General features: G+C 23.5%; 64 protein-coding genes (2 of these 64 only partly in view). 9 read left to right on the top strand and 55 right to left on the bottom strand.

Annotated features, from left to right (window positions below):
- Both ACICQF_RS04095 and ACICQF_RS04090 read right to left on the bottom strand, forming a co-directional pair.
- Positions 1-7 carry the 5' end (the start) of a hypothetical protein gene (locus tag ACICQF_RS04095; RefSeq protein ID WP_395472867.1) on the bottom strand. Its footprint begins 866 nt before the window's first position, so the window shows 7 of its 873 coding nt (coding positions 1-7); the start codon lies at positions 5-7; its stop codon lies off the left edge, out of view.
- A gap of 331 nt (positions 8-338) precedes the next feature.
- Entirely contained in the window at positions 339-485 is a 147-nt protein-coding gene (locus ACICQF_RS04090; RefSeq protein WP_395472866.1) for a hypothetical protein, read from the bottom strand.
- Between the two features lie 40 nt (positions 486-525).
- Between ACICQF_RS04090 and ACICQF_RS04085 the strand changes: the two genes are divergently transcribed.
- The 3 genes from ACICQF_RS04085 (at position 526) to ACICQF_RS04075 (ending at position 3,695) form a co-directional block, all read left to right on the top strand.
- The gene (locus tag ACICQF_RS04085) at positions 526-1,476 is read left to right on the top strand and encodes an IS30 family transposase (protein WP_395472865.1); all 951 of its coding nucleotides are present in this window, start codon (positions 526-528) and stop codon (positions 1,474-1,476) included.
- 715 nt (positions 1,477-2,191) lie between these two features.
- The gene (locus tag ACICQF_RS04080; RefSeq protein ID WP_395472864.1) at positions 2,192-3,169 is read left to right on the top strand and encodes a hypothetical protein; all 978 of its coding nucleotides are present in this window, start codon (positions 2,192-2,194) and stop codon (positions 3,167-3,169) included.
- A 181-nt stretch (positions 3,170-3,350) separates the two neighbouring features.
- Positions 3,351-3,695 (top strand): hypothetical protein, encoded by a 345-nt coding sequence (locus ACICQF_RS04075; protein ID WP_252320582.1) that lies wholly within the window; start codon positions 3,351-3,353, stop codon positions 3,693-3,695.
- Between the two features lie 66 nt (positions 3,696-3,761).
- Here the strand turns inward: ACICQF_RS04075 and lpdA are convergent, their stop codons facing one another.
- The 4 genes from lpdA to ACICQF_RS04055 are packed head-to-tail and all read right to left on the bottom strand — an operon-like array spanning position 3,762 to position 8,807.
- Positions 3,762-5,258, bottom strand: coding sequence for a dihydrolipoyl dehydrogenase (gene lpdA, locus ACICQF_RS04070; RefSeq protein WP_395472863.1), 1,497 nt, complete (start codon positions 5,256-5,258; stop codon positions 3,762-3,764).
- A 16-nt stretch (positions 5,259-5,274) separates the two neighbouring features.
- Entirely contained in the window at positions 5,275-6,576 is a 1,302-nt protein-coding gene (locus tag ACICQF_RS04065) for a dihydrolipoamide acetyltransferase family protein (RefSeq protein ID WP_395472862.1), read from the bottom strand.
- A 30-nt stretch (positions 6,577-6,606) separates the two neighbouring features.
- Complete coding sequence (locus ACICQF_RS04060) at positions 6,607-7,647, bottom strand: alpha-ketoacid dehydrogenase subunit beta (protein ID WP_395472861.1); 1,041 nt, start codon at positions 7,645-7,647, stop codon at positions 6,607-6,609.
- Positions 7,648-7,649: 2 nt separating this feature from the next.
- Complete coding sequence (locus tag ACICQF_RS04055) at positions 7,650-8,807, bottom strand: thiamine pyrophosphate-dependent enzyme (protein WP_395472860.1); 1,158 nt, start codon at positions 8,805-8,807, stop codon at positions 7,650-7,652.
- Positions 8,808-9,367: 560 nt separating this feature from the next.
- Here ACICQF_RS04055 and ACICQF_RS04050 point away from each other — a divergent pair.
- Complete coding sequence (locus ACICQF_RS04050; RefSeq protein ID WP_395472859.1) at positions 9,368-10,354, top strand: IS30 family transposase; 987 nt, start codon at positions 9,368-9,370, stop codon at positions 10,352-10,354.
- 81 nt (positions 10,355-10,435) lie between these two features.
- Here the strand turns inward: ACICQF_RS04050 and ACICQF_RS04045 are convergent, their stop codons facing one another.
- From ACICQF_RS04045 to rpsB, 12 genes are all read right to left on the bottom strand, one after another.
- A complete protein-coding gene (locus ACICQF_RS04045; protein ID WP_395472858.1) occupies positions 10,436-10,816 on the bottom strand; it encodes a hypothetical protein in 381 nt (126 codons plus the stop codon).
- A gap of 6 nt (positions 10,817-10,822) precedes the next feature.
- Positions 10,823-11,194: a hypothetical protein gene (locus ACICQF_RS04040; protein ID WP_395472857.1), complete on the bottom strand. Its 372-nt coding sequence runs from the start codon at positions 11,192-11,194 to the stop codon at positions 10,823-10,825.
- A gap of 58 nt (positions 11,195-11,252) precedes the next feature.
- Positions 11,253-12,245, bottom strand: a complete 993-nt coding sequence (locus ACICQF_RS04035) for a lipoate--protein ligase (protein WP_395472856.1) — start codon at positions 12,243-12,245, stop codon at positions 11,253-11,255.
- Between the two features lie 7 nt (positions 12,246-12,252).
- A complete protein-coding gene (locus ACICQF_RS04030; RefSeq protein ID WP_395472855.1) occupies positions 12,253-13,389 on the bottom strand; it encodes an alpha/beta hydrolase in 1,137 nt (378 codons plus the stop codon).
- 39 nt (positions 13,390-13,428) lie between these two features.
- Complete coding sequence (locus tag ACICQF_RS04025; protein ID WP_395472854.1) at positions 13,429-14,931, bottom strand: FAD-dependent oxidoreductase; 1,503 nt, start codon at positions 14,929-14,931, stop codon at positions 13,429-13,431.
- Positions 14,932-15,067: 136 nt separating this feature from the next.
- The gene (locus ACICQF_RS04020) at positions 15,068-15,205 is read right to left on the bottom strand and encodes a hypothetical protein (RefSeq protein ID WP_395472853.1); all 138 of its coding nucleotides are present in this window, start codon (positions 15,203-15,205) and stop codon (positions 15,068-15,070) included.
- Between the two features lie 201 nt (positions 15,206-15,406).
- Entirely contained in the window at positions 15,407-16,660 is a 1,254-nt protein-coding gene (locus ACICQF_RS04015; protein WP_395472852.1) for an acetate kinase, read from the bottom strand.
- Between the two features lie 18 nt (positions 16,661-16,678).
- Positions 16,679-17,671: a phosphate acetyltransferase gene (gene pta, locus ACICQF_RS04010; RefSeq protein ID WP_395472851.1), complete on the bottom strand. Its 993-nt coding sequence runs from the start codon at positions 17,669-17,671 to the stop codon at positions 16,679-16,681.
- A 23-nt stretch (positions 17,672-17,694) separates the two neighbouring features.
- Positions 17,695-18,423 carry a UMP kinase gene (pyrH, locus tag ACICQF_RS04005; protein ID WP_395472850.1) on the bottom strand — a complete coding sequence of 243 codons (729 nt, stop codon included), beginning with the start codon at positions 18,421-18,423 and terminating at the stop codon, positions 17,695-17,697.
- A gap of 63 nt (positions 18,424-18,486) precedes the next feature.
- Positions 18,487-19,068 carry a hypothetical protein gene (locus tag ACICQF_RS04000; protein ID WP_395472849.1) on the bottom strand — a complete coding sequence of 194 codons (582 nt, stop codon included), beginning with the start codon at positions 19,066-19,068 and terminating at the stop codon, positions 18,487-18,489.
- Positions 19,069-19,088: 20 nt separating this feature from the next.
- Positions 19,089-19,967, bottom strand: coding sequence for a translation elongation factor Ts (tsf, locus tag ACICQF_RS03995; RefSeq protein ID WP_338957349.1), 879 nt, complete (start codon positions 19,965-19,967; stop codon positions 19,089-19,091).
- Positions 19,968-19,982: 15 nt separating this feature from the next.
- On the bottom strand, positions 19,983-20,759 hold the full coding sequence (gene rpsB, locus ACICQF_RS03990; protein ID WP_395472848.1) for a 30S ribosomal protein S2: 777 nt from the start codon (positions 20,757-20,759) through the stop codon (positions 19,983-19,985).
- A 429-nt stretch (positions 20,760-21,188) separates the two neighbouring features.
- On the opposite strand from rpsB, the gene ACICQF_RS03985 reads away from it, so the two are divergent.
- The gene (locus tag ACICQF_RS03985) at positions 21,189-22,139 is read left to right on the top strand and encodes an IS30 family transposase (protein WP_395472847.1); all 951 of its coding nucleotides are present in this window, start codon (positions 21,189-21,191) and stop codon (positions 22,137-22,139) included.
- Positions 22,140-22,280: 141 nt separating this feature from the next.
- On the opposite strand, the gene ACICQF_RS03980 is transcribed toward ACICQF_RS03985, so the two are convergent.
- The 15 genes from ACICQF_RS03980 to ACICQF_RS03910 all read right to left on the bottom strand — a co-directional run bounded on the left by ACICQF_RS03980 (position 22,281) and on the right by ACICQF_RS03910 (position 34,219).
- Positions 22,281-22,880, bottom strand: a complete 600-nt coding sequence (locus tag ACICQF_RS03980; RefSeq protein ID WP_252319773.1) for a LemA family protein — start codon at positions 22,878-22,880, stop codon at positions 22,281-22,283.
- Positions 22,881-23,023: 143 nt separating this feature from the next.
- Positions 23,024-23,713: a RadC family protein gene (gene radC / locus ACICQF_RS03975; RefSeq protein WP_395472846.1), complete on the bottom strand. Its 690-nt coding sequence runs from the start codon at positions 23,711-23,713 to the stop codon at positions 23,024-23,026.
- Positions 23,703-23,984, bottom strand: a complete 282-nt coding sequence (locus ACICQF_RS03970; protein ID WP_338979794.1) for a hypothetical protein — start codon at positions 23,982-23,984, stop codon at positions 23,703-23,705. Before ACICQF_RS03970 ends, radC begins: the two co-directional genes overlap by 11 nt.
- 59 nt (positions 23,985-24,043) lie before the next feature.
- A complete protein-coding gene (locus ACICQF_RS03965) occupies positions 24,044-24,826 on the bottom strand; it encodes a Nif3-like dinuclear metal center hexameric protein (RefSeq protein ID WP_395472845.1) in 783 nt (260 codons plus the stop codon).
- Between the two features lie 8 nt (positions 24,827-24,834).
- Complete coding sequence (locus ACICQF_RS03960) at positions 24,835-26,187, bottom strand: sigma-70 family RNA polymerase sigma factor (RefSeq protein WP_338957374.1); 1,353 nt, start codon at positions 26,185-26,187, stop codon at positions 24,835-24,837.
- Positions 26,188-26,219: 32 nt separating this feature from the next.
- A complete protein-coding gene (gene dnaG / locus ACICQF_RS03955) occupies positions 26,220-27,995 on the bottom strand; it encodes a DNA primase (RefSeq protein ID WP_395472844.1) in 1,776 nt (591 codons plus the stop codon).
- 16 nt (positions 27,996-28,011) lie between these two features.
- A complete protein-coding gene (locus ACICQF_RS03950; protein WP_395472843.1) occupies positions 28,012-29,427 on the bottom strand; it encodes a glycine--tRNA ligase in 1,416 nt (471 codons plus the stop codon).
- A gap of 164 nt (positions 29,428-29,591) precedes the next feature.
- The gene (locus tag ACICQF_RS03945; RefSeq protein WP_395472842.1) at positions 29,592-30,287 is read right to left on the bottom strand and encodes a DNA repair protein RecO; all 696 of its coding nucleotides are present in this window, start codon (positions 30,285-30,287) and stop codon (positions 29,592-29,594) included.
- A 3-nt stretch (positions 30,288-30,290) separates the two neighbouring features.
- Entirely contained in the window at positions 30,291-31,187 is an 897-nt protein-coding gene (gene era / locus ACICQF_RS03940; protein WP_395472841.1) for a GTPase Era, read from the bottom strand.
- Between the two features lie 3 nt (positions 31,188-31,190).
- On the bottom strand, positions 31,191-31,625 hold the full coding sequence (gene cdd / locus ACICQF_RS03935) for a cytidine deaminase (protein ID WP_395472840.1): 435 nt from the start codon (positions 31,623-31,625) through the stop codon (positions 31,191-31,193).
- Positions 31,626-31,636: 11 nt separating this feature from the next.
- The gene (ybeY, locus tag ACICQF_RS03930) at positions 31,637-32,107 is read right to left on the bottom strand and encodes an rRNA maturation RNase YbeY (RefSeq protein ID WP_395472839.1); all 471 of its coding nucleotides are present in this window, start codon (positions 32,105-32,107) and stop codon (positions 31,637-31,639) included.
- A gap of 150 nt (positions 32,108-32,257) precedes the next feature.
- Positions 32,258-32,557 carry a hypothetical protein gene (locus tag ACICQF_RS03925; RefSeq protein WP_395472838.1) on the bottom strand — a complete coding sequence of 100 codons (300 nt, stop codon included), beginning with the start codon at positions 32,555-32,557 and terminating at the stop codon, positions 32,258-32,260.
- On the bottom strand, positions 32,557-33,117 hold the full coding sequence (locus ACICQF_RS03920) for an ATP-binding cassette domain-containing protein (protein WP_395473703.1): 561 nt from the start codon (positions 33,115-33,117) through the stop codon (positions 32,557-32,559). Before ACICQF_RS03920 ends, ACICQF_RS03925 begins: the two co-directional genes overlap by 1 nt.
- A gap of 161 nt (positions 33,118-33,278) precedes the next feature.
- The gene (locus ACICQF_RS03915; RefSeq protein WP_395472837.1) at positions 33,279-33,725 is read right to left on the bottom strand and encodes a hypothetical protein; all 447 of its coding nucleotides are present in this window, start codon (positions 33,723-33,725) and stop codon (positions 33,279-33,281) included.
- Positions 33,726-33,787: 62 nt separating this feature from the next.
- Positions 33,788-34,219 carry a hypothetical protein gene (locus ACICQF_RS03910; protein WP_395472836.1) on the bottom strand — a complete coding sequence of 144 codons (432 nt, stop codon included), beginning with the start codon at positions 34,217-34,219 and terminating at the stop codon, positions 33,788-33,790.
- Between the two features lie 40 nt (positions 34,220-34,259).
- On the opposite strand from ACICQF_RS03910, the gene ACICQF_RS03905 reads away from it, so the two are divergent.
- A complete protein-coding gene (locus ACICQF_RS03905) occupies positions 34,260-35,210 on the top strand; it encodes an IS30 family transposase (RefSeq protein WP_338979395.1) in 951 nt (316 codons plus the stop codon).
- Positions 35,211-35,229: 19 nt separating this feature from the next.
- Here ACICQF_RS03905 and ACICQF_RS03900 read toward each other — a convergent pair whose 3' ends face one another.
- The 4 genes from ACICQF_RS03900 to ACICQF_RS03885 form a co-directional block, all read right to left on the bottom strand.
- The gene (locus tag ACICQF_RS03900; RefSeq protein WP_395472835.1) at positions 35,230-35,730 is read right to left on the bottom strand and encodes a cysteine peptidase family C39 domain-containing protein; all 501 of its coding nucleotides are present in this window, start codon (positions 35,728-35,730) and stop codon (positions 35,230-35,232) included.
- 54 nt (positions 35,731-35,784) lie between these two features.
- On the bottom strand, positions 35,785-36,000 hold the full coding sequence (locus ACICQF_RS03895) for a hypothetical protein (protein ID WP_174480618.1): 216 nt from the start codon (positions 35,998-36,000) through the stop codon (positions 35,785-35,787).
- 270 nt (positions 36,001-36,270) lie between these two features.
- Positions 36,271-36,690: a phospho-sugar glycosidase domain-containing protein gene (locus ACICQF_RS03890; RefSeq protein ID WP_395472834.1), complete on the bottom strand. Its 420-nt coding sequence runs from the start codon at positions 36,688-36,690 to the stop codon at positions 36,271-36,273.
- A gap of 20 nt (positions 36,691-36,710) precedes the next feature.
- Positions 36,711-37,322, bottom strand: coding sequence for a MupG family TIM beta-alpha barrel fold protein (locus tag ACICQF_RS03885; RefSeq protein ID WP_395472833.1), 612 nt, complete (start codon positions 37,320-37,322; stop codon positions 36,711-36,713).
- A gap of 324 nt (positions 37,323-37,646) precedes the next feature.
- Between ACICQF_RS03885 and ACICQF_RS03880 the strand changes: the two genes are divergently transcribed.
- Entirely contained in the window at positions 37,647-38,459 is an 813-nt protein-coding gene (locus tag ACICQF_RS03880) for an IS30 family transposase (RefSeq protein ID WP_395472832.1), read from the top strand.
- Positions 38,460-38,669: 210 nt separating this feature from the next.
- On the opposite strand, the gene ACICQF_RS03875 is transcribed toward ACICQF_RS03880, so the two are convergent.
- The 10 genes from ACICQF_RS03875 to ACICQF_RS03830 form a co-directional block, all read right to left on the bottom strand.
- Entirely contained in the window at positions 38,670-39,110 is a 441-nt protein-coding gene (locus ACICQF_RS03875; protein ID WP_395472831.1) for a hypothetical protein, read from the bottom strand.
- A gap of 70 nt (positions 39,111-39,180) precedes the next feature.
- Entirely contained in the window at positions 39,181-39,441 is a 261-nt protein-coding gene (locus ACICQF_RS03870; RefSeq protein WP_395472830.1) for a hypothetical protein, read from the bottom strand.
- A gap of 306 nt (positions 39,442-39,747) precedes the next feature.
- Entirely contained in the window at positions 39,748-40,410 is a 663-nt protein-coding gene (locus ACICQF_RS03865) for a thiamine diphosphokinase (protein WP_395472829.1), read from the bottom strand.
- Entirely contained in the window at positions 40,400-41,086 is a 687-nt protein-coding gene (locus ACICQF_RS03860) for a ribulose-phosphate 3-epimerase (protein WP_252319571.1), read from the bottom strand. Before ACICQF_RS03860 ends, ACICQF_RS03865 begins: the two co-directional genes overlap by 11 nt.
- A gap of 13 nt (positions 41,087-41,099) precedes the next feature.
- The gene (rsgA, locus tag ACICQF_RS03855; RefSeq protein WP_395472828.1) at positions 41,100-41,981 is read right to left on the bottom strand and encodes a ribosome small subunit-dependent GTPase A; all 882 of its coding nucleotides are present in this window, start codon (positions 41,979-41,981) and stop codon (positions 41,100-41,102) included.
- Positions 41,982-41,993: 12 nt separating this feature from the next.
- Positions 41,994-42,965 (bottom strand): serine/threonine-protein kinase, encoded by a 972-nt coding sequence (locus ACICQF_RS03850; RefSeq protein ID WP_174481523.1) that lies wholly within the window; start codon positions 42,963-42,965, stop codon positions 41,994-41,996.
- An 84-nt stretch (positions 42,966-43,049) separates the two neighbouring features.
- Positions 43,050-43,799, bottom strand: coding sequence for a protein phosphatase 2C domain-containing protein (locus ACICQF_RS03845; RefSeq protein ID WP_252319575.1), 750 nt, complete (start codon positions 43,797-43,799; stop codon positions 43,050-43,052).
- Between the two features lie 11 nt (positions 43,800-43,810).
- Positions 43,811-45,094, bottom strand: a complete 1,284-nt coding sequence (locus ACICQF_RS03840; protein WP_395472827.1) for a methyltransferase domain-containing protein — start codon at positions 45,092-45,094, stop codon at positions 43,811-43,813.
- A gap of 154 nt (positions 45,095-45,248) precedes the next feature.
- Positions 45,249-45,617, bottom strand: a complete 369-nt coding sequence (locus ACICQF_RS03835) for a SemiSWEET family sugar transporter (protein ID WP_395472826.1) — start codon at positions 45,615-45,617, stop codon at positions 45,249-45,251.
- Positions 45,618-45,622: 5 nt separating this feature from the next.
- Positions 45,623-45,970 (bottom strand): SemiSWEET family sugar transporter, encoded by a 348-nt coding sequence (locus ACICQF_RS03830; protein WP_174481527.1) that lies wholly within the window; start codon positions 45,968-45,970, stop codon positions 45,623-45,625.
- 440 nt (positions 45,971-46,410) lie between these two features.
- Between ACICQF_RS03830 and ACICQF_RS03825 the strand changes: the two genes are divergently transcribed.
- A complete protein-coding gene (locus ACICQF_RS03825) occupies positions 46,411-47,361 on the top strand; it encodes an IS30 family transposase (protein WP_395472825.1) in 951 nt (316 codons plus the stop codon).
- A 78-nt stretch (positions 47,362-47,439) separates the two neighbouring features.
- Here the strand turns inward: ACICQF_RS03825 and ACICQF_RS03820 are convergent, their stop codons facing one another.
- The 3 genes from ACICQF_RS03820 to ACICQF_RS03810 form a co-directional block, all read right to left on the bottom strand.
- Positions 47,440-48,303 (bottom strand): DegV family protein, encoded by an 864-nt coding sequence (locus ACICQF_RS03820; protein WP_395472824.1) that lies wholly within the window; start codon positions 48,301-48,303, stop codon positions 47,440-47,442.
- Positions 48,304-48,474: 171 nt separating this feature from the next.
- Positions 48,475-48,786 (bottom strand): single-stranded DNA-binding protein, encoded by a 312-nt coding sequence (locus ACICQF_RS03815; protein ID WP_395472823.1) that lies wholly within the window; start codon positions 48,784-48,786, stop codon positions 48,475-48,477.
- 204 nt (positions 48,787-48,990) lie between these two features.
- Complete coding sequence (locus tag ACICQF_RS03810; protein ID WP_395472822.1) at positions 48,991-49,620, bottom strand: hypothetical protein; 630 nt, start codon at positions 49,618-49,620, stop codon at positions 48,991-48,993.
- A gap of 201 nt (positions 49,621-49,821) precedes the next feature.
- On the opposite strand from ACICQF_RS03810, the gene ACICQF_RS03805 reads away from it, so the two are divergent.
- Positions 49,822-50,733 carry a hypothetical protein gene (locus ACICQF_RS03805; protein ID WP_395472821.1) on the top strand — a complete coding sequence of 304 codons (912 nt, stop codon included), beginning with the start codon at positions 49,822-49,824 and terminating at the stop codon, positions 50,731-50,733.
- A 184-nt stretch (positions 50,734-50,917) separates the two neighbouring features.
- Here ACICQF_RS03805 and aspS read toward each other — a convergent pair whose 3' ends face one another.
- The 5 genes from aspS to secDF form a co-directional block, all read right to left on the bottom strand.
- A complete protein-coding gene (gene aspS / locus ACICQF_RS03800; protein WP_395472820.1) occupies positions 50,918-52,660 on the bottom strand; it encodes an aspartate--tRNA ligase in 1,743 nt (580 codons plus the stop codon).
- Positions 52,644-53,936, bottom strand: coding sequence for a histidine--tRNA ligase (hisS, locus tag ACICQF_RS03795; RefSeq protein WP_395472819.1), 1,293 nt, complete (start codon positions 53,934-53,936; stop codon positions 52,644-52,646). Before hisS ends, aspS begins: the two co-directional genes overlap by 17 nt.
- Before the next feature lie 259 nt (positions 53,937-54,195).
- Entirely contained in the window at positions 54,196-56,448 is a 2,253-nt protein-coding gene (locus ACICQF_RS03790) for a RelA/SpoT family protein (protein ID WP_395472818.1), read from the bottom strand.
- Between the two features lie 13 nt (positions 56,449-56,461).
- Complete coding sequence (locus tag ACICQF_RS03785) at positions 56,462-56,983, bottom strand: adenine phosphoribosyltransferase (protein ID WP_395472817.1); 522 nt, start codon at positions 56,981-56,983, stop codon at positions 56,462-56,464.
- A 9-nt stretch (positions 56,984-56,992) separates the two neighbouring features.
- Positions 56,993-57,671, bottom strand: the end of a protein-coding gene (gene secDF, locus ACICQF_RS03780) for a protein translocase subunit SecDF (protein WP_395472816.1). The gene runs 2,486 nt beyond the window's last position; only the last 679 of its 3,165 coding nucleotides appear in the window; its start codon lies beyond the right edge, outside the window — the gene reads right to left on this strand; its stop codon occupies positions 56,993-56,995.

Genomic DNA, 57,671 nt, shown 5'->3' with positions numbered 1-57,671 from the left:
TTACCATTCTTCTTTACCTCTTATTTTTTTTATTAATAAACCAATTTACTTAAAAAAAGCAATGGGTTAAAAACTTATATTAAACTTAATAATTATATTGTACATATTATTTTTTGTTTTACAAAATTTATTTATTTTTCATAAAATTAGTTTTTTTACTCTTATTAAAGTCAAAATACTATAATTTTAATAATCTATTTTATAATTAATTTATAGTAAAAAATGCTTTTAATTAATAATTATCGCTAATACTAAAGTTTTTTATTACAATTAATAATAATTTCCAAAAAGAAGAAGTTTCAAATATTATGTGTTAGAATAAGAATACAAGATTCACACTATCACATCTTGTCCCATAAGTGTTTAATTAAGTTTTTGATTATAAAATTAATATTTAAAAAATTAGAAAAAATATAAAAGTGCTGAATTATACTTGTAAGTGCAAGTAAATAAAATTGCAAAAAATTCTCATATAAAAATTTCATAATGCTAAATTTAGTTTAGAAAAAAGTAAGGAGTTGTTATATGAGTTATAAACATCTTGGCATAGATGAAAGGATTTATATTGATAATCAATTGAAATTTAAATTTAAAATTAGTGAAATAGCTAAAAATCTTAATCGAAGTATTAGTACTATTATTCGAGAAATTAATAGAAATAAAGATAATAATCATTATTTTTCATTAATTGCACAAAATAAAGCTGAAAATCGAAAACAATCACATATTATTTTTCATAAGTTTAAAAATAAGAATTTAGTAAAATATGTACAACAAAAATTACTATTAGGTTGATCACCTGAACAAATTTATGGCAGAATTAAAAATTTTCATAAAGAGTGATTTATTAGTTTTAAAACAATTTATACTTGAATTTATTTTGGAATGCTTGATAAAGTTACTAGTAAAAATTTAAGAAGAAAAGGTAAAAAACGAAAATCTAAAGAAAATCGTGACAAGTTTAATGGTAAATCAATTAAAGAACGAGATATAAATGTTAATGATCGTATAACACTTGGTCATTGAGAAGGAGATACTATAGTATCATCACGAGGTAAAAGCAAATCATGTTTAATAACTTTAGTTGAAAGAGTATCACGATTTACTTTAGCAATATTAGTTAAAAACAGAACTACTAAAGTTATTAATAAAAATGTCAGTTATTATTTATCAATTCTTCCTAAAAACATTGTTAAAACTATTACTTTTGATCGTGGCAAAGAATTTTCAAATTGACAACAACTTGAAAAAAATTTAGATGTAAAAATTTATTTTGCCAATCCATATTCACCTTGACAAAGAGGTACTAATGAAAATACTAATGGTTTAATTAGAGAAAAATTTCCTAAAAAATTTATTTTTTCAAAAACTAATAAAAATGAAGTTCATAAATTTATATTGTATTTAAATCAAAGACCGAGAAAAATATTAAATTATCTTTCAACAATCGAATATTTGGATAGAAAAATAATTTAGTTGCACTTACCTTTACAATTTAGCAAGTTTATAAAAAACTTGCATAACAAATTATACTTATTTAAAAATTATTAGACTCCCTTGTATAAAGAATTTGAGATAAAATATGAGCATTACTTCAATTTTAAAGTATATGTTGATGTTATATAAATATAATAATAGTAACCTACTTTAAAATCATTAAATAATTTTAAAAATAACATTTTAGAATTTAAAGTTAATAATATTTTTTAATTTGTTTAAAAAATTATTAAAATTGGTAATTTTTACTAAAATTTAAAAAAGTCATTTATAATGATAGGAGATTAAAAGAGATAACTGACTTTTAAAATATATTTTAATTAAAAGTTATCAAATTATAAAAGAAAGTTAGGTGCCAAATAATGTTAATTAATATAACAACTAATAATTACGTCATTAAAATAGAGGTTTTTTATTTCAATGTTTCATTGATGCAAACTTAACTATTGAACAAAAAAATACATCTGATTATCTAATGATTTAAAAAATTTTTAAATATTTTTTCAAGTGATTTAAAAATCTAAAGTTAATAGTCATTTTTTAACTTGTTTAAAAAAATTATTAAAATTGGTAATTTTTACTAAAATTTAAAAAAGTCATTTATAATGATAGAATATTAAAGAAGATAGTTGACCTTAAAACACTTTTTAATTAAATTATTAAAACTACAAAAAAGAAAGTTAGGTGCCAAATAATGTTAATTAACAAAACAGCTGATGAGTGTATCATTGAAACTGGCGGTGCTTTATTCCAATGTTTCGTTGATACAAATTTAACTGTTGATCAAAAAAAAATGTGTATAAATTGAATTGTTTTATTTTTAAACTATCAAGATGCAGTTATTCTTTGTGATGAAGAAAAAATTAATAGTTTACAAAAAGAACTTTCAGAAACATTCACAACAGATTATTATAAAAATGCTTTAAAAGAATTTAATAATGCAAATCTTATATATAAAAAAACTATACTTACCAATTTTAAAAACGTATGTTTGGAAAATACTTCACAAGATATTATTAACATTATCACTCAATTCCATCAGTCATTTATTAAAACAATAGATGAACATAAAAAATCACTTACCTTTTTGAATTTAAATAAAATATATGAAAATCTTTTATTATTATTTTTTATAATTCACTACCATTTAGGCTATCAATTTAAACAAGAATTAATTCCAATCATTAGAATTTTCACTAATATGATTAAAATTCCTATTTATATTGAACAAAATGATAGTCATGTTAAAATGTTATTAATGAAAAAAATTTTGCAAGATAATGAACAATTATTTAAAGATCTCGAATTAATTCAATTGAGAAACTTTATTCATAGTTTAGATGATATATTTGCTAATGGTCTTAATATTAGTAGTGCTATTGAAAAATTAATATTAACTAGACCACATAAAATAAAACATTCAATGAATATGTTATTTAAAAAACACGGTATTAAACTACAAGAAATACTTTGAAAAAATAATAAAGAAAGTAATCCTACCATTGGTAATATTATTATGCACTTATTTGCTTATGAAACATATTATGTGCAAAGAAATCACAACTATGAAACATATGAACAACTAGTATTAAATAATGTTTTAACAGATCCTCTTTTTCAAAAAATATTTATTGAATATAAAACAAAAAATCAAATCAATAAGGTTATTTAAAAATAATGATTACTTTAATTTTTTACTTAGAAAATTAAAGTAATTTTTTTACACTTTTTTTATTTATAGATCATATATAAATATTTTTAAATATCATTATAAAATTAACTTGTCACTACTATTGGTTTTTTATCCAAAGTGACATAATTAACATTTTTATCTCGAAAGGAACAATAATAAAATGTCAACAAATAAATATGATTTTGATATTGAAAAAGATAAAAATTGAGAACAAGCAGTGAAATGTAAAGAAAATATTTTTATTAAATGCCGAACAGAAAAAAATACTATTATATGCAAATTATTAGAAGATAAAGATAAAACAGAAATGCAACAAAATGAAGTAAAAACATTTCAAACACTATTTAAAAAAAGAACGTCAGAAAATAATAATTTATGTAATGAAAATTTAGAAAATATACAATTTGAACAAATAACTACATGAAATAAATATTTACAAAAAGAAATTAACAGTAATACCACTAATTATTTTTTTGATAAAAAAAGAAGAAGCAATACTTTTTAATCAATATTATATTAATTTTACAATAAAAATGTACCTTTAAATTTTTAGGTACATTTTTATTATTTTCTATTTTTTATTAACTTTGTATCATTCTAATTCTAAATCTTGTGCAACATCCATAACTACTTCTGACATTGTTGGATGTGGATGACAAGAAGAGGCTAATTCAACAATAGTACCTTCCGTTTGCATAATATTAACAATTTCAGCAATTATATCAGTAGCCGTTGAACATAAAATATGAGAACCTATGATTTCTCCATATTTTTTATCAATAATTATTTTAACAAAACCATCAGTCTCACCATCAGCCAATGCCTTACCATTAATAGTAAATGGTATTTTCTTCATCAAATATTCTTTACCTAAAGATTTACATTCAGTTTCAGTTAAACCAACACTTGCCACTTCAGGGAATGAATAAATACAACTAGGCATTTTATTATAATCTACTTCTTGCTCTTTTAATGGCTGATTATCAGCATCCGTTCTACCTTCTTTAACTAAAATATTATTAAGTGCTGCTAATCCTTGTGTTGACGCAACGTGAGCAAGCATTCTTTGACCATTAGCATCTCCAATTACATATATATTATCAATAACATTATTGTTAGCATCTAAAGCTTCCAATTTATTATTTACGGCAAATGCTTGATTGGATTTAATTTGAATTCCCAAATTAGTAAAACCTTCAGTAATTGGCGTTCTTCCAGTACTTAATAAACAATAGTCGCTAGTTACTGTTAATGGTTTTTTATATTCTTTATCGGTTGCAGCATAATAAGTTAAAGTTTTATCCTTTAATTCATTAACACTATGACCAGTAATAATATTAACACCATTTTTTTCAAGAATTTTAGTTAAAGTTGTACTAATATCTTCATCTAGTAATGCTAAAATACGATCTAAATATTCAATAATAGTAACTTTAGTACCAAGTGTACTAAATAAACAAGCAAACTCAATTCCAATAACACCACCACCAATAATAGTTAGTGTTTTTGGAACTTCTTTTAAAGAAAGAATTTCAGTCGAAGTTAATAATGTTTGGTTTGTTTTTAAATCTTTTTCACTTAAACCTTGTGGACCATTAGGATTATCAAACATTTTTACTTTTGAACCAGTAGCAATTATCATATATTTAGTAGTATATTTCTTTTCTTTACCGTCTTTAGCTTTCATTAAAATCGTATTTTTATCAATAGCACTTCCAGTCCCTAATAATTGTTCAACTTTATTAGATTTCATTAAAAAGCCAACACCACCAGTTAAACCTTTAACAACACCAGCTTTACGATCTTGCATTACTTTTCAATTAATTTCAATATTTTTTTTATCTTTAATAGCAACACCATATTTATCAGCATTTTCAATATAATGAAAAACTTTTGCGCCCTTTAGTAACGTCTTAGTAGGAATACATCCAACATTTAAACAGACTCCACCTCAGTTATCTTTTTCAACAATTGCAGTTTTTAAACCCATCTTTGCTGCTCGAGCCGCTGTTACATAACCACCAGGACCTGCCCCGATAATTATTAAATCAAAATCATAGTTAGACATCTTTTACATTTTCTCCTTAAGCTAAAATTAATGTTGGATTTTCTAATAACTCTTTAAGTCGAGAAAGGAAATAACCAGCAGGTGCACCATCAATAACACGATGATCAATTGAAAGTGATAATGGAAAGAACTTATGTTCAACAATTTTACCATCAGCAATAATTAGTTTTTTTTGCATCATTCCTAGACCCAAAATTGCTACTTCTGGATAATTAATAACTGGTGTTCCCATTTCAATTCCTGCTGAACCAAAATTAGTAATAGTAAATGATCCACCTTGCATTTCATCAACTTTTAATAGCCCCTTACGAGCTTTATCACCCAATGAATTAACTTGTCTTGCTATTTCAAATAATGAAAGTTGATCAGCATTTTTAATAACAGGAACTACTAAACCCTTTTCAGTATCAGCTGCCATACCAATGTTATAATATTTTTTAACAAGAATTTCATTATTAGCCATGTTCAAAGTTGAATTAAGTAATTTAAATCGTTCTTCTTTTAACGCTTTAGCAACAGCCTTTACAAAGAATGGCATAAATGTTAATTTAGCACTACCATCTGGATCTTTTTCCGCTGGTTCTTTTAAAGTTGCACGTAATTGTACTAAGTTTTCAGCATCAACATTAATCATTAAACTAACATGTGGTGCTGTATAAACTGATAATGACATTTGATTAGCAACAGCCTTACGAATTCCTGATAATGGTAAATGTTCAACATTACCAAAACTTTCGATTTTAGTAACATTAATACCTTGTGAACTAATAGTTGTAGCAGAAACTGAAGATATTGAATTAATAGGTGTTGTTGATGCAGTAGCACTAGTTGTTGTACCACCATTCTTGGCATTTAATAAATCATCTTTTAAAATTCTACCACGAGGACCAGTTCCTTTAATTGTTCCCATATCAACACCTAAGTCACGAGCCATTCTACGTGCTAATGGTGTTGCTAATACTTTACCCGTTTGTTGAATAGGTTGCACATTTTGTTTTGGTAATTCAACTGGTGATACTGTAGATGTACTAGCAACTGATTCAGATTTTGGTGAAGAATTTGTTGATGAAGGACTTTTATTATCACTAATCGTCCCACCAAACTCAACAATAACAGCACCTGACTTAATACTATCTCCTTCTTTAACAAGAATCTTAGAAACTTTACCATCTGCTTCGGCTTTAATACTATCTGAAGCTTTATCTGCTTCGATATCAACAACATTATCACCTTTTTTTACATTATCTCCAACTTTAACATGAATTTGAGTTACAGTAACTTCATCTATTCCATCCATATCTTTAAACTTCAATTCCATCTTTTCACTTTCCTTTCTTTAAACAACTAACTAAACTGGATAATTCATCATTAGTTTAACTTTTTCCATAATTTTATCTGGACTAATTATAAATCATTTTTCACCTTTAGACAGTGGAACAGTAATATCATAACCCGTTAATCTTGTTGGAGGACATTCTAAATATTCAAAACACTTTTCATTAACAACGGTAATAATTTCTGAGGAAACTGAAAATGAACGAACCGCTTCTGAAACAACTAATAATCTTCCTGTTTTTTTAACAGAATTAACAACTGTTTCTTCATCTCATGGTTGTAATGTTTGTAAATCAATTAATTCAATTTTAAAATTTTCTTTTTCTTCTAAAATTTTAACAGCAGCTTCACAATCATAAACTTTTGAACCATAAGTTACAATCGTTAAATCAGGTTTTTCTTCAGCCTTATATTCTTTAAGAACTTTAGCTTTACCAAGAACAGCCACTTCATAAGCATCACTAACTTCTTCTCTAACATCATATGTATAATTATTGCTAGTATAACTATTGAAATAAGTTCCTAAACATTCTAAAACAATAACAGGATCTGGACTTTCAATTGCTGCCAATAATAATTTTTTAGTATCATTAGGTTTTGAAGTCATAACTACTTTTAAACCTGGAATATGACAAAATAAAGCTTCAATTGCTTCTGAATGATGCTCCAAAGCACCATTATTACCATTATTTCAATCATATGAAGGCATACGTACTACCATTGGACAAGTGAATCTACCACGAGAACGATTTCTCATTCGTGCAGCATGACATAACAATTGTTGAAAAGCAGGGAAAGCAAATCCTGAAAATTGCATTTCAATAATTGGATTTAAACCATTAATTGCCATTCCAACGGCACTACCAGCAATAACTGCTTCAGCAATTGGTGCATCAAAACAACGATTAACGCCAAATTTTGCTTGTAAACCTTTAGTTGCTCGAAAAACACCACCAACATTACCGGCATCTTCACCATAAACAACAACATTATGATTTTTTTTCATTGCTAATTCTAAGGCTAAAGTAATAGCTTGCACATTATTTCTTTTCATAATTATTTTTTCTCTCCTTCATTGAAGAAAGCTTTTGCTTCTGCTTTTTGTTCTGTTAATTGTGGTGTTAATTTTTCATATGTATAATCAAATATTTCATCAATTGAAACACTTTCATTTTTTAATGCTCAAGTAATTGCATCATTAACCTTTTTAGTAATTTGTTTATCTAATTCTGCTTGTTTGTTGTCATCTCAAAGTTTAATTGATTTTAAATATTCTCTAATACGATCGATTGGATCTTTTTTTAATCATTCTTGTTCAATTTTATAATCTTCAGCAGAAAAATAATCTTTTTTAATATCAAAAGCAGAATGCGCATTTTGACGATAAGTAACAGCTTCAATTAATGAAGGACCATTACCTTTTTTTGCTCTTTCAATTGCTTCTTGTGTAGCATAATAAACAGCAAAAAAATCATTACCATCAACACGAATATTAGGTACACCAAATGCTGTTCCTTTTTGTGCAAAAGTTGGACTCATTGTTGCTTTAGCAGTTGGTGTATCTAATGATCACTGATTATTTTCAACAAAGAAAACAACAGCTAATTTATGGATAGCAGCAAAATTAATTGCTTCAGAAAACTCACCTTCAGAAGTACCACCATCACCAATCGTAGTAATAACAATTCCTTTATCTTTTTTATATTTTTCAGCAAAAGCAATACCTGTTGCATGTGAATATTGAGTAGCAATTGGAATATTAACTGGTAAAATATTAACACCTTTCGGCATTTGACTTCCCATTTCATTTCCTAATCAATATTGAATTACTTTTTCAACTGGATATCCAGCAGTAATTCATGCTGCATTATTACGATAAGCCGGTACTAATCAATCAATACCTGGTCGTAAGCAACTAGCATAAGCAACTTCAACACCTTCTTGACCTTTTGAAGATAAAAAGTTAATAACTTTTCCGATTACTTTTGGAATTCCATTTACTAATTTAACTTGTCCTTTTTCATCTTTTTCATAGTTTAATTCCATTTGCATTTGTTCTTGTATTCGTGAAAAACACATGTTTTCATATGCTTTTAATAAAACCTTACTATCAAATTTTTTTAAATAATCAACAAAATTAGGATTAATTACTCCTTTTTCATTTAATATTTGAAAAATTTCTTTTTGGGGATTATCAAATTTCTCAACTCACATTTAAATTTTCCTCCTAAATATTTTAGTTAATTGCAGTTACACTTTTAATTATACTAATTTTTAAAATAATGAATGAACATACATTTTCATTATACTACTAATAATTGTTGGTTCAAAATAATTTGTACTAAAATATTAATTTATCTCCGGTTTTATTAATATACTATTTTTTTTATTTCCTATTATCATGTAAAAATGAAAAATATATTCTAACAATAAACAAAACAGAAAAAATAATTTAAATCATAATATCATTGTTTATTTATTTTTTACAACATAAAGTCCTAATAAAATTAGGACTTTATAATAAAATTTATAATCATAAAACATTATCAAGATAATAAATATGCTGAATTATACTTGTAAGTGCAAGTAAATAAAATTGCAAAAAATTCTCATATAAAAATTTCATAATGCTAAATTTAGTTTAGAAAAAAGTAAGGAGTTTTTATATGAGCTGAATTATACTTGTAAGTGCAAGTAAATAAAATTGCAAAAAATTCTCATATAAAAATTTCATAATGCTAAATTTAGTTTAGAAAAAAGTAAGGAGTTTTTATATGAGTTATAAACATCTTGGCATAGATGAAAGGATTTATATTGAGAATCAATTGAAATTTAAATTTAAAATTAGTGAAATAGCTAAAAATCTTAATCGAAGTATTAGTACTATTATTCGAGAAATTAATAGAAATAAAGATAATAATCATTATTTTTCATTAATTGCACAAAATAAAGCTGAAAATCGAAAACAATCACATATTAGTTTTCATAAGTTTAAAAATAAGAATTTAGTAAAATATGTACAACAAAAATTACTATTAGGTTGATCACCTGAACAAATTTATGGCAGAATTAAAAATTTTCATAAACAATGAGTTATTAGTTTTAAAACAATTTATACTTGAATTTATTTTGGAATGCTTGATAAAGTTACTAGTAAAAATTTAAGAAGAAAAGGTAAAAAACGAAAATCTCAAGAGAATCGTGGCAAGTTTAATGGTAAATCAATTAAAGAACGAGATATAAATGTTAATGATCGTATAACACTTGGTCATTGGGAAGGAGATACTATAGTATCATCACGAGGTAAAAGCAAATCATGTTTAATAACTTTAGTTGAAAGAGTATCACGATTTACTTTAGCAATATTAGTTAAAAACAGAACTACTAAAGTTATTAATAAAAATGTCAGTTATTATTTATCAATTCTTCCTAAAAACATTGTTAAAACTATTACTTTTGATCGTGGCAAAGAATTTTCAAATTGACAACAACTTGAAAAAAATTTAGATGTAAAAATTTATTTTGCCAATCCATATTCACCTTGACAAAGAGGTACTAATGAAAATACTAATGAAAATACTAATGAAAATACTAATGAAAATACTAATGGTTTAATTAGAGAAAAATTTCCTAAAAAATTTATTTTTTCAAAAACTAATAAAAATGAAGTTCATAAATTTATATTGTCTTTAAATCAAAGACCGAGAAAAATATTAAATTATCTTTCACCAATCGAATATTTGGATAGAAAAATAATTTAGTTGCACTTACCTTTACAATTTAGCTTTTTAAAACCTGATTTTTACCATAATTTTTACTTATATTTTCTAGAATAATCATTTTTATTTTCCTTGTAAATTATTATTTAAAATTTCTTCATATAATTGATTAAACATTTTTTTCATATCAGAATCCAAAATTAATAGTGGCTTTACTGTATTGTCACTGGGTGGTTTATTTCACATATATTCACCTTTGTTATTTCGTTCCACATATTTATCAAAAGTATAAAAATCAATATCAATTGATTTTTCAATTGTTCTACCTAAATCTTGAATTCAAATTTTTACTAATTGAAAATAAAAACCAGCTTCAAAATACTTCATAACTCATAAGTTTAAATATTCATTTGCATTAATATAATTACTACTTGGATCATTAATTTTATTAATAGTAAACTCAATAAAATATGTTCGCAATGTTAAGGCCATGTATATTTGCATTGATTGTTAATGAATAATTTTATTATTAATATAATCATTAATATCTGCTGTTGGTATACCAATTTCATCATAGCCAGGTTTACCAGCATTTTTACTTGCTGAATCACGGTATTTATCAAATTCAGCAAGATAAAAATTATTAAAACTATTAACAATATTATCATTAGTTTTACCTACTTTATCAATAGCATCTTGATATAAAAATTGTCAAACATTTAATTGATTTCTATCTTTTTTTGGTCAACCACGTGTTGGATAAAGAATATCATTTATACTATTTGTTTGATCAAAACTATTATTTACTAAAAATGTAATAACATTGCTAATTGGTGTTATAAAAATAAACATTATAAATAAAATCCATAAATATTTCTTCATATTTCCTCTTTAATATTAGTTATAAAAGTAAGGATATCATAAATAAGAATTTTATTCATTATTTTATGATACTTTTTATGATTTCTTCAGCAAGAAAATTTTCACCAAAAATTTCGTTAATATTAGCATTTTCAATGATATTAGTAATAGTTGCTACATTATATTTTTGTTTTTCTAGTTTTTTTTCTAAACTAGTAGTACCTGCTGAGCCTAGGAAATCACCATATATTTTAATATTTTCAATAATTCCTGCCTTAACATTCATTCAAACGTGAATAGTTCCTTTACTAGGAAAAAGTGTTTTATGTTTTAAATCAAAATCTGGAGATTTACCATAAACTCAATCTCAAGTTCGATATTTAGTATTTGCTAATGATTCAATATCAGCAATCATTTTTTCAGAAAATTCCATAATCTTTGTATTTTTTGTACTTTTTAATTGTTCAATAATTAAATTTTGAAATTCTTCAATTGTTATTGGTGGATTTAATAATGGTAAAATATTTGTTACTCGTGCTTGTACTGATTTAATACCTTTTGATTTTAATTTATCCAAATCCGGTTTTAATACTTTTGGTAACATTTGCATATCAACATTAAAAAGAATAGTACCATGATGTAAAATTCGATTTTTATATGTATATTGGGCATTACCCGATATTTTTTTATCATCAACTAAAATATCATTTTTACCACTAAATTGAGCATTTAAACCTAGATTTTGTAAAACATTAACTATTGGTTTTGTAAAAAGAGCATAATTACGAGCATTATCTTTATTTTTATCAAGAATAAAAGTAAAATTTAAATTTCCTAAATCTTGATAAACAGCTCCACCACCAGATAATCTTCGTACAACATTAACTTTTTTTGTTCTTACATATTCATTATTAATTTCTTCAATTGTATTTTGGTTTCTACCAACAACAATAGTATTATTATTTTGTCATAATAATAAGATTTCATCAGTTATATAAGGATTAGTAATCAAATATTCTTCGGCTGCTAAATTAAAATATGGTTCTTTGCTATTATTAATATAATAAATCATTATTAATTTAATCTCCTTTATCTTCGGTTTTAAAATTTGTTCATTTATTAACAAATTTTAAAGTAGTTTTGCAATATGTATCATAATCGGTAGTGACGGCTCTTATATGTTTAGCAGATGGCATAATTAATAATTCACTTATTGTTTCTTCTTCATAATTTATTTTCTCTTCATACATTTTTTGTGCCATTGTTGCTGGTACAGTTTCATCATCATTACCATGAATAAATAATACAGGAATTGAAGAACAATATTTTAATTTATTAATAGGATCAATACTATTAATATTAAATTTATCTTTTAACCTAAAGAAAAATTTAACACCATAATAAAATCAAAATCAATGAAGGTTAAAGTATTGTTTACCCATAATTTTAATAATATGACTAAAACTATCAAATCCACAATCAGAAATTGCACATTTAACACCAAATTTACCAGTATCAAATCGAGATATTGTTTCCAAAACAGTACTGGCACCCATGCTATTACCAATTAAAGTAATATTAGGAGGTTGTTTAAAATCTGTTTCTGCTAAATAATTATTAAGACTTAAAATAACAGCATATAAATCATCTGCTTCTTTATTACCAAAAGTAATTGCATCATGGATATTATTACTACCATGACCTCTTGTATCATAAGTAACAATACTATATCCCTGTTCATAAAAATGTTTAACTAAATATAAAATGCTATAGCGATTTTGTTGTCAACCATGAGTTGCAATTATTCATTTATGATTTTTATTAGATTGATGATTATTAATGAAAAAAGCTGATAACAAGCGATTATCATAAGTAGTTATCGTCATATCTTGTGCTTCCATCATATCCCAATTACTATCATCAATCATTAGTTGTAGAGCATTTTGTAATTCCATATCTCGATTATAAAAACTCAAAGTATTCATATCAATTTTAGCAAAATTTGGATTAGTACTTCGTCCAATTCGTTGAAAATTTTCCATAACATTTCGCATCATCAAACCAATAAAAAAATTAGTAATTAAAAAAGGAATAATCCATAATGGAAAAGTAAATATCAAAATAATTTTTAATCATCAAGCAATTTTATATTTACTTTCTTTAACTGGTAAAGTCATTCTTGCTCTAAGTTTTAAATATTTTTCATTACTAACCATTATATTTTATTCCTCTCAAAATTAATTTGATAAGGCAATCTATTTTTTCTTACCTTTTAAATATGGATCTGGATATGTAACATCTTCTTTTGTTAAAATTTCTGTTGCTAAAAGTGCTGCCGCAGTAACAAAGTTATAAGGCTTATTAAAGTGTGGTAAGAAATACATATCAATTAATGGAATTTCATCAATAGTAACCTTTTTCAATATTGCTAATGAAAACATTGCAATTGTTTCTGTATGATCATGAGTTGAACCAATTTCAGCTCCAACAATACGACGAGAACTCTTTTCTCATATAATTTTAATTTTTACTTCATGATTTTCACTCATAAAAGGTGGAAACACTGTATCTTGATAAAAATATGCTTCTACATTATTAGATCCTAAAATTGCTTTTGCAGAAACTTCTGATAAACCAGTAGCACATAGTTTTCAACCAAAAACAGCAATTGCATTTGTTCCTTGAACACCAGGAAAGGCGATTCTTGTTTTAGGATCTGTTTTTGCAACATTTAATCCAGCAATTAAACCACTACGTACAGCATTAGTTGCTAAGGCAATATTAACATTTTTATTTCAAGCATTTGAACGAATATTAATACAATCACCAATTGCATAAACATTATTATCTGAAGTTTGAAAATATTCATTAACTTCAATTGCACCACGGGGATCTAAGCTAAGTTGAACTTTACCATTCTCATCTTTCAAGATAGCAGTATTTGGTAAGAAACCAACAGCCATAATTACTAAATCAGCTTTATATGTTCCTTTATTAGTTTTTACTTCACTCACTTTATCATCTTTAATAATAAATTCTTGTAAAGTTTCTCCTAATTGTAATTTTACTCCTACTTTTTTCATATCTGCTTCAACATCATTTGTAAATTCTTCATCATAATAACGAGGCATAATACGATTTTCAAAATCAATTAAAGTAACTTCTTTTTTATCTTTATAAAAAGCTTCTACTAATTCAATACCAATATAACCTGCACCAATTACTACTACTTTTTTTACTTCTGGTTTACTCAAATCAGAAATAATTTCTTGAGCATGTTGGTATAGTTTTGATAAATGAATGCCATTTGTTAATTTAACACCATTTAAAGTATCTTTAACAACTACGCCATCTTTATGAGCAATTAAACCGGGAATTTCTTTACCACCTGGATTTAAGATTGGTCATGAACCAATCCCTAATACTAACTTATCATAACTTTCAGTAAATACTTCATTAGTATCTAAATTTTTAATAGTAACAATTTTAGCTTTACTATCATATTTAATCATTTCATGTTTTTCTTTAATTTTAACACCTAATGCTCTTAACTTTTCAATTTTGGCATAAAATAATCCTTTTGGATCAGTAAATTCTTTACCAACTCAAAGCGCAATTCCACATCCTAAAAATGAAATATTATCATTACGATCATATGCTACTACTTCACTATTTGGATTAGACCTCATAATTATCTTTAGTGCTGTTGTTCCGGCATGATTAACACCTATAACAACTATCTTTTGTTTTCTTTCCATGCTAAAATCCTCTCTTACTTATTACTTTTTTTCAATTTCTTTTATTGTGTAATCACAAATACAAATATATATTATTTTATCACTTTTTATTTAATAGTTACAACTCTTTCTTTCGGTAGACAATATACCATTCATTTTAAAAATCTAAAATTGCAATTGGTCAATTTCCATCATGATAATTATCTTTATTACTTTCTTCTTTTCAATCACGACAAGTAACCCTACTACGACTTGATGATGACTTCTTAATTAATTTATTAATTTCATTTATCATATTTTTATCAAAATTTTATATTGATTTTACTCACTAATTTTATGATTATTTTTTTCTTTAATGTATTTAAATTCCATACTTTTTTCTCCTTGAATCTTTAAAGTATTTATTTTTAATTAAAATTTGATAATTATTAAGTATTTTCACTTAATTTAAACATTATATATCAAAATAAAAAACCTTAATATATTTTTTTATTTTTTAAATATTTTTTAATAAATTATATGTATCTTGACAAATCATTAATTCTTCATTTGTTCTAATTTTAAAAATAGGAACTTCTGATTGTTTATCACTAATTTCTAAGTAATCATTATACTTATCATTATTTTTATTAGTTACTAATTTTAAAGTAAACACTTTAATTTCCTCAATAACTAATTGACGAATAATTGCAGAATTTTCACCAATACCTGCAGTAAATACTAATGCATCAATATTACTATCTAAATCATTACCATATTGAACAATATAATTAGCAATTCTTTGCACAAACATTTTTATTGCTAATTGTGATTGTAAATGATACTTATGGTTTTTATCATTACTACTTGCAAGAACATCACGTAAATCAGAAGAATGTCCACTAATTCCTAATAAACCCGAACTTTTATTTAAATCATTAGTAACAGTTTCAATAGTTGCTTCTGCTTTAACATTACACATATAACCATGAATAGAAGGGTCAATGATACCACTTCTAGAACCCATAATTAAACCATCTAACGGTGTTAATCCCATGCTAGTATTAAAACTTTTACCATTTTTAATAGCACAAATACTAGCACCATTACCTAAATGACAAATAATAGCATTAATCTTATCTTTTGGTTTATTTAAAATATTAGTTAATTTATCTAAAATATAACGATAACTAGTACCATGAAATCCATATCTTCTTACCTCATATGTTTTATATCAATCATATGGAACTGAGTAAAGATATTTTTCTTCAGGAATAGTACTATGAAATGAAGTATCAAATACTGCCACATGTTTAGCAGGTGGAACTAATTTTTGGAAAGATGATAATCCTTTTAAAGCTGGTGGATTATGTAATGGTGCTAAAGGAATACATGCTTTGATACCAGCAATGACTTTCTCATCAATAACAATTGAGTTATTAAATTTTTGACCACCGTGAACCATACGATGACCAATTCGTTTAATATCATCAAAATTATTAATGACCTTATACTCAATTAATGCATCAATTACTGTTTGCGCTCCTATAACATGATCAGCAATATCTTTTGTTACTTCATGTTTAATAAAGTTATCACCATTAGCAATTTCAATAATAAAATTACTATTTTTAATAGCTATCCTTTCAACTAAACCTTTACAAAGAATAGTAAAATGAGGTTGTTTATCATTATTAATAGCATTAAAAAGTTGAAATTTAATAGAACTACTTCCGGCATTAATAACTAAAATTTTATTTTGTTCTGACATATTTGTTTTATCTCCTTATTAATTCTTAATTAATGTTTGAATAGCAGTGATCAATGCTGTGTAATAAATGTCATCAATAGTAGCACCACGAGAAAGATCATTAACTGGCTGATTTAAACCCAAAACAATAGGACCAATAGCTTTATAATTACCTAATCTTTGGGCAATTTTATAACCAATATTAGCAGCATCTAAAGTTGGGAAAATAAATGCATTACAATGATTTTTAATTGTTAATTCTGGGAATTTTTTATTTCGCACTTCTTGATCTCAAGCAGCATCAAATTGAATTGGTCCTGCTACTTGCACGTTTTTTAATTTTAATTGTTTAACAAAGTTAGTAGCATTACGTACTTTATCAACACTTTCACCACTACCACTAGTATTAGTAGAATAAGATAACATTGCTAATTTAATTGGATTAAATTCTAAAAGTTCACCAAAGTGAATTGTAGATTTTGCAATATCTGCTAATTGTTCAGCTGTTGGATTTAAATTAATTGAACCATCACTAAATAAAAATATTTCTTCGTTTTTATTCATAATAAATGTACTTGAAACAGTTTTAATACCTGCTTTTGGTCCAATAATTTGCAAAGCTGGACGTAAAATATCAGCAGTAGTAAAAGTAATACCACCAACAAAACCATTAACCTCTTTATTATTTAATAACATCATTCCATAGTAATTACGACTTAATACCAATTTATTAGCTGCTTCTAAAGTTAAACCCTTTGCTTTTCTTAATTCATATAATTGATTAGTAAAATTTGTTACTTGATTTTCTTCAATAGATAATGTTTTAATATTAGAATTTTTAATATTACTAGGAATTTCTTTATCATGATTAAATAATAAAACTGGTGTAATAAAATTTTTAACAGGTGAATTATCATTAATAATTTTTAAAGCTACTGCCTGTACTTTTTCATTATCTCCTTCTGGAAATAAAATTCTGATTGGTGTTTTGCTTTTTTGTAAAATAGATAAAATAAAATCTAATAGTTTCATATTATCTTCTCTCCTTTAATTTGTTAATTTTGATTGATAATAATAGTTGCAATTGCTTTATTTTGTACTGCTTTAATGATATTGTTTTCAACCTTAATATCAAATACCATAATTTTCAAGTTAGCTTCCATGCACATTGTTGAAGCAGTTAAATCCATTACTTTTAATTGTTTATTAGTAATATCTTGATATGATAAATGTGAATAACGAATAGCATTTTTGTTAATGTTTGGATCTTTATCATAAACACCATCAACGCCATTTTTTGCCATTAATAATATATCCGCATTAATTTCAGTAGCACGAAGTGCTGCTGCAGTATCCGTTGTAAAGTATGGTGAACCAGTACCACCAGCAAAAATACAAACATAGCCTTTTTCAAAACTACTAATAGCTTTTTTGTAATAAAAAGGTTCAGCAACTTGATTAATCTCTAATGATGTTTGCACAATAACTTTTACGTTAAGCGCTTTTAACTTTGATTCAATTACCAAAGCATTCATAATAGTCGCTAACATTCCCATATAATCAGCATTAATTCTTTTTAAACCAATCTTTTCTCCTTGTTTAGCACCACGTCAAATATTACCACCGCCAACTACTAAACCAACTTCTACTTTTGCCTTAACTAGGGTTTGAATTTGTTGACAAACATTATCAATACTTTCATTATTATATAATTCATTACTACCATCACCTAAAGCTTCGCCACTAATTTTTAATAATATTCGTTTATATTTAAATTGTTCCATTTTTGATCATCCTCCTTAAATTTAATATTATAAAAAGCCACAGATTGCTTTGTGGCTTCTTATTTATTTACTGTTATCACTAGATAATGAATCATTATTTGCGCTTTCAGCGACAGTTTCTAATTCAACGATAGCAATAACTTTTTGTGCTAAATGATCTTTAACAAAAAGTTGTGCTTGTGGAGTAATAATTGTTAAACGTTTTTTAATTTTTTTAATACCCTGTTCATAAACAATTTTTAAAACATTTTTCTTTTGTTCCAATGCAACAATTTTACTAGTGTTAACGCTTTGTCCAAAGAAATAAATATTATGTTCATCAACTGCGATACCAAAATCAAAACTAAAAATATATGCTAATCCTAACATGATAACTAAAAATATATACTCTACTATTAATAAAGTTAAAAAAGCAGGATCAGATTTAATATATTCTGGTTCAAATGTTCAAACTTGCATTCCAATTGGAAAAATCGAGATAACTAAACCAATTACACCAACTATTAATGTTGCTACTAATAATTTTAAATTCAAAAATTTAATAGTTGTTTTTGGTTTATTAAAACTATATCATCCTCAACCAAGAATAACTAATAATAATATAAACATTACTAATGCAATATAATATATAATTTGAAAATTCACTTTATTTACCTCCTAAATGTTTATTTGGCAGAACTATCAATTTTTTCACCTAATTGATAACGTATCATAGCTATAATTGTAGCATGATTTTTAGTTAAATACTCTTTAACCTTAATTGTATTATCTTTAATATAAAGTTGATCAACAATAGTTAATTCAGATAATACTTTTTCAAAACGACCTCTTATAATATTTTCAAGAATATTATCACGACGTTTTTTTGCTTTCAATTTTTCTTCTTCTTTTGTTTTTTCACTAATAATTGATAATTCTTTATCACGAACTGTTGCAGGTATGTGATCAATATCAATGTATTTAGCATCTGCTGATACTAATTGCATAGCAACATTATTTGGAATATCACTTTCCTTATCAACACCTTTGATAATAACTAAACCACTATATTTACCACCACCATGGACATATGAACCAAAAACTTCATCACTATTTTTACTTAAATATTGAAAACGATTTAAAACAATATTTTCACCTAATTTAGCGATAGCAAATCTTATCTCATCATTTAAACTTTCACTACTTCCATCAGCTTTTAACATTAAAGCTTCTTCAATAGTTTTAGGTTGATGTTTTAAAATTGTTTCTAAAATCTTAGTAAATAAATCATTAAAATCTTCTAAATCAGCAACTTGTTCAGTTTGACAATTTAATTCACCAATAATTGCATTATTACCACTAATAACAACTTTAGTAACCCCTTCAGTAGCTTTATTAATACTTTTTTTCTCTGCTTTTGCTAAACCTTTAATTTTTAATAGGGAAAGTGCTGCTTCAAAAATATTATTTTTTTCCATCAAAGCTTCTTTACAATCAGTAATTGGTAAATCGGTTGTATCTCTTAATCTTTTCAATAATTTAACATCTACTTTAACTTCTGACATATAAACTATTCTCCTTTATTCTTTATTTTTTTCAATTACATTTTCAGTTTTATTTTCATCAAGACTAATAGTTTCTTCTACTACTATTTCTTTTTTATCAATAACTGGTTTTACACTTTGTCCTTCATTAATAGCTTCAGCAATTTTCTTTGTAATTAAAGTAATTGATTTTGTAGCATCATCATTACCAGGAATAATATAATCAATATTATCTGGATTTGAATTACTATCACAAATCGCAATAATTTTGATACCAAGTTTAACTGCTTCTTCGACAGCAATTTTATTAGTAATAGTATCAGTAACAAAAATAGCTTCTGGTAATTTATACATATTTCTAATACCACCAAGATTACGTTCTAAACGTGCTTTTTCTTTAATTACTAGCATTTGCTCTTTTTTTGTTAAAAGTTTAATTTCTCCACTTTTTTCTTTATTTTCAATATCAATTAATTTTTTAATACTTGATTTAATAGTTTGAAAATTAGTTAAATTACCACCTAATCAACGTTCTGTTACATAAGGTGAATTACAACTAATTGCAAGTTCTTGCACAGCTTCTTTGGCTTGTTTTTTTGTACCTACAAATAAAACTTTTCCACCATTTTCACTAGTTTCTTTAACAAAGTGACAAGCTTCATCTAATTTACACATTGATTTTTGTAAATCAATAATATGAATACCATTTCTTTGACCAAAAATATATTTACGCATCTTTGGATCTCATCTTTTAGTTTGGTGACCAAACTGAACTCCGGCTTCAAGGAGTTGTTCACGTGTTACAACTGACATATTGTCTCCTTCTAATTTGTTTTTCTTCCATTTATTTCTAACATTGGCCACTTTTTAATTAAAAAGCACTAGGCAATGAATTCACAAATGTGTTGCTTATTTTCATTAAATTAAGCCTGTATATTGTAGCATATTTTTTATATTTTAAACAAATTATTTTTAAACATAAAAATAGAATTGTATTTTAATAAACTATATTATAAAAATATTTTTTAGTTTTCTTAAAAAAATAATACCAATAAAAACACACAATATATTATAAAAATAAAAAGTAAATTACACATATAAAATATTCATTTATGATATAAAATACTAAAAACTTAATGCTGAATTATACTTGTAAGTGCAAGTAAATAAAATTGCAAAAAATTCTCATATAAAAATTTCATAATGCTAAATTTAGTTTAGAAAAAAGTAAGGAGTTTTTATATGAGTTATAAACATCTTGGCATAGATGAAAGGATTTATATTGAGAATCAATTGAAATTTAAATTTAAAATTAGTGAAATAGCTAAAAATCTTAATCGAAGTATTAGTACTATTATTCGAGAAATTAATAGAAATAAAGATAATAATCATTATTTTTCATTAATTGCACAAAATAAAGCTGAAAATCGAAAACAATCACATATTAGTTTTCATAAATTTAAAAATAAGAATTTAGTAAAATATGTACAACAAAAATTACTATTAGGTTGATCACCTGAACAAATTTATGGCAGAATTAAAAATTTTCATAAAGAGTGAGTTATTAGTTTTAAAACAATTTATAATTGAATTTATTTGGGTTTTCTTGATAAAGTTACTAGTAAAAATTTAAGAAGAAAAGGTAAAAAACGAAAATCTAAAGAAAATCGTGGCAAGTTTAATGATAAATCAATTAAAGAACGAGATATAAATGTTAATGATCGTATAACACTTGGTCATTGAGAAGGAGATACTATAGTATCATCACGAGGTAAAAGCAAATCATGTTTAATAACTTTAGTTGAAAGAGTATCACGATTTACTTTAGCAATATTAGTTAAAAACAGAACTACTAAAGTTATTAATAAAAATGTCAGTTATTATTTATCAATTCTTCCTAAAAACATTGTTAAAACTATTACTTTTGATCGTGGCAAAGAATTTTCAAATTGACAACAACTTGAAAAAAATTTATATGTAAAAATTTATTTTGCCAATCCATATTCACCTTGACAAAGAGGTACTAATGAAAATACTAATCGTTTAATTAGAGAAAAATTTCCTAAAAAATTTATTTTTTCAAAAACTAATAAAAATGAAGTTCATAAATTTATATTGTCTTTAAATCAAAGACCGAGAAAAATATTAAATTATCTTTCACCAATCGAATATTTGGATAGAAAAATAATTTAGTTGCACTTATCTTTACAATTTAGCTTTAAATAAAATACCCTTTCTTTAAACAAATCATAAATGTTTATTCAAAACAATTTATTTGTCTAAAGAAAGGGGTAAATAACTAATTTAAATATATTTTCAAAAATAAATTTAATTTTATAAATCAATTTTAATATCTTGACGATCGCTATCTGATGCAAGAAAGTAATCTTTTGAAACTAAATTTAATGTTGATGCTACAACATTACTTGGAAAGGTTTTAATTTTACTATTGAACACCTTAACATTAGCATTATAAAATCTTCTAGCAGCAGCAATATTATCTTCACAATCTTTGGCACCTGATTGTAATTGTAAAACAGTAGTATTTGCTTTTAAATCAGGATAATTTTCTAATAAAGCATTAAATTTTCCAAAAGCTGCATTAAGTCCACTATCTGCTTTTGAAAGATCACTCATTGTTTCCATTTTTCCACTTCGTAAAGATACAACATCTGTTAATGTACTTTTTTCAAATTTCATATAACCTTTAGTAGCATCTACTAATTTTGTTAATAAATCAAAACGACGCTTTAATTGCACATCAATATCAGAAGCAGTTTCTTCAATTGATTGTTGTAATCTTAGAAAATTATTACGAGAAACAATAAATAAAATTATTGGAAATATTAAAACAAAAGATAAATAAACCATAATTTTTCCAAATAGTGAAGGTTGGGCAGTAAATGATTCATTGCTTGGTTTAATTGTTGACATAATTTTCTCCTTTCTTATTAATATCTAATAACAAACTATGTTTAATAACTAGTCCATTCTTGGTAAGTTAAATATTATTTACACACTAAACCATAATAATTTTACTATATTTTTAAATTTAAGTAATGTATTTTTTTAAGTTTTTATTTAAACTTATAATATTTTTTATTTAAATTTATACTAAAATAATTACCTTTGCCAATAATAATATGATCAACTAAGGTAATATTAAAAACCTGAAAATTTTTTTTAATTTCTTCGGTGATATATAAATCAGATAGTGAGGGTTCACTATTACCACTAGGATGATTATGAATACAAATTACTTTACTTGATTTATGAATAAGTGCCAGATGCAACATATCTTTAACATCAATTTTCATAGTATCATTAGTACCCTTATATAATAAATTTTGATGAATTAATTTATTTTGATTATTTAATAATAATAAATAAAAATGTTCTTGCGTTAAATTTTGATAATATGCATTAACTAAATTAAAAACATCTTCAGGAATAATAATTTTAAAATATTTTTTTTGACTTTCAATAGTTCTTATTCTTTTTACTATTTCTAAACAACTTAAAATTTCTAAAGCTTTACTAACACCAATACCTTTAATACTCATCAAAGATTTAATAGTTACTTTATTTAAATTTTCAAGACCATTAAAATTAGTAATTATTTCTTGCGCTAAAAATAATACATTTTTTTCTTTAGTTCCTGTTCGCAAAATAATTGCTAATAATTCATTATCACTAAGAGCGTCAAAGCCATATTTAATAGCTTTTTCTCTTGGTTTTTTTGTATTATTAAGTTCTTTAAAATTCATAAAAAGGCGGTATTAAATGTGTTAATTTTTCTTGAAATTTATTAAATTCATCTTTAATTTTTGTTAAATCTTTACTTTCATCTTTAGAACTATCTCATTTACTTTCAATACCACCTGGTAACTTAATACTTCCTGAAACACTATTTCATAAATTTTTAATAACAGGAATTGCTATCCCTGCTAACATGGCACCCATTAAAAATTGAGCAAAACCACCACTAACTGCCTGACACTCTTGATCAGTCATTGGTTCTAAATCTTCTAAAATCATATTTATCAACCCCCTAAAACTTATTTTTATTTAAAAAATAGTTTTTTCCTTTTTAAATTTTATAAGTTTAAAAAAGTAATAGGATTTTCTAGATTATATTTAAAAACTTTAACTTTTGTTGATAATTTTTCAATAAGTAATTGAAAAAGAAAATCAACAAATTTTTGCTCCATATAATGACCAACCAAAATAACATTAATTTTTCTATCTTTAGCTTCCATAATATAGTTTCATTTCATTTCTCCAGTAATTAATAAATCAATATTGTTAGATAAATTACTAATAATATCACCACCAGCACCAGCAGATAAAGCAACAGTCACTATATTGTTATCACTCAATTTATTATTAACCAATTGTATATTTGCAACATTAAAATATTTTTTTAAGTTATTAATCAATTCTTTTAATGGCATTTGTCTATCAAATTTACCAACTATTGCCAACTTTTCTTCATTAATAAAATGAATATTTTTAATTTTTAATTTTTTAGCCATCAACATATTCATACCTACTAATGATACATCAAAATTAGTATGTAATGAATATACATTAATATCTGCTATTAGTATTTTACTATATAATTCTTTTTTTCAATTTGAAATATTAGATTGATTAATATCTTTGGCAAAAACTAATGGATGATGAGAAATTATTAAATCAATATTATTATTAATGGCCTCAGTTAAAACTTCATTAGTAAAATCCAAACAAACTAAAATTTTATTAATATTGGTCTTTGTTTTTGATTTAATTTGTATTCCTGAAAAATCTCATTCACAAACATCTTTTAAAGGAAAATATGTTTCTAAAACATTAATTATATTATTGATAGTTAACATTTTAACTATTATCCTTTATAAAATTCTTTAATATGTTTAGATTTAGACGGATGTTTTAATTTTCTAATTGCCTTTGCTTCTATTTGTCTAATTCTTTCTCTTGTAACAATAAATTCTTTACCAACTTCTTCTAGAGTTTTTGGAGAATCGTACTTAGTAATATGACGATGAACAACCTTATCACTTAACAATTCTGTTTTATCTAAACTAGTATCATAGTGTAACTGTAAATTATTAACTACTGTTTTTAATTCAGTAATTTCTTTTTCATCTTCACAAAGTTCTAATAATCTTCTTAATTTTGTTGGTAAAATTCCAAAACGCATTCTAATAACTTTTTCTTCTCGTTTTGTTAATACTTCAGCAAAAACACGATCCAATTGTTCTCTTAATCAATGTCTTTCAGCATATTCATCGGGAGATAGCATATTTTTATCTTTAATAAAATCACCAAAATGTGTATCATCTTCTTCACCAATTGGTTTTTCTAAAGATACTGGTTCAATAGCAAGTTTTTTAATTTCACGAACACGATCGGCTGTCATGTTTTGTCCCATTTTATTGGCAATTTCCTCATGAGTAGGATCACGACCTAATTCTTGTGTTAAGTTTCTTTCAATTCTTGTTAACTTATTAATTCTTTCAACCATATGAACAGGTACACGAACCATTTTACCTTGATCAGCTAAACTTCGTGTAATTGATTGTCTAATTCATCAAGTAGCATAAGTTGAAAATTTAAAACCACGGCGATAATCAAATTTATCAACTGCTTTAATAAGACCAATATTACCTTCTTCAATTAAATCAGCAAAATCTAAACCACGATTTAAATGTTTTCTAGCAACAGAAACTACTAATTTTAAATTTGATTTAATTAATTGCTCACGACCATATGTTCTTTCCTCAACATCTTTTGATTCTAACATTTTAGCATATTTAATTTCCTCACCTTGACTCAATATTTGACTCGTTCCTAAAATATTAAAATAAGACTTAATTCCATCTTTTCTTCTTGTATCATTAGAGATCCCCATTGTATTTTTAAAACTCAAATCACTAACTAAAATATCAATATCTAAATCATCAGGTAATTGTTCATCATCAATATCGGTAAAATTAGCATCATCTTCAACTTCATCCATCAAAATATCAGTAAAGACTACTCCTTCTTTTTCTAACCGATCAAAAATTTCCTCAATCGTATCATCATCTAATTTTAAATGTGCAAACTCTTTAATGACATCTTCTTGTTTTAATTCTTTTGTTTGACTCTTTTCTAATTTTTTAATTAAATTACTTTCTACTTCCTCTAAAGTTAAAAGTTTTTTCAATTTCGTTTTTTGTTGTATAACAGCCATATTTTCACCTTATCCTTAATTTATCATCATACTTATTTTTTCTTTATTTTATTTTTTAATACTGATATTTCTTTTAATAACAATATTTGTTTTTCAATATTTTTTTCAGATTTCAATTTACCATTGATCATTTTTATTTCATAATCAATTAGTTGATTATTAATAATTTTTAAGTAATCATTAATAATTTGAGGTTTTAAATCAAACTTTTTATTTTTATACTTATCAAGAAGTTTTTCTAAAATATTTAAAAGTGAATTACCTTTAAGTTCTTCTAAAATTAAATCAAAATTAATTGCTTCTATTTGATTATTTTGATATTTTTGACTAATTAAAAAGTATAAATTCATAAAATCTTGATTTGGAAAAATAAATTTTTCTTTTTCTAAAATTAAATAAACATTTTTTGATAACATTACTAAAAAAATAAGTTGTTCTTGTGCTTCAAAAAAAATATTTTTTACTTCTATTTTAGATTTATTTTTGATACTAAAAGTTGTAGTTACTAAATTATTATCAATATTTAAAATTTGTATTAAGTCTTCAGTGGATAAATTAGTTATTTTTGCTAACATATTTAAGTAAAACTTTTTAGTAATAACATCATTGATTTTTGTTCAAATTGGAACTAATGATTTTAAAAATTCATTAAGTTCATAACTATCTTTTTTAAAGTTATATTTAGTTAATGATAAATTAATTGCAAATTCAAAAGGATGAATGGTTTTTTTTATTATTTCATAAAATTTTTGAGGAAATTTATTTATTAATTCATCAGGATCAAATTTAGTATCATTATTGATAATTTGTACTTTAAAATTATTTGATAATAAAACACTAGCTATTTTTAAAGATGCTATTTTTCCTGGTAAATCACCATCTAAAAAAATAATAATATTAATAGTAATTTTTTTTAAAAGTAAAATATGTTCTTTTGTTAAATTTGTTCCCATTAAAGCAACAACATTTTTAATATTTTGATTATTTAGAGCAATAACATCCATAAAACCTTCAGTCAAATAAATAACTTCATTTTTTTTAATATAATTTTTAACATTATTAAAGTTATATAAAATTTTACTTTTCTTAAAAAAATCTGTTTCTGGACTATTAATATATTTATAACTTTTATCTTCTCTATTATAATTTCTTGCAGAAAAACCAACACAATCTCCATCTTCATCTTTAATAGCAAACATAATTCGATTTGAAAAGGTAGGAAGAAGTTGATCCTTATTATTAATTTTCATAAGTCCTAATTTTACAAATTCAATATTATCTTTATAACCTTGTGCATTAAGATAATCTATTAATTCATTATTAATAGGTGCATAACCAATATTAAAATATTTAATATTTTCAGTAGTAATATTACGATTTTGTAAATATTTCATTGCTTCTTGACCAATATCAGTTAGTAACTGATAACTAAAAAAATTCATTGTAATATTATTTAAAATTTTTAGTGGATTTTTTTTAGTTTCAACATTAAATTCAGATAAATTAATATCAAACTCTTTTAAATTTAAATTAACATTATCTGCTGCTTCTTTAAGAGCATTAATAAAATTAATATTTTTATATTTTTGTAAAAAAATAAAAACGTTTCCTTGTTCACCACAAGAAAAACATTTATAAATTTTTTTTTCTTGTGAAATTGATAATGAAGGAGTAGAGTCTTCGTGAAAAGGACAGATAGCTCAAAAATTATTGCCTTTACGGATCAAATTTAAATATTTGCCCATAACTTCAACAATATTAATTTTTGCTTTAACTTCATTAATTTTTTTATTAAACTCGATATCCATATTTTTTCACACAATTCTAACAAATAATGTCTAATTTGTCATATAAATATTCTTTAAGTTGATCAACTTTAACTATAACTTGATTTGTAGTATCACGATCTCTAATTGTAACAGTACCTTTAGTTTTTGTGTCATAATCAATTGTTACACAATACATAGTACCAATACCATCTTGATAACGATAAGATTTACCAACACTTGATGATGCTTCATAAATTACTCTTAATTGTGTTTTATTTAACATTTCAAAAATTTCATATGCCTCTTTACCCAATTTTGTTTTATTTAAAGACATAACAGCTACTTGATAAGGGCAAATACTCTTATTTAATTTTAACACTAACCGTTCTTTATCGTCTTTTAAAACTTCTTTTGTAAATGCTTCACAAACTAAAGCTAATAAAAGCCTTTCAACACCAATTGAAGGTTCAATAACTGAAGGAATAACCATTCTTTTTACTGTAACATTAGGATCTTGAATTTCAAAATTTACACCAGAATTCTCACTATGTTTTGTTAAATCATAATTCCCACGATTAGCTATACCACATAACTCACTCATACCAAAAGGAAAATTATATTCAATATCAGTAGTTGCTAATGCATAATGTGCTAGTTGATTTTGTTCATGATTTTTAAATTTTATATTTTTTGAATTCAATAAACCTACTAGAGAGAGAAATTCTTTACATTGATCAACTCAATAATTAAATCAAGTGTTATCATTTTTATCCTTTGGAATAAAGAAAAATTCTAATTCCATTTGTTCAAATTCTCTAGTACGAAAAATAAAATTACCAAGAGTTATCTCATTTCTAAAACTTTTACCAATTTGACCAATACCAAATGGTACTTTTTTATTACAACTATTTCTTACATTATTAAAATTTATAAATATTCCTTGTGCAGTTTCAGGTCTTAAATAAATTTTATTTTTATCTTCTTTTAAAACACCTTGATATGTTTCAAACATTAATTGAAATTGTCTAACTTTAGTTCAATCTTCATTATTGCATTTAATACATTTAATATGATTTTGATTAATATATGTTTCTAATTTTTCATTACTTAAATTATCACAATTAATACTAGGAAAATAATGATTAATTAAATTATCAACTCGAAATCGAGACTTACATTTTTTACAATCAATTAATGGATCACTAAAATTACTCAAATGCCCTGAAGCTTCTCAAACTTTAGATTTCATAATAATTGAACTATCTAACCCAACATTGTATGGATTTTTTTCGACAAAAAAAACTCATCAACTTTTCTTAATATTATTTTTAAGTGCTACACCAAGCGGACCATAATCTCAACTATTAGCAAGACCTGAATAAATTTCTGATCCTTGAAAAATAAAACCATTTTCTTTTAAATGAGTAATTATTTCCTTCATTGACTTATCATTGATAATTTTATTAATCATTGCCCCTCCATTAATCATAAAAATTTTCTTAAATATCTTAAATAATACATAAAATCTCTAAAAAGAATAATCTTGTTAATAATATGTTCATAGATAGGTTTTGTCAACCTATTATAAGTTTTATATATTATTAAAAACAATATAACAACTAATTATTAAAATATTTATGTAATTATTAATTTATTATTATATTTTTGACAGTGGTTTTCTAAAATATTAAGAATTTTATTAAGTTCTTCTTTTTCAACTTTTCATTTATTAATATCTTGATAATTTAATAAATAAAGTTGATATATTTTTTTAAACAAAACAATGTCAAAATTAATTATAGCTAATTCTAAAGAACAATTTTTACAAAAAATACCACCCAAATCATAATTAATTAAATACAAATTAGTTATTTGATTACAATTAATACAATTAGTAAAGTTAAACTGAATTCCTTGAAATATTAAACTATGAAATAAGAAAAAAACATAAACTTTCTTAAAGTTACTATTTATCATTAACTGTTCATATAAATTAAATAAAAAAGAAAAGATATTTTTATTATTGATACTAATTTTTTCTAAATAATTAATAATTATCTTGTTAAAACTTTTAATCAATTGATAACTTTTTTCATTTATAAAACTATTAAAACTTTTTATTTTTTTATATGTTATACATAAGTTTGAACAATCATAATTTTGATTAAAAATAAAAATTCAACAATCTAAAAGACTATATTTATTTAAATTGATTTTTATTTCTGGTAAAGAAACTATTTTAACACCATAATTTGATGTTAAAATGGTAATATTATTTATTGATTTAATGTAGTTAATGTTTAAAATCAAACCAGTATCAATATTAAACATATTTTAACTATAACCTAACTCTTTTAATTTTCTAGGATTATTTCTTCAATCAGGTATTACTTTTACAAAAGTTTTTAATATAATATGAGAATCAAAAATACTTTCTAAATCTGTTCTAGCTCTTATTCCAATTTCTTTAATCATACTACCTCCTTTACCAATAATAATTCCTTTTTGTGAGTCGCGTTCAACAACAATAACAGCATTAATATCAGTAATATTAGTATTTGGATTATAATTAATACTTTCAATTAATACTGCTACACTATAAGGAATTTCTTCTTCTGTTAAATTTAAAATTTTTTCACGAATAATTTCCTTAATTAAAGTATTATCTGAAACATCATCGTTATTTTCAATTAAATAATTCTTTTCACCAATTGGTAAATACTCATATAGTTTTTTCAATAATATATCTAAGTTCATTTCTTTTATAGCAGAAATTGGAATTATTTCTTTAAATGGTAATAAATCTTTTCACTCATTAATTTTATCCATTAATTTTTCTTTTGTTACTAAATCAACCTTAGTTAATAAAAGTAGAATAGTTGTATTTACCCTTTCTGATAATAATTTAATAATATGTTTATCGCTATTTCCAATGTATTCATTACATGGCGTTAATAAACAAATAATGTTAGTTTCTTTAGTGGCACGGTTAGCATCGCGATTCATCATTCGTCCAAGTTGGTTATTATGTTTATGAATGCCGGGAGTATCAAAAAATATGATTTGCATATCATCACTATTATAAATACCTTGAATTTGATTTCTGGTTGTTTGTGGTTTATTAGACACAATTGCCTTTTTTTCTTGAAGAATGGTATTTAATAAAGTTGATTTTCCAACATTACTTCTACCAATAAAACTAACAAAACCTGATTTAAAATTATTAGTCATAAATTAATTCCCTTTCAATGAACTTGGTTTAAACGCTAAAGGTAATAAGTCTTTTACTAATATTTTACAAATTGTTTTAGTATCATTATTTTCATTTTTATTACTAATATAAACAGGGCATGTTTCTGGCATAATTTCAATCATAAATTGACGACACATACCACAAGGAGAACCAACCGTTTCGCTATCAGTAATTAAAAATAGAATAATAATATCTTCTTTTTTATAACCTTGAGCAATAACTTGTGACAAAGCTGCTCTTTCAGCACAAATACCTACTGAGTATGCAGCATTTTCAACATTTACTCCTAACACTTCTTTACTATTTTTCAAAATTACTATTGCAGCAACTCTAAATAAAGAATAAGGCGCATAAGCATTTTTTTGTATTACTTTTGCTTTTTTCAATAATACTAATAAATCTATATCTTTTTCCATTATACCACTCCTTATTTTCTAGTAATACCAAGAATATTTAAAATTTCATCTTGTAAATCAAACATAACCTTTTCTTCTACGCTATTTTGATGATCATATCCTAATGTATGAAGTAATCCATGAATAAAAAGAAATGATAATTCTCTAATTAAACTATGACCATATTCTTGTGCTTGCGCTACTGCCTTTGAATAACAAATATAAACATCGCCTAAATCTCTAATATCAATATTAATATTTGGAAAATCATCATCATTATTTCCAAATGATAAAACATCAGGAACATAATCTTTATGACGATAAATTTTATTTAATTCAATACTAGTCTGTTCGTCATTAAAAATAACAGCAATACACCATGTAATTTTCTGTTTTAACTTAATAGCTACTGCATTTAAAATATTTTCTGATAAAATATTAAAATTTTTAATGTCATAGTTATGATCATTGTAAATATTTACAATATTAATTTTTGCTGGCATTTATCTACCTAACTTCTTTTTGATTAAATTATATCAATATTTACATTTATGTTGTAATATTATTTCAAATAAATGTTAACAAACTTTCTTTACCAATAATTATGAATACCATTTGATTTAAATATGTATTAGAATTAATGTTTTCTTCAATTAAAAGTTGATTATTATCATTTCATTTTGGAAAAAAATTGTTAAATAACATTTATTAATAGAGAAAAAAATAGTAATTTGATTAAAACTATTAAACTTTAAACATTCTTCTCTTTTAAAATCTAATAAATAAGCAAAGTGTCCCTTATTTTCATATCTTGTCTCACTTATAAAAATAGTTTGACCATTAACAGCATAAACATGAGGAATATTAATAATTTTTAAACCTAATAAGAGTCCTAAAAAAAGAAAAATTGAACTACTTCCTAATAAATAAGTACTTTTTCTAAAAAAAATCATTATTCATTACCATCTATACTTTTATAATTATTTAAATCAATTACATTTTTAAATAATTTTACTAGTGTTAAATCATGACCTGCATAAATAATAATTATTTTTTTATAATGATTTAATAATAAAGTTATTAACTTTATTATTAAATCATTATTGATGTTACTCAAAATTTCATCTAATAAAATTACTTTTCAATCATAAAAAAATAAACTTAAGAAAATAATTATTTGTTTTTGACCTTGACTAAGATTAGCCCCATATTCTTGACAATAATAAAATGTTGTTAAACCTAAACTGCCCAAGAGATCATTAAATCCTAATTTTTGAAAATTTATTAATTTTTCTTTTGTAATATTAAATGATAAAATATTTTCTAAAACTGTACCGTTATGAATAATAGAATTTGAATGTAAATAAATACATTTTTTTTGTCAAAATTCATATGAAATATTATCTAATCCAATTTCATTATTAATTAAAATTTTACCTTTAAAAGGCACATATTTCTGAATTAATAATGATAGTAAGGTTGTTTTACCAATGCCAGAAGGACCAATAATAATATTACTTTGTTTTAATATTAAATTTAAATTACTAAAAACTACTTTATTTCTTAAATTAAAATAACAATCTTTTAATACTATTTTATTAATTGATATTGAAAAAAATTTTTGTTATTCTTATATTGTAATCTACAATTAATAAAATTATTAAATCTTTGAAATTATTTAATAAAAACCGGAAAGAAAATAAGACTATTACCAATATTTTGAAAAAAAGAATTAATATAAATACTAATACTAGTAATAAATATTAATTGAGATAGATTAATTTTACCATCAAAAATTAATATTAATGATAAATATATATTAATAAAACTAATAATATTTTTAATAAAACTTGTTAACGAACTATTATTAATAACTAAATTATTTAATTGTCAATAATTATTAATATGTGTATTATACTTTTTAACTAATATACTTTTAATATGCAGTTGCAAATTACGAAAATAGGCATCTTCAAAACTTTTTTGACTTAAAATTATTTGTTGCTGCAAATCTAATTTGGTAACTAGTTCTTTTTTTACTAATGGTTTTTTTCATAACATTATTATAAAATTAATTAATACTGTTATAAAACCATTTAATAAATTTACTAATCAAATCATAAAATGAATCTTAATCAAAACTATGCTAACAATAACACTAGTAATAAAATTAATAATTATCTCTAAACTATTTCTAAACTATTATGACAAAACATAGTTGATATGTTATTAATATCTTGATATATTTGTAAAAAATCACTACCATTATATTTTTGTATTTCTATTGGTTTATTTTTAAATCATTTATTATGAAATAAATCTACTAAAAAGTTATTGAAATAAAAATAAAATTTTTGACATATTTTATTTAAAATATATTCAATTAAAATTTTCATTAAATTAATAAAAAAGAAACTTAATAATAAAATCATTGCTAACTGTAAACTATTATTTAAAATAATTTGATTAATAAAATGCTTATAAAATACTTGTGCTATAAAAAAGGTAGTAACTAAAAATAAATTATTAATTATAATAATTAATGAATAATGCTGAATTATACTTGTAAGTGCAAGTAAATAAAATTGCAAAAAATTCTCATATAAAAATTTCATAATGCTAAATTTAGTTTAGAAAAAAGTAAGGAGTTTTTATATGAGTTATAAACATCTTGGCATAGATGAAAGGATTTATATTGAGAATCAATTGAAATTTAAATTTAAAATTAGTGAAATAGCTAAAAATCTTAATCGAAGTATTAGTACTATTATTCGAGAAATTAATAGAAATAAAGATAATAATCATTATTTTTCATTAATTGCACAAAATAAAGCTGAAAATAGAAAACAATCACATATTAGTTTTCATAAGTTTAAAAATAAGAATTTAGTAAAATATGTACAACAAAAATTACTATTAGGTTGATCACCTGAACAAATTTATGGCAGAATTAAAAATTTTCATAAAGAGTGAGTTATTAGTTTTAAAACAATTTATACTTGAATTTATTTTGGAATGCTTGATAAAGTTACTAGTAAAAATTTAAGAAGAAAAGGTAAAAAACGAAAATCTAAAGAAAATCGTGGCAAGTTTAATGGTAAATCAATTAAAGAACGAGATATAAATGTTAATGATCGTATAACACTTGGTCATTGGGAAGGAGATACTATAGTATCATCACGAGGTAAAAGCAAATCATGTTTAATAACTTTAGTTGAAAGAGTATCACGATTTACTTTAGCAATATTAGTTAAAAACAGAACTACTAAAGTTATTAATAAAAATGTCAGTTATTATTTATCAATTCTTCCTAAAAACATTGTTAAAACTATTACTTTTGATCGTGGCAAAGAATTTTCAAATTGACAACAACTTGAAAAAAATTTAGATGTAAAAATTTATTTTGCCAATCCATATTCACCTTGACAAAGAGGTACTAATGAAAATACTAATGGTTTAATTAGAGAAAAATTTCCTAAAAAATTTATTTTTTCAAAAACTAATAAAAATGAAGTTCATAAATTTATATTGTCTTTAAATCAAAGACCGAGAAAAATATTAAATTATCTTTCACCAATCGAATATTTGGATAGAAAAATAATTTAGTTGCACTTACCTTTACAATTTAGCAATATAAATAATTTGGAATCAAAAATGGTGAAAAATTTTTAATTTTATTCATCTTTTTTTTATTACTAATAAAAAATTTATTTATTATATTAGTTGAAATAACAACATTCGTAAAAATTTTTGTAAAATCTTCAATATTTTTTCAACTAAGTTCAATATCTTCTGGATTTGCCACCAGTCATTTATTTTTTTTCTTTTTGTAAATAACTATAAAATGAAATCCGACATTAGCATTATGTATTTGAATAATTAATGGTTTAATAATTATTAGTGATTTTAATTTATCAAAATTAATATTATAAGCTTTTAATAATAAATTATAATTACTAGCCAATTGTTTTAATTCTAAAAGATTAATTCCCAATTTTGTTAAAAATATATCTTTTTTTATGTCATTAATTAATAACTTCTTCTTAAAATAAAACCTATATATCATAGCAAGACATGCCAAACCACAATCATTTTCTGTTTCTTGTTGAACAAAAGGATATTTCATATAAAAAATCACCGCCAATAATAATTAACAGTGATTACCATTTTTTCCTTTTTATTACTTACGATGTTTTTTCTTTTTAGCAGCAGCGCTTTGTTTTTCGCGTTTTTCATCACGCGCAGAAAGAAAATGTTTATGTCTTTTTTCTGCTCTTTTAGTTTCTTGGGCCTTTTTACTAAATCCTTTTAAAAGACGTTGAAACTCTTGTTCACTACTTGTTCGTTCTTCGTTTTCTTTGTTGTCTGATGATGGTGATTTTTTCACTGAATGCATTCATGTCAGCTCCTATTTTTTATTTTACTTTAACAATTATATTAGTAAATTAAAAAATTATCAATATTTTTATACAATATTAAACTTTTTATTTTAAAAAAAATTAAAAGTAAGATTATCTTTTAAAATTTCACACTTACTAACTATTATTTAATAATACTTAATGATTTTATCATATTTTAAATGTTTATGTTTTTAATAAATAAAACAAAAAATTTATTTATAAAATAAATCTAAATGAACGATTTGATACTAAAAACGGAATAAAATTTAAATCTTCTTTAGAAAGTTTGCCAACAACGTTACGAATACCACATTTTTAATTTTATTTGTAATAATATGTAATTCACCACGATAATTTTGTGCTTTATTATTAATAATAACAACATCACCTTTTTCTAATCATTGATTAGTATTGTTAGCAGGGATATCTAATTCTTGATATATAACTCGAGAAATAACACTACGAATTATATCACGTGCTAAATCAGATCTAACTTTATTAATATTTTTATCAAAAAGAATCTGTTGTTCACTATCAGTAATATTAGAATTTAACTCAATTTTTAACGATAAATTTTTATAATCAATTTCATTTATCATTTTCAAATCATATTCTGTTAAAAACTGGTTAGCAATAATTATCATATCAATGCATAAAGCAATATAATGACGAATTTGTGTTACCAATGGTCAATCACGATGCAGTTCTAATGTTGGTAAATTATCATTATATTTTCAAGGTCCAATTTATCTTTTCCTAATAATGTAACAAAGCTGGCAAATGGAATTTTATTAACAACGCTTTCAGATTGATTTAAACAAAAAAAGTCAATATCAGCACCGGTATATCTTTGTGGATAAAAATTATAAAAACTAATAATGTTATTAACATTAGCTTTATAAAATAATATTAAGTAGTTGATATCATTAATAACATATGAACCATTAATAAATATTTTAAAATTTAAACGATTTTGACTTAATTTTGCTTGATGCTTAATATCAATTCCTTCGTTGCAACGAATACCCGATAAACCATACATTTTAAAAAACTTTATGAAATCAAGTCGTTTATTAAGATTCAGATTAAATTCATTAATAAATTCAATATTAATATCTGCAAAAACATGCATATTATACTTTTTAGCAATTTGTGTTAATACTACTAATTTTTTTAAATTTTCATAATCTGTTTTTTTAAAAATAATTAAAGTTGTAAAAATAGTTTTAATATTATTCTTGGCTAATAATTCGGTATAATTTTTAATTTCTTCTAAATTTGCTAAATGTAAATAAACTGCAGCACCAATTTTTTCCATTTACTTCCTCCTTTACTTTTTATATATTAATTTTATCATTTTGTAACTTAATAATTTTTAATTTTTACAATAAATAATGTAAAGGATTCCTAGTTTGATAAAATAACTACTTCTACATAAAATAAGAAAATTGACTACGCTCCCTAATTTTAATACAACTTATACATTAATAAATCTACTACTTATATTTATTCGTGTTAAATATTAACTTTATAAATATGCTGAGTTATACTTGTAAGTGCAAGTAAATAAAATTGCAAAAAATTCTCATATAAAAATTTCATAATGCTAAATTTAGTTTAGAAAAAAGTAAGGAGTTTTTATATGAGTTATAAACATCTTGGCATAGATGAAAGGATTTATATTGAGAATCAATTGAAATTTAAATTTAAAATTAGTGAAATAGCTAAAAATCTTAATCGAAGTATTAGTACTATTATTCGAGAAATTAATAGAAATAAAGATAATAATCATTATTTTTCATTAATTGCACAAAATAAAGCTGAAAATCGAAAACAATCACATATTAGTTTTCATAAGTTTAAAAATAAGAATTTAGTAAAATATGTACAACAAAAATTACTATTAGGTTGATCACCTGAACAAATTTATGGCAGAATTAAAAATTTTCATAAAGAGTGAGTTATTAGTTTTAAAACAATTTATACTTGAATTTATTTTGGAATGCTTGATAAAGTTACTAGTAAAAATTTAAGAAGAAAAGGTAAAAAACGAAAATCTAAAGAAAATCGTGGCAAGTTTAATGGTAAATCAATTAAAGAACGAGATATAAATGTTAATGATCGTATAACACTTGGTCATTGGGAAGGAGATACTATAGTATCATCACGAGGTAAAAGCAAATCATGTTTAATAACTTTAGTTGAAAGAGTATCACGATTTACTTTAGCAATATTAGTTAAAAACAGAACTACTAAAGTTATTAATAAAAATGTCAGTTATTATTTATCAATTCTTCCTAAAAACATTGTTAAAACTATTACTTTTGATCGTGGCAAAGAATTTTCAAATTGACAACAACTTGAAAAAAATTTAGATGTAAAAATTTATTTTGCCAATCCATATTCACCTTGACAAAGAGGTACTAATGAAAATACTAATGGTTTAATTAGATAAAAATTTCCTAAAAAATTTATTTTTTCAAAAACTAATAAAAATGAAGTTCATAAATTTATATTGTCTTTAAATCAAAGACCGAGAAAAATATTAAATTATCTTTCACCAATCGAATATTTGGATAGAAAAATAATTTAGTTGCACTTACCTTTACAATTTAGCATTTTTATTTTAAATTAAAAAAATAAATTATCACCAAATAATAACGTCTTATAACAAATTTTGATATGAAAAACTCTTTTCTACAATATTATGCTCATCTAAATCATTTATTGATTTTCATTTTTTACCATAATTTAAACTACTACTTCCTAATATTTTAGTTTTCTTTTCTGATTTATTAACTTTAGTTTTTAAAATTTTAATATCACTTTCTAACTCATTAATTTTAGTATTTAATCCATTATGTTCGCGAATTAATTTATCAAAACTATCCTTACTATATTTATTATTAATTGCTTTAATTTTATTACTTTCTCACATTCCACAAGTCAAAAATTTAAGTGGTCAATGTCACCATCTTCTTGCTAATTGTTTTTCATTTTTGAAATTCAAATTAAAATTATTAATTTGTCCACATATTTTATTTTTAGCTTCTTTTAGTATTTTTAAATCATGTATTTTTTTCTTGCATTTCTTTAAAAATTTCATTAATGTCTGAACTATCATATAGTGTTAAATCATCTAAACTTTTAGAACTATCTCTATATTTTATTTTAACTTATAAATCAGTTTGTGAACCTAATACAAATAACTTATCTTCTGAAGTAGTTAAAACATTACTTAAATCATATTTATATATATTTTTAAAATCTATTGTTAATGCCCCCTTATTTACTTGTGCTTCTAAAAAACTAATAGTTACAGTAAACAAAGATAAAATTGGCATTATTGCTTTATCAGAATATTTTTTAGTACTTTTTCCGCAATTATCTTGAAGATAATTAAGATTTTTAATAACATTAGGAATATCTGCAACCAAAGATATACCTTTTAATTATTCAATAATTCTTTTAAAATAAGGAATTTGAGTATTATGTTGTTTTTGATATCTTAACTTTATACTTTCAAGTTTTTTTATTAACTCTGTTGCAGATGACATTTTTTCTTTTACCATTTTTTAATTTCTCCTCTTTTAAAAAATAAAAAAACCCATTTATTTTTAATAAAAATAAGGGTTAGAAAACTTATATTAAGTTTATGATTTTTATTATACTATCTTTTTTTTAAGATTTTATTAATATACTTTTGTCATAAAATAATAATTAGTTTTTCTAAATTTTAAAAATTATTTATGTAAAAAAACTAAACATTTTCCTTTTTTAATAATTAGTTTTGGTCTTTCTTCTTTGTTAAATTCATTACTAATAGTTTGCTTACTATTATTAGTAACAGTAATATCTTGATTTGGATAAAACTTACAACCACTAAAATTATAAATTACTTCTTCATTGTCTAAACTAAAAAAAGAAATATATTTATATGTTAATTGTCAATTGTAAAAAATATATTCTGATTTTGCTTTTAGTAAAAAACAATAATTATTTTCACCTAATAAAATTGGGTTAAAACATTCATATTTTTTTAATATATTAATACTAGCAAGTAACATATCCCAACGTATTCCATCACTTACTATCACTATTTGTTGAAAATCAATTTTTTTGGAAATTGCAGTAACTATCGCAAGTTCACTATCAATAAAATCTTTTTCTTTATTAAAAGTAATAATTTCAAAATTATGTATTTTACTTTGATCATTTAAAATCTTTAACTGTTGTTTATTAATGGTATCATTATCACCACAAATAAACTTAATTGGTTTGTTATATTTTAATAATGATAAAACACCAGTTTCAACACCAATAAAAATTGGATTAATAAATTGTTCTCAATTTAAATTATAATCACGACAAACAATTACTAATTGTTTAATATCACTATTTTTCATAATTTGTTAACATCGCAACTTGTTTTTTTACTGAATTATCACTATTTAATAAATAACTACCTGCTACTAGGTAATTAGCACCAGCAGCAATACAATCATTTGCTGTTAAATTATTAATGCCACCATCAACAGCAATTGTAATATTTGGAAAATTATTATCGATATGTTTTACTAACATTTTAATTTTATTAATAGTTAAATCTAAAAAACGTTGTCCACCCGCACCTGGTTGCACACTCATAATTAAAATTGTATCAAGATCTTTCAAATAATCATAAATTTTTGAAATTGGTGTATCAGGATTAATGGCAATTCCTTTTTTAAAACCAGGGTTTTTTCACTGCAGAAATTCTTTTAATTGTTCTTCTGTTAATGCTTCATAATGCAAAGTAATATTTTTAACTTGCGGTAAAATTATAAATGGTTTTAAATAATCACATACTTTTGATGTTGTTATCTTTACCATCATATGACAATCAATATTGATATTAGAACTAAATTTACATACATCACTTAATATTTTTGCACCAAAACTTAAATTTTCAACAAAATGATGATCCATAACATCAAAATGAATTCAATTAATTCCTGCATTTTGTAAATTTAATAAATCATCTTTTAAAGATAGAAAGTTAGCAGTTAAAATGCTAGCGGCAATTGTTACTTCTTTTTTCATATATTACCATCCTTTATTTTAAATTATTAATTTTATTGAATTCTATTAAAATTTTACAATAATCTTCATAAAAAAAACTAGAAATTATTTTATTTGCAACTGCTTTTTTAATTGCACATTCTGGTTCTTGCTGATGTAAGCAAGTACGAAACTTACAATTTTGTCAAATATTAGTAAAACTAGGAAAATTAGTAGCAATATCAATACTACTTAGACCTTGTAACTGAAAGACCGAAAAACCAGGTGTATCTGCAATAATACCATCATGTAAAAAATAAAGGCGAGTTTTAGTTGTGGTATGTTTACCACGATTTAAACTTGTAGAAATATCCTGTGTTCATAATTTTAAATTATTATCCAAACTATTTAAAGTTGAACTCTTTCCCACTCCTGAAGTACCTGTTAATATTGATAACTTGTTTGTAAAAACTTTTTTTAAATCTTCAATACCATTTTTTTTAACATTTGAAATAAAAATTGTTGGTAAATTTAAATTCTGATATGCTTTAACTTTTGTTCAAACTTCATTATCTTTAGTTACCAAATCAATTTTTGTAAATATTAAAATTATTTTTAAATGATAATAATTAAAAATAGTTAATAATTTATTTAATAGAAAACTACTAAGAAAAGGATTAACAAGAGAACTAACAATTAATACTTGATCAACATTAGCAATGCTTGGTCGATATAGTTCATTAAATCGAGGTAAAATTGATTCAACCAAAGGATTTTTATCATCTTTAAAATTAACTTTAACATAATCACCAACTAAAATTTTTGCTGTTTGAAATTTTAAATTTCCTTTGATTAAACAAGAAAAAAATTGATTATCAATTCTTACTTCAACAAAGTTATTTGCAACTCCAATAACTATTCCTTGTTTAAAATTCATAGTGTCCTCCAATTAATATAAAATTAATATGCTTATAATAACACCAATAAGTAATAATATAATTAAAATTAAAGATAATAAAAATTCTTTTTTTAAATAAAATGGTTTTTTTAATTTTTGTGAATTTAAGTAATTTTTCTTAAATAACATATTATTTTTATTTTCCGTTTTTAAACAACAATCTAAATCATTACTCAATTCACTAATTGTCCGATAGCGATCATTAATATTCTTAGCAGTTGCCTTCAAAATAATATTTTCTAAACTTTGTGGAATATTCTTATTAATTTCATGAATTAATGGCATTGGTTCTTTAATATGTTTAGCGGCTAATATTTGTGGATTTTTATGAAAAAAAGGTGGTTTACCAACTAATAATTCATATAATATAATACCCAAAGCATAAATATCACTTTGAATTGTTGGTTTTTGAAATTTTACTACTTCTGGAGCAATATATTTCATTGTTCCTACAACTTGATTAGCGTGTTTTTTAACTTCATAATCATCAATAACAGCAATACCAAAGTCTAAAACTTTAATTGCTCCACTACTAGTTAAAATAATATTTTCAGGTTTTAAATCACGATGAATAATATTGACTGAATGACACGCATTAACCCCTTTTAAAATTTCTTTCATAATAACTATAACTTCATTAACTGATAAAACTGAATAATTACTTAAATATTCTTTTAATGTTTTACCTTCTAATAATTCAAAAACTAAGCATCAATCTTTCTTATCAATAAAAACATCATATACTAAAATAACATTGGGATGTCTAACTCTAGATACTGCTCTAATTTCTTGCAAAAATCGTTCTTTTATTAAGTCATCTAGTGGTGAAATTGGATTAATTACTTTTAAAGCAACTTGCCGATTTAAATATTTATCTTGTGCTTCATAAACTTTAGCCATACCACCCGAACCAATAATTTTTAAAATATGATAACGATTATTCAATAATTTATTTATTTCCATTAGTTTCACCATTGCTTTTAAATTTATTTTTTAAAAATTACTAATTTATTTATAATTTATATTTTACACAAAAATATCAAAAGACTAAAATTTTATTTCCATTAATAATGCAGTAACATTATCAGTTGAAACATTAAGTAATGCTTGCTTAATTAATAATTTAACTTTATTATTAATATTTCCATTTTTTTCTAAAATATTAACTATTTCATATTCTTCTAAAAAATCATGAACACCATCACTAGTTAAAAGAAAATATGATGGAATTATTAATGGTAAATGAAAAATATCAGTTTTTAATGGCTTACGTGGACCAAGAGCACTAGTCAATGCCTTTCAATAAGTGTGATTTAAATCAACACTTGATTCTTTAGTTGTATTTTTTTGTAAATATAAATTTAAAATATTATGATCAACTGTTAACTGTTTTAATCCTTGTTCACTATATTGATAAATACGTGAATCACCAATATTTACTAAATAAGCTTTGTTATTAGTAATTAAAATTATTACCATAGTTGTTCCCATATCAAGCGCTTGTTCATTACTTAAACTAAAATTATTCATTTCAATTTGAATAATTTCTATCTTTTCTTGTAATCATGCATGAATTTGTTTATCATGTTTTAATTTAGTAAAATCTGTTGTTTCAAAAAATTTTTTTAACATACTAACAGCCATATTACTCGCCACTTCACCACATTTATGACCACCCAATCCATCACAAACAACACCAATAACTTGTCCAGTGTTATTTGTTAAATATAAAACGGCATCTTGATTATTTGTACGATAATTACCAACATCTGTTTTATAACTAGCATTTATTTTCATAAACTGTCCCCCTATATTCCTTTTTTTAATTTACAAATATAAAATCCATCAGTATTGTTATTAAAACCAAAAAATTGTTTTTCTGCAATGATTGTCATATCTGGGTGATTTTTAACAAAATTCTCAATTTGATTTTGATTTTCTTTAATATTGAAAGTACAAGTAACATACACAACTATTGCTTCAGGTTTTAAAAGTTGATAAGCCTTATTTAATAATTTTGCTTGAACAGTAATTAACTGATTAATTTCTTCTTTACTTCAATTGATAAGTTTAACTTCTGGTTTTCTTTTAATTAAACCTCAAGCAGTACTAGGAGCATCAATTAAAATTTTGTCAAATTTATTATTAAAATCTAATATTGTAGAATCACCATATTTAAGTTTAGTATTTGTTACTCCTAATTTTTTTAAATAAGTAGCACCAATTTTTAATCGTTCTTCATTTATATCACAAGCAACTATCTTACCGTGATTAGACATTAAAGCTGCCATATGGGCTGTTTTACTAGCAATTCCTGCACACATATCTAATACTTCATCATATGGTTGTGGATCTAAAATATGACTAACTAACATACTTGCTTGATCTTGTTTAATAATTTCACCATTTTCATATAATTTTGTGTTAAAAATTGACTTTGAACTAATAATAACATCAGATACTATCTCGCTTAAACAAAAGTTAAAAGATTTATAATTTTCATTGTTTAACACTTTATTAACAGTAGTTTTTAATGTATTAACTCTAAAACTAATTAATGGCATTCTTAAGTTATCTTTTATCAATTGATTTGCAATATTAATACTAAATTGTGATTTTATTAAAGAGTATAATCAACTAGGATAACTATATTTAATTAATTTAATATTTTGTTTACTTTCTTTTTGTAAATTAAATTCTGATCTAAATTCAGTAAAACATAAATCTAATACTTTAGAAATAATAAATGTTAGTTTATTATCAATGGTGCTTACTTTTTTTAAAGTATTTTCAATGAAAATTTCTTTATTAGTAATTTCTAAAAAATAGATTTCATATAAAAATATTCATAATAAAATAGTTATGTGAAAAGGAATAGTAATTACTGATTTCAAAACATTTCATATTTGATTTAATATACAATATAAATAAATTTGATTTTTTAAGGTTCCTAGTACTATCTTTTCAATTGCTTCTTTTTCTGATAATGTTAGATTTTTATCTCGCATCATTTGTGCTAATAAAACATTACAATGACCTTTTTCTAGGATTACTTGTACTAGAATTTTATAAACATCATTTTGAATTATCATTATTTAACCCCACAGAATTTTTAATTATACATATATTATAACTTAAATTATATTTTTAATTTTGATAAGTATTTTACTACTATAACTATTAAAAAATGCATCATTACAATGCATTTTTAGTAATAAATTATTATTTTTTTAAAAAAATAAACTATTAAAAGTTACTCTTTATATTTACTTTACCTTTTCATTTTTTACAATCTTCACCATATTTATACATATTATTAATTTTAATACCAAGAATAATTCCTGATCATATTGCACAAGGTGTATTAGCACAAATTATAACTAAATCTTTCATTAAAATTGTTGATTCAAATCCACCATGATATGATAAATGAATAATGCCCCATAATACTCATAAACTGTTAGCTGTTGTATAAAGAATAAATGTAAGTAAAGAAATACCATCTGTTTTTTTAGTTTTTATTGTTTTTAAAGACTGTGGACAAAATGCTATAACAGCAATAAGTGCTCCAATAATCCCTATTATAGTAATAATTCATCATTCAGTATTTGCCATTATTTTTATTCCTCCAAAGTTTTAGCATTTTCGCCCAACGTTTTCATATTTTTTACTTTAACATAAATAATACAATTAGTTGCAGTCATTGTTACTGTATACGGTATTATTAAGGTAGAACCTCAAATTGCAATTTCAAGAGTATCAGCACCTTCTGGTCACATTACTGGTAATGTTACTGAAAGTATTCCAAATATCAAGAAAAAAAGATTAGCAATATTATAAATAATATAAGTTGATAAGATTATATGTTTAGTTTCCTTAGTTTTTATTGTTTTTATTGCTTGTGGAATAAATGTTATAATAGACAATATTCCGGCTAAATAACCTATAATTCCAATAAAAGTTTGCATTTTCATCCTCCATTAAATTTTAAAAATATTTTAGTAGTTTTTTTAAAACTATTAATATACTTATTTCTTGTTTTATTAACAATAACATTATTTTAATTTTAATCATTTAAAATAGAAAGTGTTTAGTTAATTTTTTTTCAAATAAATCTAAAAAAAATGAAAAATAATTTATAATAAAAAAATAAAAAACCACTAAAATAGTAAAAATTTATTTAAAATAAAATAATAAATTTAAAAAATATTAGTTAAAAATTAAATAAAATTTTAATTTTAAAATAAATATAAAATTATGAAATAAATTCGCCTTTTTATAAAAAAGTTAATTTTTTATTATATGCTGAATTATACTTGTAAGTGCAAGTAAATAAAATTGCAAAAAATTCTCATATAAAAATTTCATAATGCTAAATTTAGTTTAGAAAAAAGTAAGGAGTTTTTATATGAGTTATAAACATCTTGGCATAGATGAAAGGATTTATATTGAGAATCAATTGAAATTTAAATTTAAAATTAGTGAAATAGCTAAAAATCTTAATCGAAGTATTAGTACTATTATTCGAGAAATTAATAGAAATAAAGATAATAATCATTATTTTTCATTAATTGCACAAAATAAAGCTGAAAATCGAAAACAATCACATATTAGTTTTCATAAGTTTAAAAATAAGAATTTAGTAAAATATGTACAACAAAAATTACTATTAGGTTGATCACCTGAACAAATTTATGGCAGAATTAAAAATTTTCATAAAGAGTGAGTTATTAGTTTTAAAACAATTTATACTTGAATTTATTTTGGAATGCTTGATAAAGTTACTAGTAAAAATTTAAGAAGAAAAGGTAAAAAACGAAAATCTAAAGAAAATCGTGGCAAGTTTAATGGTAAATCAATTAAAGAACGAGATATAAATGTTAATGATCGTATAACACTTGGTCATTGAGAAGGAGATACTATAGTATCATCACGAGGTAAAAGCAAATCATGTTTAATAACTTTAGTTGAAAGAGTATCACGATTTACTTTAGAAATATTAGTTAAAAACATAACTACTAAAGTTATTAATAAAAATGTCAGTTATTATTTATCAATTCTTCCTAAAAACATTGTTAAAACTATTACTTTTGATCGTGGCAAAGAATTTTCAAATTGACAACAACTTGAAAAAAATTTATATGTAAAAATTTATTTTGCCAATCCATATTCACCTTGACAAAGAGGTACTAATGAAAATACTAATGGTTTAATTAGAGAAAAATTTCCTAAAAAATTTATTTTTTCAAAAACTAATAAAAATGAAGTTCATAAATTTATATTGTCTTTAAATCAAAGACCGAGAAAAATACTAAATTATCTTTCACCAATCGAATATTTGGATAGAAAAATAATTTAGTTGCACTTACCTTTACAATTTAGCATATTTTCTAAAAAACAGAATACTTAATCAATCTTTTATAAAACTACTTTTTTATTAGACTTCTTTTACTCATTGATTAGGTACTACTGAAAAACCAATAGTATTATTACCAGTATGTGTTTTTAAAATATTACATAATGGTTCAACTTTATATTTGGTAAATCCTCTATTTTTTACTTTTTTAATTGCTTCATCAATAATATCTTTTCTACATCAACCATCAATAATATATATTGTTTCTTTAGTAACGTCTTTAATTTTAGTAATAATATCTAACATTTCTTCCATAGCTTTACTTAAGGTTCTAACTCTACCAATATTATCAATTGTTTCTTGACATCTTAAAATTGGTTTAAAACGTAAAAAATTACCAATTCTTGCTTTACTCATTGGTAATCTACCACCACGAGCCAAAAATTTTAAATCATTAGGAGCAATATAAGATTCATAAGTTTTACGAAATTTATTTAAAATTCCTAAAATTTCAGGAATTTTTTTTCCATTTTTAACAAGAGTAAAAGCAATTAAAACCATAAATTTTAAAGGTATTGAAGCAGCACCTGTTTCTAAAATATGAACTTTATTTTTATATTTTTCTTCTTTTTGTAAAACTTGTGAACTTGCATATTGTCCTGAAGCATTATTAGCAATTGGTAAAAATAAAATTTGATCATATTTACTTAAAGCATTATCTCAATATTGTTCAAGTTTACCACGACTAGTTTGACTAGTTTTTAAAATACATTGTTCATCAATCATCTTTTTACGAATTGTTTCACTATCAATATCAATGTTATTATCATCATAAGCATTTTCTCCTTCAATAATGTTTAAAGGAATAATTATTATTTCAGGATATTTTTTCATATCTTCAACGGTAAAACCAGTAGCTGAATCACTTACAATTCCAATTTTCATTTTGTTTGCTCCTAACCTTTTATACTAATAAATTATAGTAAAATTATAACAAATTTATTTTACTATATATCGTTTTAATTTGAAAAAATATAAAGTGACTATAAACTTATTAGTAGTAAAAATAAAAATAGTCTTAATTACTCAATAATTAAGACCATTTTTTAATTACTTTTAAGTTAAATAAATAATACGATCAGCAATAATTTCTGTATAGTAAAAATCATTAGCTTTATTAGCAAATGTTTGAATTCTACCTTTAATACCAATAATTGCATTCTTTTTTAATAGTGTTTTTAATTCCTCTGTATTAGCTATTCAAGTTTTAATAGTGATAAAATCAATTTCAAATTGATTTTGACGATTTTTAAAAGGTCTTTCAACATCCATTATAAACTTGGTCCATTTTGTTGGAATTTGTTCTCTGGTTGGTATTATTTCTGGTTCATTCATTAATTTACCTACTAATACAACATTATTTATCATTTTAACACCCCCTCTTATTTGATAATTATAAATTTAGTTCATAAATAAAATATCAAATTATTTTATTTATGAATAAAAGAAAAAATAAATTAATTCAACAAACTTAAATATTAAAATAAGACTAGATAAAATAATTTATTAATTAACACAAAAAGAGCATTGTCAACTGCTCTTTTTGTAAAATATAATTGTGTTAATATAGTTTTAATCTAAAACTGGTAATGATCCAATTCTTGAATCTTTTAGTGCATTTACTTTCCCAAAATCTACTTGTAATCACACTCTCTGAACATTAACAAATCCAGTAATTTTATTACCATTTTTAGCAGCATCATAAAAAAATGTATAAACTTTTGTATTTAATAAACTAATTAAAGCTTCTCATTGCTTTTGTTTATATGGTGCAAATTCTAATTTAAAATCAGAGGCTAAACTTCCTTTTTTAACTCCCACATTGTTATAAAGTTTCAAATCAGGTAAAATTTTTCGAAATTCTTGACTAACATCTAAATCCTTATTGTCAGCTGTATTAATAATATAAGATTTTAAAATTTCATTATTTTTGATAATATCAATTTGACACGTACCTGCTTCTAATTCAAAACTATCTTCGGTGTATTTTTCTTTAATTTCTCCTGGAAAAGTATTTTTAATACTAACAGTTAAACTAACAATTTCAGCATATTCTTCATCTGAATAAACGCCAATTTCATCACCAGTTTTGAAACCTAAATCTTTTAAAAAGTGTGCTGCATTAGCATTTTCTGCCTTATATTTATGAGGTGGTGCACCTGTTCTTAACAATTTATTTTTAAAAAGATCATTAATTTTCATTAAGTGATCATCTGCAATAACCGAATATTTTTCACTATCAGATGTATTATCATAGTTTAATTTTTGTAAAATTAATTAACAATATTTTACATTTTTTTCTAAACCTACGATATTAAATAATAAAAAATCAAATTTTTGGTAAATCTTAATATTAAAAATTAATATTTATATTAATTTAAAGAAAGAGGTACTTATTAAAAAATGATAAATAATAAAAAGAAAATATTAGAAAAAGAAAGTCTAACTAATAATAAATATAAAACCAAAATTGAAAAATTAAATAAAAAACTACAAGAAACTCTTGATGATTTAAAAGAAATAAGTGATCTCTATGCAAAATCAGAAAGAGATGCATTAGATAAAAGAAAAATAATTACAAATCTTGCAAATAAAATTACAGAATTAGAAACACAGTTAATAGAAAATCAACAACAAGCAGAAATAAAAAATAATAATAAAAAAATTATAATTCCAAAAATAAATTTAATAATACCTGGTGAAATATGTTCTTTAGCAACTGATACAAAAGGTAATCTTTATCTTGGAACTAGAAATAGTTCTTGACATGGTGCTATTTATAAATGTTTAGCAGGAGAAACAAACTTTAAACCAATATTAGGAATATATGGTGAAATATGAACAATAGCTATTGATAAAAATGAAAATGTTTATATAGGTACTAGAGAAAGTAGTTTTAAAGGTAACGTTTATAAATATCAAAAAAATCAAAATACTTTTAAAAAAATGGATGGTATAAATAAATCTGTTTCTTCTTTAACTTTTGACAATGATGATAATATTTATGCAGGAGTTTGAACCGGTTCATATCAATCTCCTAGTAATGGTGAAGTTTACAAATGTTTAGCAGAAGAAACAAACTTTAAACCAATGTCTGGAATAAAAGAGGGAGTACTATCATTAGTTTTTAATAAAAATACAAATTTTTTATATGTTACTACATGAAACGGAGATGGAAAAACTAAAACTAATGATGGTTCACTTTATAAATGCTTACCACCAAATAATGTCTTTACTTTAGTTCAAAAAAATTTACCAGCTATATGACATCTAAAAACCAAAGATAGTGAACCATTTATTGAACTTGAATATTAACAAATATCAAAAAAAATATAATTGAAATTAATAATTATTAATTTAACATTATTGAAAAATTGATTTCAATTAAATTACATAATTAATCTCTAATGAAAAACAATTTAATTATTTTTCATTAGAGATTTTTAATATTTATATTTTCTAATTTTATTAAACTTCTAATCACTTTAAAATTAAAATTTTACTTCTTAAATTCCAAATTTAATATTGATAACTGATCAGATGAAATTTCACTAGGACTATTTGTTAATAAACAAATACCACGATTATTTTTAGGAAAAGCAATAGTATCACGAATTGATTCATTCTTAATTAAAATCATTAATAAACGATCAATGCCAAAAGCAATACCACCATGTGGAGGAACTCCGTAATTAAAAGCTGATAAGAAAAAACCAAATTTATTTTCAATTTCTGTTTTACTTAAATCTAATAATTCAAAAATCTTTTTTTGTAATTTATAATCATGAATTCTAATGCTCCCACCAGCAATTTCAAAACCATTTAAAACCAAATCATAAGCATCTGCAGTTAAAGTTCCTAAATCTTTATTTTTTATATCTAATAATTTTTCAGGATTTTTTGGACTTGTAAAAGGATGATGACAAGCTTGTCATTTATTTTCTTCCTGTTGAAACATTGGTCAATCAATAATTCAAATAAATTCAAAGTTTTCAATATTATTCATAAAATCTTTATGATTAATTCGTTTTGACAAATCATTAATATAAAAACTTCTAATAGCACCCATAACTTTATTAGCAACATCTTGTTGTTCATATACGAAAATTAAAAAATTATTATTATATTTTATTTTTGATATTTCTTCTGCTAAAACTAAATCATCAAACTTTACTTTAGAATTATTATGAATAATTTTTTTCTTAATTAAGTCATAAATTATTAATGTTTTTCCTCCATGCTGATTGCTAATTTCTGTTATTTTTTTTATAGTTGTTTCATTCATTTTATCATTAACTATAAAACCCTTATAAATAAATCCATCACTATTATTTTTAATATTAATATTTATTAACTTACATGTACAACGCAAATCAGGTTTATCACTACCATATAAATCCATTGCTTGATCATAGGTAATCGATGAAAATGTTGAGGGAATATTACCAATTTTTAAAGTATTAAAAAGACTTATTATCATATTTTCTACTATTAATTTAATTTCTTTACTAGTAGTAAATGCCATTTCTAAGTCTAATTGTTGAAATTCGGGTTGTCTATCAGCACGAAAATCTTCATCACGAAAACATTTAGCAATTTGATAATATTTGTCAATACCTGATATCATTAATAATTGCTTATAAATTTGTGGTGATTGTGGTAAAGCATAAAAATGTTTTTTTTGAATACGAGCAGGAACTAAAAAATCACGAGCACCTTCTGGTGTTGATTTTGTTAAGCAAGGAGTATCAATTTCTAAAAAATTATTTTGATTCAAAAATGTTCGTAAGCAACTAAGAACTTGGTGTTTAAATTTAATATTATAATTCATTGCTGGTCTTCTTAAATCTAAATAGCGATATTGTAAACGTAATTCTTCACTAGCAAGCGTATTATCATTTTTAATAACAAATGGTAAATTAATAGAATTGCTTAATATTTCAATATCTTTTGCTACTACTTCAATCATATCATTAGCAGTTTTTGCATCTTTATTTTTTCGTAAGACAACTGTTCCAATTACTTTTAAAACAGATTCAACTTTAACATTTTTTATTTCTTGATAATATCCGTTATCTGGTTTAAAAATGACTTGTGTTGTTCCATACATATCACGTAAATCAATAAAAATACCAAATTTATTAATACGAATATCTTTAACTCAACCACTAATAATAATTTCTTTTGTAATATCACCCTGCGTTAAATTACCACATGTATGAGTTCTAAAGAGTTTTTCCATATTCTTCATTCTCCTCTAATAATAGATTTTTAACCTTACTAAACAATTGCTGTTCAGTATCAAAAATTAATTTTATCATTTCTTTTTTAACAAAAGAATAAAAACTAACCTGATTTTTTTCTTTTAAAAATAGTATATTTTTGGCTAAACTACGATCAATAATCTGTGACTTATTTTTATCTTGATATAAATTATATTCCATATCAATATGATAATTTTCTTTACGTAATTGTAATAATAAATCGGAAGCTATTATTAATCCTAATTCGCTTAAAGCAATAATTTGTAAATCAATAATTGGTGGTTTATTAATATTTTTATTTTCTACCAATAATAACATTAATCTTTCAATACCAATTGCAAAACCAATAGCAGGTATTTTTAATGGTGAGCCCAATTCATTAAATAAATTATCATATCTACCACCACCAAGTAAAGTATTTTGACTTTCACCAATTCGTGAATCAATAGTAGTTATTTCAAAAATAATACCATTATAATAATCTAAACCACGAACTAAATGCTCATCAATAATAAAATTAACTTTATTATTTTTTAAACTATTAATAATGGTTGTAAAATATGTTTTTTCTTCATTAGTTAAAAAATCATTTAAATATGGTATTTCTAAATTTAATTTAGTACAAATTTTACAATCAAGAACTCTTAGTGGCGATACTTTAACTCTAATTTGACAATTTTCACACAATTGCTTACTTTGATTTAATAATTGTTCTTTAAGTGCTATTTGGTATTTATTTTTTGTTTCATTAGATCCAAAATAATTAATATTTAAAGTTAAATTTGGTATTGAAAAACTTTTTATCATTTCTAGGGCCATCATCATTACTTCAACATCAACTAAAGGATGTTTAACACAAACAGTTTCGATACCAAATTGATTAAATTGACGTTGACGCCCTTTTTGAGGTCTTTCATATCGAAACATTGAACCATAATAAAAATACTTTAACGTTTGCTTAGATTTATATAATTTATTTTCAATTATAGCACGAACAATACCCGCTGTTCCTTCAGGACGAAGAGCTAATAATCTATCATTTTTATCATTAAATTGATAAATTTCTTTCTGAATAATATCAGTTGTATCTCCCACGGCTCGTAAAAATAGTTGAGCATTTTCAAAAATAGGAGTAATAAATTCTTGATAATTATATTTAATTGCACACTGTGTTAAAGATTTAATAATATTACGATATATAATAACCTCTTCATTATACATATCACGTGTTCCTCTTGCTTTTTGAAATTGCATACTTTTTTTACTCCTTTTAATAAAAAATAAATCTTCTAAAAAAACGTTCCTTTATTTTAGGAACGTTTCTTAACGCGGTACCATCCTAATTCATTTACAAAGTAAATGCACTTAATTATAATTTATCATATTTAATTAATTAATAATACAAGCTATTTAATGTCATAAAATTAGTTAACCAATGTTTGCACCAACCACACTGTCTCTTAATGTTTACCCTAAATTTACTTTTAAATGCTGAAAATATTATACTAAAATATTACATAATTATTCTGTTTATTGCAATAATATCAGGAATTTTTTTAATTGATGAAATAATTTGATGTAAACGTTCAATATTAGAAACTTTAATTAAAATTTTTAAACTTCCATGATTTTCATTAAGCTTATTATTAGCATCAATACTTTGAATTTGTGCCTTTAAATAGCCCAAAATATTTAAAACATCAGTCATCAATGCTGGTCGATCTAAATATTGAATTTGAATTTTTGAATTATAAAGATGATGACTGGTTGCTAATAAATTTCACTTAGTATCAATAATACGTTCTTTACGCTCTGGCAAACTAACATTAGGACAAATTAAACGATGAACTTTAATACCTTGCCTTTTAGTAATATAACCCGCAATTGGTTCATCAGGGATAGGTAAGCAACAATGAGCCAATGATGTTTTAGTATTGGGGGCATTTTCAATAATAATTTCATTATTACTACTTAAATTCATTGTTGTTTGTTGTTTAGTTTTTAATTCTTGAAATGTTACTGAATCACTATATAAAATAGTAGTAACCGCCTGTTCAATTGTATAAGTTCCATTAGCAACATCTAAGCAAAAATCTTCATACGTTTTATATTTTAATGATCTAATTCTTGACATAATAACATTACGTTTTGCAATTTTTCAACGAATGTGATTTTCAATAATATATTCTTCTATTTTTTCCTTTGTTTTTTTTATTTTCTCTTTGTTTTCTGTATCTTTAATTTTATTTTCTTGATTAAATTTTTCTTGCTGATTATTTAAATATTTTTTTATTTTATGTTGAGCAAAATTGGTCTTAACAATATTTAATCAATCACGAGAAGGGCGTGCAGTTTTAGCAGTTTTAATTTCAACAATATCACCTGATTTTAAAACAGTATTAATAGGAGAATAAATACCATTTATTCTTGCACCTACTGTTGTTTCACCAATTTCAGTATGAACTTTAAAAGCAAAATCTAAAACAGTTGAACCAAATGGTAATGTTATAACATTACCATTTGGAGTTAATACATAAATTAAATCACTAAAAATATCTTGTCGAATTTCTTTTTCTAAATTATTATCTTTGGCAATATTATCTGCTAATATGTTTTCATCAACATTTGGATTTAAGTCATTTAAATTTAATATTTCTTGAAAAATATTTAATTTTTCATCAATTTCTGCTTGACGTTTCTTAGGATTTTTATTTTCCCCTTCTTTATATCTTCAATGCGAAGCTGCACCTGCTTCAGCAAAATCTTCCATTTCTTCAGTTCTAATTTGTAATTCATAAATTTCATTATCAAAAACAACAGATGTATGTAATGATTGATACATATTATTTTTTGGTGTTGCAATATAATCTTTAAATCTACCCGGAACAGGAGTAAAACTTTGATGAATATAACCCAAAATGGCATAACAACTATCAATAGAATTAGTAACAACTCTAATTGCTAAAATATCATGTATATCATCAAAATCTTTTCCAAAATAATACATTTTACGATAAATAGAATATAAGTGTTTACTACGACCATAAATTTTAAAAATTAAATTTTTATGTTGTGATAATGTTTTAGTTAATTCTTTAATAATTTCATTAACTAATTTTTCACGTTTTTCACGATCCAAATTAATAAGATTATCAATTTTTTTATACTCTTTAGGATGTAATACTGCAAAAGAACGATCTTCTAGTTCTGATTGTAATTTACGAATACCTAGACGATGAGCAATAGAAGCATAAACTTCTAAAGTTTCTTTAGCAATAATTATTTGTTTTTCGGGATTTAAAAAATTAATAGTTCTAATATTATGTAAACGATCTGCCATTTTAATAATAATGACACGAATATCATGAGCTAAACTTAAATATAATTTACGTAAATAATTAGCTTTAATTTCATTTCTTTTTTCTTTTGCAAAATGACTAACTTTAGTTACAGCTAAAACTAAATTAGCAACTTCCAAACCAAATTCTGCTACTAACTCATCAAAAGTTGTTGGTGTATCTTCTAAAATATCATGTAAAAATCCTGCTTGTATTGAAGAGACATCTAAATGTCATAATACTAAATTATATGTTGTGGATAAAACATGATAAACATAAGGATCACCATTCTTTCGATATTGATCTTTATGTTTTAATAATGCATATTCATAAGCTACTTTAATTTTTGTAATTTGCTTAGGATCTTTGATAAATGTTTTTGCTTCCGCTAATAATTGGTTAAAATCTTTACAAGTTAAATTATTCATTATTTACTACTTATTAAAACTGAATTATTTCTAACAGCGGAATATTATCAAAATGATGTTTATTAGCAAATTCAGAAAGCGAAATTAAAGTAGTAATGCCAACTGATTGAGCATTACTTTGTTTTATTAAATTAAGACAAGCATTAATTGTTCCCGAAGTTGCAATCAAATCATCAATTATTACTACTTTATCTTTTGTTGAAAGTACATTTTGCTGCATTTCTAATATAGCAGTACCGTACTCTAAATCATAAGTTACTTTATAGGTTTTACCTGGTAATTTACCTTTTTTGCGTGCAAGAACTAATTTGATACCCAACTTATATGCTATAGCAGCACCAAAAATAAATCCTCTTGCTTCAGGTGCTAAAATTGCTGTTGCTCCACATTTTTTAATAAAATCTACAAAAATATTAACAACACTTTGAAATGCTTCTGGATTACTTAATATTGGGTTAATATCTTTAAATTGGATACCTTTAATTGGAAAATCAGGAATATTAATAATAATTTTTTTTAATGATTCTTTTGTCATTGCAACCACCTATTCATTAATACCTTTAATAACATATTCATCTGCACCAATGAAATGTTTTTTAATTTTATTAATACGTTTTTTATATCTATAAACTCTTCATTTCTCAAAATAAATTCAAATAAAAGGAGCAATAAAGTAAGATGATACTAAACTTACTATACAACCTATTAATAATGATAAACTAACTATTCAGAAACTAGGAATAATAAACATAACAATTACTGATGTTATTAATACTACACCATTAATAACTAATGTTCTTGGTAAAGCCTTTTGAACACTTTTATTTGAAATTTCAATTATTTCTTCTGTGCTAATAACTTGTGTTTGATTATTATTAATCTTAATTTCACGAATATTATCAAAAATTGACATAATACTAATTATTGTTAAAATCATTACTCCCAATAATATTCCAACAATTGAAGTAGAAATTACAATTTGGAAAATACTAATAATAGCAAGTGTCATTAGTAAACTAAAAATAATAGCTAAAATTAAAGGAATAACATAAGTTAATTGAAATCTAATAATAATATAAATTAAAATAACAATAAAAGATAAAGTAATTGAAATAATCATATTAACTAATAAATCTACACCTGACTTAGCAACAACTAGATCAATTTCTCCTCATTGTAAAATAGATTCTTGTTTTCAATTTCTAGTAATCTCCCCTAAAAAA

Source organism: Spiroplasma endosymbiont of Nomada rufipes (assembly GCF_964277355.1).
Classification (GTDB): domain Bacteria; phylum Bacillota_I; class Bacilli_A; order Mycoplasmatales; family VBWQ01; genus Spiroplasma_E.
The sequence above is the reverse complement of the archived record's forward strand: the minus strand, read 5'-3'. Positions and strand labels throughout refer to the sequence as shown.